The sequence below is a fragment of the Kaistella antarctica genome, from assembly GCF_900109615.1.
Taxonomy (GTDB): Bacteria; Bacteroidota; Bacteroidia; order Flavobacteriales; family Weeksellaceae; genus Kaistella; species Kaistella antarctica.
This window is the reverse complement of the sequence record NZ_FOIX01000003.1, coordinates 634,388-687,131: the sequence shown is the minus strand read 5'-3', so window position 1 is coordinate 687,131 and position 52,744 is coordinate 634,388. Positions and strand designations below refer to the sequence as shown.

Sequence of the window (52,744 nt, the reverse complement as noted above, 5' to 3'; positions counted from 1 at the left end):
TCAACGAAGCGTCGGCCTTTATCCTGCTGCTTTTACTCTTTGGTTAATATTATTAACCAAATTATTAATTATTTTTCTTAATACAAACTTACCATTGCAGCGGCATCCTTTTTTGCACTGCTGGACTTTTTTTTTTAGTAAATTAATTTTCGGGCAAAAAAGATACAGTCCTTCGACAAGCTCAGGATAAACTCCAAGCAGGTTCCCGGCTCCACAGAATTATCTCCAATTTAATTCCGAGATTGCCACGTCATTCGTTCCTCATTCCTCGCAATGACGTAGCCGGAAAATCTCTCCAGATCCACACCATCCAAAGCGAAAATATTTTGTAAATTTGTGCTACTTTTAATAAAATCATAAAAAGATAAATATGAGTCAATTCGATGTTACCGTAATCGGTTCCGGTCCTGGTGGTTATGTTGCTGCAATTCGTTGCGCACAATTGGGTTTCAAAACAGCAATTATCGAGAAATATCCAACAATGGGTGGAACTTGCCTGAACGTGGGTTGTATTCCAAGTAAAGCGCTTTTGGACAGTTCCGAGCATTTTTACAACGCCAAACACGATTTCGCCAATCACGGAATTATCATCAATGATCCTGTGGCTGACATCGGCAGAATGGTGGCGCGTAAGAATGAAGTGGTAGATCAAACGACCAAAGGAATCCAGTTTTTGATGGATAAAAACAAAATTACTGTTTTCGAAGGAGTTGGAAGTTTCGAATCTGCAACTCAAATTAAAGTGACGAAAAACGATGGTGCTACGGAAACCATTGATTCAAAATATACGATTATCGCGACGGGTTCTAAACCGAGTACGCTTCCTTTTATTACTTTGGATAAGGAAAGAATCATTACTTCTACTGAAGCTTTGGAACTGAAAGAAATTCCAAAACACCTGATCGTTATTGGTGGTGGTGTGATCGGTTTGGAATTGGGCTCTGTTTACAAAAGATTAGGTTCTGAAGTAACGGTGGTAGAATTTATGGATAAAATTATTCCAACAATGGATGCGTCTTTATCTAAGGAATTGAACAAAGTTTTGCGCAAACAAGGAATGAAATTCAACCTTTCTACGGGAGTTCAGTCCGTTGAAAGAAATGGAGATACGGTAAAAGTTACGGCGAAAGATAAAAAAGGCGAAGAAGTAGTTTTCGAAGGAGATTACGTTTTGGTTGCTGTGGGTAGAAGTCCATACACGAAAGGACTTGGACTGGAAAATGCCGGAGTTGATCTTGACGAAAGAGGAAGAGTAAAAACGAACGAGCATTTACAAACCAATGTTTCTAATATCTACGCCATCGGTGATGTTGTAGCAGGAGCAATGTTGGCTCACAAAGCTTCTGAAGAAGGAACTTTGGTGGCTGAATTGATCGCTGGACAAAAACCGCATATCAATTATAATTTGATTCCGGGTGTTGTTTATACCTGGCCGGAAGTTGCTGCTGTTGGTAAAACAGAAGAGCAATTGAAAGCGGAAGGTGTTGCCATTAAAGTGGGTAATTTCCCGATGCGTGCTTTAGGAAGAAGTCGTGCTTCCGGTGATGTTGATGGTTTCATCAAAGTAATCGCTGACGAAAAAACGGATGAAATTCTTGGAGTTCACATGATCGGAGCGAGAGCAGCAGATTTAATCGCAGAAGCGGTTGTAGCAATGGAATACAGAGCAAGTGCTGAAGATATTTCGAGAATGTCTCACGCACACCCAACGTATGCGGAAGCCATGAAAGAAGCGGCTTTGGACGCGACTGGAAAGAGAGCGATTCATTTTTAGTAAGAGCCAAGTAAAAAGTAAAAAGAGCCAAGGAGAGATTCACCAATTGATCGGCGGTTCGGTTTATTATAATATTAAAAGAGAAGTTTCGGCTTCTCTTTTTTTGTTTGAAAGTCTGAAGCAATATTGAAATTTTGGCTAGTTCAGAATCCGAAGGATTCAACTATAATAGCCGTTGGTGAAACCGACGGAACATTATATAGAACAATAATAATTGATTAATTAAAATCGCCGTCGGTTAAATCTTTGCATAAAAATATATTAAAAGGGAAGTTTAGAATGTTTGAAAGTTTTGATAGCCATCCCGAAACTTCCGGACACGAATTTTTTCTTCAAACTCTGAAGGTTATTTCATAAAAAAACAACTGCTTGATTAATTTAAAATTTTTCGAACTATAAAAGCTGTAAAAAAAGATATTTGTGTACCGAAGTTTTGGGATGGCAAATAAATTAGATTCTTAAAATCCGCTTTGATGATGGTTTTTAGGGAAGGTTAAATATATTTTATCATCTTTTGAAATAATTTAATATTTTACATTTATTCACCGAAATAGGAGGATTTTAAATTATTTTGGCACACTTGTAGAGTGTTTTCAGAAACAACCAAAAATTGAAAATTATGAAAAATATTTTTACTACTTGTCTGTTCTTTATGAGCTTTGCCGTGTTTGCGCAAGAAGCTGGAAGAGCAGGAGAACTTCTGAAAAACGAAGCAAGAACCACCGAAATGCAAACCAAACGCAATGATGGGGTGACGAGAGGGAATGACAAAGTATTGGACAATTCCAACTACAGAACGCCACCGAAAAGTAACAATCCAAAAGCAAATACCAATTCTACCAATTACCGCTGGAATTACAATTACGGAAATTCGGAAGTGTTTGTGAGAATTCCACAGAACGGATATTATACCATAGAAGTTGGCGATCAAATGATGAGCAACTCTTCTGGGAAATTTAGGTTTTTTGATTTGCAGAATGGTACTGTTCCGATTGCCATTTATGAAAATAATTATTTGATTTACAGAACAAATCTTAGGCTAAAATCCTACACGAGATTGGTTTTGGATTTCTTTCCAAATCAAGGTTTGTATTTATTGGGAACGTATCCAGTGCAGAATAATTCCTATGGAATTAATGAATGGGATGACATATGGAACAATCCTTACGGCAACCAAAACAATTGGAATGGCAATTCAGGATATGCTGGAAATGTCATGAATGATCAGGAATTTAATTACTTACTTTCTGCCTTACAGAGAAATGGGATGTTCGAGCAAAACAGAATTGATCTTATTTCAGTTGATGTTCGAAACACCAATTTTTCATCCAGACAGATTTATGCGATAATTAAAACACTGGATTTTGACAAGTCTAAATTAAAACTTGCAAAAATGCTGTATACGAAATGTGTCGACCGTCAGAATTTTTATATGGTTTATGATTTGTTTTCTTTCGATAGTTCTCGCAAGGAATTACGCGATTTTATTTCCAGAAACTAAATGAGAAAAGAGAAGTTTGCGCTTCTCTTTTTTTGTTTCTGATAAATTGCTAAACCATAGTAAAGATGCAGTTAATCAAAATAATTAAACTATTAGTAATGATAAATTTGATTATGTTGTAGATTTGTTGCTAAAACCATAATGATGAAAAAATTTTATTTAATCTTATTGACTGCAGTTGCCGTCAATAACTTTGCACAAACAACGATTACCAAAGCTAACAACGATTTTTTAATTGGGACTTCGGTTAACAGTAAGAATCTGCTTGGAACGCCTGACAATTCGGCGACTGGTTCCAATGTTACTTTCAACAACAGTTCCTTAACAGATGGAACACTTATCACAGCCCAGGTTTCTGCTCCATCGGCTGGTGATCTGACGACATTTCCTGGGACCACTGTAAAGTTTGATGATGGAAATGGCGATCTCATTTATTATAAATCTTCGCCAACCCAACTGGAAATTACCGGGGCGGTCGTAGCTGGAGCAGTTTTAAATTTTAGTGCTGATAATGCACTTTATTTAAAATTCCCGACCGCGTTTGGAAATTCTTATAACGATACCGCCCGAGGAACTTTTACCACGACCGCAGGATCTGGGTTATTCAGAGGAACGATTACGACCACTGCTGATGCGACAGGAACGCTATTGCTGGGTTCGCAATTTTTTTCTAATGTCATCCGGTTGAAATCTGTGCAGACCTATAATTTGTTTCAAAGTACAGATACTTTTTATATTTTTTCGATCGGCACTCTGGCGAGTACTTTTTATACTTACTACGATAATCTTAATAGATATCCGCTTTTCACCTCGACAGCTGCTACGATCGCTGTACCTTTGCTAAGTTTTAGCCAGACTTCCAGCGCTGCAATTGCACAAACAAATCCGGTTTTGGCAACTCAAAATAATTCGATAAAAAATAAAGTAACCGCGTATCCGAATCCAGTGGCAGAAACGCTTTTCTTCGCAGGAGATTTCAGTAATTATAAATTGGTAAAAGTTTTGAATATGGAAGGTAGAGTAGTGCTGACCAAAGCTATTACTGATGGTAAAGTGAATTTAAGTTCACTGCACACTGGAAACTATATTTTGCGGCTTTCCGGAAAAAACCAAAAAGATCAAAGCATTCAAATCATTAAAAAATAGTAATGCAATAAGAAATAGTTGATAAGTGATTTTAATTAAAGAGAAGCTGCGGCTTCTCTTTTTTAATGAACTTTTGAATCTTATTTTTCACCATTCAATCTATTTCTAGTCTCGCTTGAAGCTTCATAAATTTTCTTCCTGATCTGCTGAATTTTTCCAACAGGTTGTAAGCTTACAGCGTTTTCAAAGGGATTGAAATTTAGATATTCCACCTCTTTGCTTTTAGAATCCAACATAGAATCTTGTAAAATTGTAATCTTTCCCAGCTGATATTCCAGTGCGTTTTTCCAGGTTTTCATCAAATCATTTACAGGTTGATCTTTTAAATTTTCGCACATTTGAATTGTCACAATAAAAGTTGAATCCTGCAACGAAAGAAACTCCGTAATCGATTCTTTTTGTGTTTCTCGCTTTCCTATTTCAGCCAGATTTCTAAGAGGTTTTAATCCAATTTTCATGATGTGATTTCCTAAACGATAACACCCAATTCCTTCATATTTAAAGGAAAAGAAAAAATCATTTCTTTTGGGTAAAAACTGTGCAATCTTTTTTAATAAAGTTAAAGAAAGCGATGACTTTAAAAGGGGGAAACTATTTTTAATTAAAGACGGCAGATCCAAGGCCGACACCACGAAATTGTCTTGTTTCGTCACTAAAAAATTGTTGACTGACCTGAAAAAATTTAAAAATACAGACGGAGAATTCGTGGGAAATAAAGGAAAATTCACCAACGGGAAATTGGCGTCTTGCCCGTTCACTCCTGTGATTTTTAAAGAGAAACCGTAAATTGGTGCGTCTCTTCCCTTTTTATTAATAATCAGATTTGCGTTCGAAAACCTAGCGATTAAGTCGTATTCTTTTTGATCAAAAATTTCAGTAATAAAATCGGGCAAATTTTCTGAGAGTATTAAGGAACCGTGCGCTGTAGCATACGTTTTGGAGTGGGCATCTCGGGTTGCAAAATCAACGTCGCTTATTTTTGAAGAGCTTTCGATAAATTTCTCAACGGATTTTACGGCTTTTGCTAAGTCGCGGTTTTCTTGGGCAGAAAGTTGATCGAAATCTGAACTATATTTGAGGAGCGTTTTCATGAATTTTTTCTTTGCAAGTAGCAACAACCATTCCCGAAAATTCCTGAGAAAATACCTTATCTTTGCACCTTACAAATATTCACTTTTAGGCATTTTAATTATGAACATCGGACTGACACAAACTTTAAAAATCGCAGAAAAAAATTACTCAGGATTATTTCTAGAAGATGAAGAGGGTGAAAGAGCTTTTCTGCCGAAAATTTTCGCCTCTGAAGATGCAGAAGTCGGCGATGAAATGGAAGTGTTTGTTTATCAAGATGATGATAAATTGAAAGCGACGACCGAAAAAGCCAACGCCGAAGTAGGAGAGTTTGCCGTGATGACTTGCGTACAAAGTTTACCAGCTGGTGCCTTTATGAATTGGGGAATTATCAAAGATTTATTTGTTCCCTACAAGCAGCAGCGTGCTAAAATTTTAGAAGGGAAGCGTTATTTAGTCCAAGTTTATATCGATGATATTTTAGGTTTAATTACTGGCTCTACGAGATATAAGAAAAATCCACATTACGATAATTTACCTTTTCAAAGAGGTGAGAAAGTAAACTTAATTATCGCCGGAGAAAGTGAATTAGGCTGGAATGTGATTATTAATAAAGAATACATCGGGTTGATTTACACGTCAGATGTTTACAAAAGACTGTTCCCTTTATCAGAGGAAGTCGGTTACATTAAAATGATTCGTGAAGACGGAAAGATCGATGTTTCTCTACAGCCAGAAGGTTATGAAAATATCGATGAGTTTCAGAAAATGATCATCGATAAATTAGAATTGAACTACGGTTTAATTTACCTTTCTGATAAATCGACGCCCGAAGAAATTAAGGACGAATTGCAAATGAGCAAGAAAAATTTCAAAAAAGCGATCGGTGGTTTGTACCGAGATAAAAAGATTGAAATTCTGGAAGATAAAATCAGATTGATTACAAACGAGTAATTATTTTTGACATTTTTCTATGTAGATTTTCTCTGCAGATTTTTGACCTTCCTCTTTTAGAAACTTATACGTTTTACAGGCTTTCTCGATGTTTCCTAGTGAATAATTTATGGCAGCAAAATTATAATAGGCGTTTAAATTTCTGTTATTATTGGTAAATGATTTTTCAAAATAGGAAAGGGCTTCTTCGTAGTTTTTCTTTTGAAAGGCGCTTATTGCAAAATTGAAAAATTTATTACTTTCCTCAACATCGGCGAGACCTGTTTTTTCGGTTATAAAAACATCTTCAAAATCATTTGAATACAAATTGTATACATCACCAAATGATTCATTTTGCCCTTCCATCTTATAATAATGAATAAATGCAAAATCAATTTTTGCATATTTGAAACCGTCGGCTCCAGAAAAATTCCAGTTTTTAGGAGTGGTTAGGAATTGTAATTTTTCTTCAATTTTCCTTTTAAAATTGTTATCGAAATTCTTTAAAGAAGCAACTACACTTTTCTTTTCAAGATCAAAAAGCAACGTGCCATTGAATCGGTAGTTCGCAACCTGACTGGTCGTAACTGGGTGCATCTCATCAATAGTACGAATTGTTCCTTTACTCAATCCATTTTTGAATACGGGACCCAAGATTTTACTGGCGAGCAAAGTATCTGAACCTTTTAATTCATCGAATCGGTTTTGCCTTACTTTTTTTAACGGAACTAAGTAATAGCGAAGTAAATCTTTATCCTCCATATTCTCTATCTTCTGCACGATAATCAGTGAATCCGTTGTCAGTTTTTCAATCACCAGAGAAGAGCCAGGAGAAGTCCAAAGTTCATTTTTTTTCAAAAGATAGGTGATCGGAAAACCATTATTTTCTTCGAGCCGCTGAATGTCGTTGAAACTATAGGTCTTTTTTGTAAACCTAAAACCATAATTATCAAGATAGTTAAGCGGCTTTAGAAATATTCTGCTGCCATCTTTCATCTCAGATTTGGTAAGATACCAATCGTTCACTAAATATTTAGAATCAATTTGCGCTGATAAAGTGGTCAACTTTAAAAGTAAAAAAAGGTAGATTAATTTCTTCATGCTTTAATTAAAAGGAAGTACTTTTTTACTGATCTATTTATAATGATTTTAGAAATTCTTTTTAAATTTCTATTGACTTAAAAATCAGTTAAAGTGGTTATGGTCGTAGTGATTAGTAAATCTAAATTAAACTTTTTTCTGAATAAAATTAAATGTACAACAGAATAATTTAATATTAATAAATATAAACTGGGAAATCTTAGCCTAAAAAAAGAGCAGGAATTTCTGCTCTTTTTTTATTATTCAAAAGAAAGCTATTCTGGAGAATCGCCCTCTTTACTTTCGGGATTTTCATTCTTAAGTTCCTCTTTCGGTTTACGTGGATAGAACACTTTCTTTTCTTCTTTGATGACCGTTGCTTCTTTTGTTTCTTCACCTTTAAGATAGGTTGGTAAATTTAAACCAGCCATATTAAATAAGTCATTCAAAGGCGGCACAGACTTCATCATTCCCGACACAAAGTTGGCGGTAGAAGTATTCCCATCGACATTGTTTCCTCCGTCCCAAACAGTAATTTTATCGATCTTAATATTTTTCACTGCTTCAACTTGAGTTTTTACCAATTCTGGTAATTTCTCAATCAATAATAATTGGAAAGCACTGTTAGTATCGCCGCCGGCTGCCTGCACAATTTTGTCGTAACCTTGCGCTTGCTTCGTTAAGATTTCGTACAAACCTTTCGCTTCCGCATCCATTTTTGCGAAGATGGCATCTGCTTCTCCTCTTGCTTCCAATCGGATTTTTTCAGCGTCGGCTTCGGCTTCAATAATTTGTTTCTGTTTCGCAATTTCTGCCGGAACTACAATGTTGGCATTTTGCGTGGCACGTTCTCTTTCTGCTCTGGCTTTTTCCGCCTGTTGTTCGGCAACATACGATTCTTCTAAGGCTTTTGCAGCTTGTACTTTCTCTGCGGTCATCGCCAGTTTGCTTGCTTCGGCTTCTTTTTCACGACGCAAGGCATCTGATTGTGCAATCGTGATTTTAGCGGCGTTTTCCCCTTTTACGGCGAGTGAATTCGCTTCGGATGTTGCAACTCTGGATTCCTGATCTGCCACGGCTTTTCCGATATTTTCATCTTTCGCCGCGGAGGCAATACTTACTTCACGGTCTTTTTCCGTAATGGCAATTTTCACATCACGGTCTCGGTGCGTTTCAGCAATTTGAGTATCGCGTTCCCGGTCTGCCATCGCTTTTCCGGTTTCCCCGATTTTCTCTTGTTCGGCTACAGATATTTTAGCTTCGTTAATGGCTTTTGCCGCAGCTTCTTTTCCTAAAGCTTCAATATATCCCGACTCATCTTTAATATCGGTTACGTTAACGTTGATTAATTTTAAACCAATCTTCTTCAATTCGTTGTCAACATTCTTCGAAATGTTTTCTAGGAATTTATCACGATCGGAGTTAATTTCTTCAATGGTCATCATGGCAACCACCAAACGCAATTGTCCGAAAAGGATATCTTTCGACAGTTCCTGAATTTGCTCCGTGGTTAAACCCAAAAGTCTTTCCGCGGCATTTCCCATCGATTCTGGTTCCGTAGAAATGGCAATGGTAAATCGACAAGGAACGTCAACTCGAATATTTTGTTTAGAAAGCGCGTTCGTTAAATTGGCTTCAATTGAAATTGGCTTTAAATCAAGATAAGCGTAATCTTGAATTACCGGCCAAATAAAAGCACCACCCCCGTGAATACATTTTGCGGATTGCCCACCAGTTTTTCCGTAGACTACTAATATTTTGTCTGAGGGACACCTTTTATATCTCGAAACTAAAGCGAGCACGGTGACAAATACAACGAAGGCACCAATGCCAATAAGAATAAATCCTTCCATTAATTACTGTTTTTATTAAATTTTTTCTACAAATAAAACTTGATTTTCTACCCTTGTAATTCTCACTTTGTTGCCCGCATAAATTTTCTTTTCCTGCTCTGTGACTGCTTCGAGTTCATGCACGCTTCCTTTGACGCTCACTTGCACTTTTCCCGAACCCAATTTATGAGCCGGAATAGTCATGTAAACTTCGGCAGTTTTTCCAAGCGTATTATTGATATCGAAAGTGTTATCTTCCTGCAACTTTAGAATCTGCTTGATGATGAAGAAGAAAATTCCAACGAAAATAATTCCGACTGCAAAAGCCACTATTACTAGAATTGCTTCATTCATTTTTCCATAGAAAGCAACGCCTGTCCACCCAAAGCCGAGTAGGAAATTGATTAAGTTTCTGAAGGAAAATAGCTCAAAAGGCGCTTCTACATTATGGAAATCACCATCGAAGTCTGCGTCTAAATCAGCCGAACCATCAGTGCCTAAAAAAGTCATGATGGTTTGAAAAATAAAAATAGAGCTGGCGAAAAAAGCGAGATACCAAAACCCCTGTTGCAAGGCTGGCATGTCCGAAAAGAATTCTGGAATCATAGGTTAAATATCAAATGCTAATATAATCAAAACGTCGCGAAGTTTTTAGAAAAACTTTACTTTAAAAGTAATAACTAAAGTATTCCAGTAGTAAATCAACAATCAGTTTTATTATTTGAATCGATTGTAATTAGTTTCTATTTTTCAATAAAACCCAACCGCTCAGTAATCGGCCATCTGAAACTTTTACCACGTACCAATAATTACCGGTTGCCAAAACGGGAGCATTAGAAAATCCACCCCATTCGAATGGCCCGTTGGTAATTCTTTGCATAACCAAATTTCCGAAACGGTCAAAAACCTGAATCTCTGATCCTGGATAATTTTCTAAGCCAGAGATTTTCCAAGTGTCATTTTTTCCATCTCCGTTAGGTGAAAAATTGTCGGGAATACTAAAAATGGTAAAGGTGATAGAACCGATGATACAGCCCAATTCTGTCTTAACCTCAACGGTGTGGTTTCCATTTTTTAAGTTTTTAAAAACATTTGAATTTTGACTGAGATCTTTATCCAAAATGTATTGGTAAGTACCAGCGTTTGAAAGTTGAATCGTTGCCGTATTATTCACAATTTGAACTCCAACAATGGTTGCGATGATTGCTTGGGTCACAATCACAGACGCAGAATTTTCACAAAGAAAAGCGTTTTTCACTGTAACGGAATATTTCCCAGCTTCTGAAACCTCTAGGATTTCACTGGTTCCAACAATTGTAGGCGAATCATCTTTTGTCCATTGATAAGAAGAAAAGCCAGGTCCCGCATCCAGTTTTAATTTAATGCCAGTGCAAACTATCAAAGTTGGTGGAAGGTTTAAGAGCGGTTTTGGGTTTAAAGTCAAAGTCAGTTTTACCTCAACAAAACAGCCCAAACTGTTTGAAACTTTTACGTTAAATAAATTTGTACCGACATTCAAGATTACATTTGCGGGATCTGGAACGACTTGATTATTGGCATCGAAAAAATCAAAACGATACGCCGCAGGATTTGCGATGATATCGTTTCTGTAATTATTAAGATTTTCAGCTTTTGTATTTGAGGTCGTATCATTACAGAAAGTCTTTTCAAAATCATTAGCGGGAATTCCACCATTTGTTACAATAACTTTTACATGTATCTTCTGAGTGCTTTCGCAACCGTTGACTGTTTGCGTTCCATAATACGTTTCCCCATTAACAAGTAGAGTAGTAAGTGGTAAAAGATTTCCCGAGCGATCATACCATTTCAAATCTTGTCCGTTAACGATAATGTTTGCAATTGTAGGATTTTGGGCGGAACAGAAATCCTGTGTGAGATTCCCAGTTGGCGGAAAGGGATCATTAACATTGACTAAAATTGGCAGTTTCGAACTTTCACAACCGTCTAAGGTTTGGGTGGCAAAGTAAGTAAAGCCATTCACCAAAAGGGTATTGTAATTTAAGAGCGTTCCGGAAGCATCATACCATTTTATAGCAGTTCCTGTAATTGTAATATCGGTTAATCTGGGTGAATTTATAAAACAGAAATTTGGTGGAGTGATTACGACCGGAACAGCAACTGGTGTGATAATCACTGTTTGATTCTGCGCTAAAGTATTTCCAGCACCGTCATTATATTCCCAATGAATAACGTAATTCCCCGGCGAATTGTAAGAAAGCGGATCAGTCGTTGTTGCCGTAAGTTTTGTTCCACAACCTGTTGTTGCTGTTGGAAATGTCGTAACAATTACGTTACAAAAGCCAGTAACATTCGGTAAGTCAGGTATATCTAAAACAGGCAAAGTTGTACTTCCAACATTGACCATGACTGAAAATATTCCACCGCAAGATTGACCTCCTTTTATTCGAACGAAATACTCGCCAGAATTATTTGCCTGCGCGTTATAAATGACAGGGTTTTGCAGAGTGGAGGTGTAATTGTTTGGCCCAAACCATTCATAACTTGTTCCCCCAGATGCCTTTAACTGTAGATTTTGATTGATGCATGTTGGGGTAAAAGAGACTGTGACGTTCGACGCACAGTCCGCAAATTTTACGATAATCATATCATTATCGGTAGTTGAAGCGGTCTGCTGAAAAGTTCCGGGCGTGGTCATGCCTTTCGTATTGCCCGAATTCATTCCCCAAAAATAAATATTTTCTTCAGCATCTTTAATAATGATTGGTATTTGAATATGACCTGGATAAAAGGTGCCATACAGTTTATTAAGATTTTCATCAAATTTCATGAAGTGAGAACCGCATCCACCTGTCATTTCAGGCTGAAAGGCATTCGGTGTGCCGACTGAATTCAGTCCTACATCTCCAGGGCATGCATAAACTGCTACGAATAAATCGCGATTTGAATCAATATAAGTAGAAGTCTGTAAGTTGTACACTACGGGAATATTTTTCTCAACAACGGTATTAGTATTCATATTGACCATGAAAAAGCTGGCATATTTTTTCGTGTAAACGTGAGCCCCAAAAAAAATTTCGTCGCCAAATCTACGCGCACTGTCAAAGTAGTAACTTTCATCTTCACCAACATAACTTGATCGGATTAAAGAACCATTTTCCGAAAACTTTAAATACAGGCCATTGTTGTTGTAACTTCCCGGCGTAATGTGGCTTGTAGGTTGAAATGCATTAACCATAGGGAAGTTTGTGGCTCGAGTTTCAGCAATAATTTCGATTCCGTTGTCAGCATTAAAAATTTTAGTAGCCATAGAGCCCGCATTTCCAGTTATGTAGGAAACCCAGTCGGCAACGCCGTCTGCCGCATTAAATTTCCCTATAAAACCTGATTGCATACCTATTGAGGCTATGTTTTCCTGGAAGGCACCTGGAGTTGCAAGATGCTGATCACTGTAAGTTTCTCCAATGATGTAAATGTTGTTGTTGTAAAATTTGAGATCAAGGGAAACTTCATCTTGATTTCCACCAAATATTTTTTCATAGATCAAGGTTCCGTCCGGATTAAATTTTAGAAGCGCAACTTGCCCGAAATAGTACAAGTGATTTCCAGGATGTGCAGGATCAGGAATATGAGTATCTGCAGCTAAATAAATATTATCGTTTTGATCAAAGTCTAAACCACCCGAAAAATCATCATAAATACCACCATAATATGTTCCCCAAATCCGTTGACCATCTTTATTTATTTTATTGATGAAGGCATCGTTAAATCCCGCAAAATCGCTTTGATAAGTTCCAGAAGTAGCAACATTATTCGAGCTTGTAGTGTATCCGTGTAGAAAAACATTGCCCAATCGATCAGGCTTTATCCAGCCAAATTCCTCCCCATTTCCGCCGAAATAACTCCCCCAAATTCTGGTCGGAACCGGATCGATGACAACTTTTTTATCAAAAATATCTTGAGACGTTGTAAAACCGTAAGTGTCATTTCCTAAATCTTTATAGATGACAGAAAGATTTTCTTTAGATTTTTTTCCTTCAACCCAAGAATGAGGAATGTTTTCCTGCATTTCTCCAAAACGCAAATCCATTGAAATTTTTCCGTCTTTCAATTTTGTTTTCGTACCCTTGACCTGAAATTTAATATCAGAAATTTTTCCGCCGGGATTGACGATGAAATTGTATTCAATTGGTTTTAAAGTATCTTCAGGTTTAAAGAAAACCAGATCAATCTTCGCATAAATATTTTTGTAGGTAATTTTTTCATAGCGGTATATTTTCTCTATTCCCGTAGGTTTATTGGGCAAGTTATAGTAGTTTTCATAATCTACAGATCGTCCTTCGGCAATGATTTCTGCATTTTTATTGGCTCCCAAAAAATCGATATCCACGCGATGGAATTGATATTTCAATTCGTGCTTAAACGGCTCTTTGCCTTTTGCCAAAATGGCATTTTCATTCTTCTTTGAAGTTATTTTTAAAGTCTTCTGAACTTCATATACATCATAAGAAAATCCCTCTTTTTTCAGTTGAATATTTAAGCCATTGGAATGATATAGATAGTGGACCTCAGAATTTTCTTTACCCTCCTGATCAACAAGTTGACCTTTATTCTCAGCGAAGAAGGCTTTAGACCCAGACTTAAGATTCTGGCTAAATAGAGCCATGGAAAAAAAGAAGAGGAGTATAAAAAGTAAAAGTTTCTGCATATATTAAATTAATCCAAATGTAATTTATTCTTTTCTTACCAACAGAATCCAATCATCTTCCAACAACTTATAACCGATATCATATAGGAACCGATATTCAGCGCCGTTTTTATAGATGATTAAACTAGTGAAATATTCGAAATCGAAACCTTCAGAAAGTAGTCTATTCCGAGTCGTTTTGGCTTTTCCTTCAAAGAATTTCTGTTCAGAAAGAACGCGGTGATTTTTACGCAACTTGTTATTGATATTGCGCATTAGATTGGACGAATCTTTGTTGTGCTTGTTATTGTAGGCGTTTCGGCAACCATCGTTGCAGAATTTCTTATCGCTTCTGCCGATAATTTTTTCGCCACATTCCAGACAGTTTTCCATAAGAATCATTTGATACTCAAATATATAAAAATATCCGTTTGATAACGGATATAATCTTGAAACAGTCGATTTTAAAGTAACAAAATACTTTTGAATTAGTTCTTACCACTTTTCTCTAAAAATCGGCCATATTTTCTGGACTTGCCGTAATCTGAAACAAATCCTTCATTTTTGAAAATGGTTTTTCCGCCAACCAGAACTCTTGAAATGACGCCCTCGTTCCGATTCACCAATCTTTCATAATTTCCAAATTCTTCTATCACATCAAGTTCAACGTCTTCAGTGATATTGTTAAACGTCGTTGGATCGATGATGACCAAGTCCGCTATTTTACCTTTTGCTAAATGTCCACAATCCAGACCAAACCAATCTCCTTGCTCTTTTGTTAATCTCCAAATGCATTTTTCCATACTCATGATTGGGTTTCCGTTGTCAATGGATTCCTGAACAGTCTTCATCATTTTCAAAGGGAAATTATAAAAAGCCATATTATTTAAATGGGCGCCAGCATCTGAAAAACTTATTAAATTATATTTAAAGTTATAAAGATCTTTGTACTTTTCTTTGCGGTCGTTTGCAATGGTAGTCGTCCAGCGTATCTTTTTATCATATTGAATAATCGTATCTAAAAAAACATCTACTGGATGTTGATTTTTCTCTTCTGCGATTTCATAGAAGTTTTTCCCAATTAAACTTTGGTCGGGACAATCAATAATCACTGCTTTGCTTAAATCTTTATGCCAGACTTTCGGAGCGAATTTTTTCTTGATTTCTTTTTTAAAATTGTCTCTAAATTCCTTGTTCGAAATTAACTCATCTCTTTGATCCAATTCTTTTGCCAGATTCCGAAGCGCTTCACCGCTCGGGAATTCTTCAAACATTACTGAATCTACGCCATCATAATAAACTGTAAACGGACACGGTGGAGATTGCATTCTGAAATTGGCGTTCCCTAAAACATTGATCGCCGTTGACGCCGAAGCGATTATAGGATAAATATAGCGATCGCCAATTAAATCCATCATCGCAATCATAGTCGTTTTTAAAGGCTTTCTGAAAACTCCTGTACTCGCTAACATATAATTAAAAGCATTGACTCTGGTTACCAAATTCGGCGCGCCTTGAAGAATCGCGTCTCTTTTTCGAAGGAGTTCAATTAAACTTTTTCTTTCTATCCAGGACGAGTAGAAGGACGGCGTTTTATGAGACCAATAGCGATCGCCATCCATTTTATCCCACGGATTATCCATGGTTGATAACCCAATAAAACCTTCATCCAAAGCCTCGTTTAACATACCGAGCATTTGGTCTTTCTCTTCTTTGGTGGCGGTAACATTATCTGAAAGAGAACGCTCGATACCCAGAGCTTTCATCCGAATATCTGAATGTCCTATAAAAGAAGCGACATTAATTCCCAAAGGCAATTTATTGATATATGTTTTCCATTCTTTTGGAGCATTCCACGATTTTTCTTTTTCGAGTAAAGGCAACATCACTTCTCTGGGAATGGCTTCAACTCTAGTGAAAGAATCGGCTGTGTCTTCAGGACTATTAAATACTGCAGAAACAGAACAGCTTCCCAAAATAATGGTCGTCACACCATGCCGCGCAGACTCTTTCAAACCTGGAGACGCTAGAACTTCCGCGTCGTAATGCGTGTGGGAATCGACAAATCCTGGAACAATCCATTTTCCTTCGGCCTCAATAATTTCTGCAGTATCTTCATCAGCAGACAGACTTGATCCAATTTCTAAAATCTGACCGTTGTCATCAATTAATACATCTTGAATATGTGCCTTCTCAGTTGGATCTCCAGAGAAAAATAGTCCGTTTTTAATAAGTGTTTTCATTTTTGCCTCTTAAAAGAATTAAGTTAATTAAATTAATGTATCCATATTCAGTTGCGTTTTTATCCAACTCTTTATTCTTGAAATTTTAGTTACCGAGAGAAATCACTTTAAAACAGTGTCGATGACTTTTATAGAAATTCAGTTGACCTTAACATATAAAAGCAATCTCTGGTGATGCCATTATAATTTTCAGTTAGCATTTTTCCGGCGCTATAATAAGCATAAAGTTCATCGGAAGCTCTCATCAAATGGTTTTCACCCTGCAGTTGAAAATAGCACGTTTTAACTTCACCTGTATGTAGAATAATTACAACTTTATTTTCCACGCCCGAGGAATACATCTCCCAAATCATAGGTATTGTGCTAATTTGTTTTCCAGCGTAATCTGTAATTTGAATTTTTATTAAACGAATATCATCCAACTGAAATTTTCTGTCTTCAATGGTTATTCCGTCGTTTTCAAATTTTAATAATCCGTCTAAAGTTCCTTTTAACTGTTCTCTGAAAAACGAATTAATTAGACCAGCAACCATTAAAGTAATGGAAAGATAGCCGAAAATTTTCTCTACAATATCACTATCTGTTTTACCAATAAAGCCGACTTTAATAATGAAAATTAAAAATACAACAACCAAAGAAATGATGATAACTCGACTTCTAGTCCAGATATATTTTTGTGGTATTTTATAGATTTTGAATGAGTTCATAAAAAGTATTTGCCTATTCTTAGACGTTAGCGAGATTTCTTACTCTACTATTTTAAGAGTAAAAGGTAATCGTACGATATCGGTAACTTTAGAACCTTCCTTATTTTTAGCCGGTTCCCATTTTATATCTTCTGTTACTATTTTAACACTCTTTTTTACCTCTTCATTAAAATTTTCATTCGGCCCGTAAGTCGAAATATTTAAGACGTTTCCACTTGGATCGATCTTCAAAATAATTTGAGTTTTTAAATTCTTACTTGACGTGTTTAAAATCTTTCTGCCCAAATTTTCGCCGATTCTTTTAATAAATCCCTTGTTTCCTTCAGGAAATTGAGCGGGGAATAGTGTAATTGGCGGTGGAGGAACTGATAGATCCTGTGACTGTATTTTCTCAAACTTTTGCGCAGTTGTGGCTTTTTGGCCACTTTTAATTTTTTGAGCTGCTAAGATGTTTAGCGTTAGAACCAATACTAGTAGAAGTGTTTTTTTCATATCTAAATTTTTTCTTGATTAATTGATAGTTGATAGTCAAATGTATGAACTTGCATTTTTTAAAATCTTCAAGAAGCCGAAAGTATTTACAGAGCGAAAATATATATTCTAGTATACCGCTAATCAAAAAACAAATAAAAAACACGGCTAAAAAACCGTGTTTTCAAAATAATTAATTGTTCCTAAAGGCACACATTTCGAAACTCACACTTCGAAAGTTTGCATCAAGATTCTACTCGGTATGTCCGTACAACTCATTGTATAATTTAATATATCTCTCTTTTACTGCCTTTCTTTTCAATTTCAAAGTAGGAGTGAGGAGACCCAATTCAATAGACCAAACATCTGGCGTGAGATCGAATTTTTTAATCTGTTCCCAACTTCCTAATTTGGTGTTCAGATAGTCGATTTCTTTTTTGATTCGCTCTTTCAATTCAGGGCTATTTGCAATTTCTTCCGGCGTAGTTCCAATAGTCAAGTTTTTTCTAATGGCCCAGTTTTTAGCAAAATTAAAATCCGGCTGAACCAAGGCGCACGGCATTTTTTCGCCATCGCCAACTACCATAATTTGTTCGATGAATTTGGAGGCTTTTGCTAAATTTTCAATTACTTGCGGCGCGATATATTTTCCACCAGAAGTTTTAAACATTTCTTTTTTACGATCGGTAATTTGTAAATATCCTTCATCATCAAGATGTCCGATATCGCCAGTTTTAAAGAAACCATCTTCCGTAAATGCCTCGGCGGTCATTTCATCATTTTTGAAATAACCTTTAAAAACAGACGGACCTTTAACCGTAATTTCGCCATCTTCCTGAATCTTCACTTCTAGATTATCTAAAACGTGACCAACCGTTCCAACTTTAATTTTCCCAAAACTATTCACCGCAATTACTGGTGAAGTTTCGGTCAAACCGTAACCTTCCAAAATTGGAATTCCAGCGTTTTGAAACATTTTATTGAGTCGTGCAGATAACGCTGCCGAACCTGATACAAGCGTAATAATGTTTCCACCAAGACCTTCTCTCCATTTTTTGAAGACGATTTTGTCGGCAATAATTTCCTGTAAACCTGACGGTTTCCCTAATTTTTCTTTAGCCTTATTAACACCGAGCGCCCATAAGAAAATTCTGGTTTTAATTCCTCCCGCGCTGGTTCCTTTATCGTAAATTTTATCATACACTTTCTCAATCAATCTCGGCACAACCGACATAATGTGCGGCTGAACTTCCTTGATGTTGTCGCCCATTTTCTCAATGCTTTCTGCAAAATAAATTGCGTACCCATTATATTGATAAAGATAAAAAAGCATTCTTTCAAAAATATGACAGATTGGTAAGAAGCTTAATATTTTAATATCGCTAAACTCCAAACCTTTCACTCGTGGAATTCTGGGATTAGAACCCAAAACATTCGACACAATGTTCAGGTGAGAAAGCATCACGCCTTTTGGTTTTCCAGTCGTTCCGGAAGTGTAGATGATGGTTGCTAAATCTTCTGTATTAATCGATTTCGATAAATCTTCAACTTCACCTTGTGTGGCTTCGTCGTTTCCTAAATCAATAATCTCTCTCCAGTTCGGAGCGCCATTAATTTGATCAAAACTAAATACACCTTGCAACGTCGCTACATTCTCCCGAATCTTCATCACCTTATCATACAAGTCAGAATCTGACACGAAGCAGTATTTAACGTCCGCATTATTAAAAATAAAATCGTAATCTTCCGCCGAAATACTTGGATAAACCGGAACTGAAACTGCGCCAATCTGTGAGATTCCTAAGTCCATTACGGCCCACTCTGTGCGTGTTGCAGTGGTGATTAAAGCTATTTTGTCGCCTGGTTTGATTCCTAATTTTAGCAATCCACGGGAAACTTTATTTCCTAAGGCAATGAATTCGCTGGTAGAGGTTTTCTCCCATTTTCCGTCATACTTGGTAACGAACATATCTTCTCTTGAATATTTCTCTAACGCATTGTGCGCGAAATCAAAAGTTCTTTTTATTGACATATTATAGTTTTATTTAATGATTACTTTCAAAATTCAGATCAATTCATCTTGAATCAATGTAAAAATATCATTTTTATTTAAATGTGCAATAGTTATTTTCAATGAACTCTATTTTTAATTTTTTAAGTTTTAGATTTTATGTATTTTTACCGTCAAACAATTTTTAAACTTTATGAATTTTAATTTATCTGAAGAACAGTTAATGATTCAGCAAGCTGCAAGAGATTTTGCACAAACTGAACTTTTACCAGGAGTGATCGAAAGAGACAACGCACAGAAGTTTCCGCACGAACAGGTAAAGAAGATGGGAGAATTAGGCCTGCTTGGAATGATGGTTGATCCTAAATATGGTGGCGCCGGAATGGACAGTATTGCTTACGTACTCGCTATTGAAGAGATTGCAAAAGTTGATGCTTCTGCTGCCGTAGTAATGTCAGTAAACAACTCATTGGTCTGCGCAGGTTTGGAAAAATTTGCAAATGAAGAGCAAAAAATGAAATACTTGAAACCGCTTGCAAGTGGTGAAGTAATTGGAGCTTTTGCTTTATCAGAGCCAGAAGCTGGTTCAGATGCAACTTCACAACAAACTACAGCCGTTGACAAAGGAGATCATTATATCTTAAACGGAACCAAAAACTGGATTACCAACGGTGGTACAGCGACGTACTATATTGTAATCGCACAAACAGATCCGGAAAAGAAACACAAAGGAATCAACGCTTTTATCGTAGAAAAAGGCTGGAAAGGTTTTGAAATCGGTCCCAAAGAAGACAAGTTGGGAATCCGCGGAAGTGATACGCATTCATTGCTTTTCACCGATGTAGTGGTACCCAAAGAAAACAGAATTGGTGAAGACGGTTTTGGATTTAATTTCGCCATGGCCGTTTTAAACGGTGGTAGAATTGGGATTGCTTCTCAAGCGTTAGGAATTGCCTCAGGTGCTTACGAGCTGGCTTTAAAATATGCTCAAACCAGAAAAGCTTTTAAAACTGAAATCATCAATCACCAAGCAATCGCTTTTAAATTAGCAGATATGGCAACGTCGATTATGGCAGCCAGAATGTTATGTTACAAAGCTGCGGCTGAAAAAGATGAAGGAAAAGATATTTCTGAAATCGGAGCGATGGCAAAATTATATTCTTCACAAGTGGCGATGGATACATCAATTGAAGCAGTTCAAATCCACGGTGGTTACGGTTATGTGAAAGAATATCACGTTGAAAGAATGATGCGTGATGCAAAAATCACCCAGATTTATGAAGGAACCTCTGAGATTCAAAAAATCGTGATTTCACGAAGCATCGTAAAAAACAGTAAATAGTAAAAATACACGCTATGAAGAAAATTTGGATTATTGTAATCGCTGTTGTTCTTGTTTTAGGAGGTTTTATGTGGTATAAATTCTTTTTTGTCTTTGCCGAAGGAGTCAAATCTGGCTATCTCAACTACGCAAATAAGAAAGGATATATCTTTAAAACTTACGAAGGAAAACTGATTCAAGAAGGGTTTGGTCGCGGAAAAACCGGCGGACTGACCAGCTATGAGTTTGAATTCTCAGTAGAAAGTGAAGACATCTTTAAACAGCTGGAAGAAAACAGCGGAAAGCAGTTCGATTTGCATTACAAAGAATACAATGGTGCAATACCATGGCGCGGGAATACTAAATATGTTGTTGATAAAGTAGTCAACATGAAATAAAGAGGAAATCCTTTCAGAATGCTGGAAGGATTTCTTATTTTTAGAAAATGAAAGAATATATACTACAGAAGGAACGGATCTTCCACTTTTTGTCATTGGCGTTAATCGCGGGTTCCATGTTTTTAGACGATCCGATTCAGAAATTAATCGTTTTAGTAACCGGGATTTTGGGCCTCTTGGTTTTGTCCGCTCTGAAAAAGCAAAAAATATTGGTGATTATTTATTTAATTTTATTTTTCGGCGCCGGAATTTTCTATTATTTACTAACCACCGGAAAGCTTAATTTCTGATTTTTATTTGGGCAGACATTTAACTTCGTCGAATCTTTTTATTTTTTTTAAATTTTTAGGGCAGCGATTTCCGCCTGAATTTATCCTGAGTTTGTCGAAGGACTCCCGCTTTTTTTATAGCTGGCTTCGACAGGCTCAGCCACCAATAAAAAAGAGGTCCGTTCAATTCGGGCTGCAAATTTGTCTGATACCCAAGTCAATTTTTAAGTTTTACAAACTAGCTCTCTTCAGTAATTTATTTACCAGAAAACCTTGTCAAGGTTTAGAACCTTGACAAGGTTAATTCAGGAGTTCTGAGTGAAATCTACGATTCGACGAAATCAAACGCCTTTGCGTCCGTAATTTTTAATAAGCCACTTTATTTAACCCCTGTGTTATTGCGTTTATTGTCTTACCATTAATTTAATTTGAAAATGAAAAAATTTATACCAGTTGCAGTTCTATTAACCTCCACTTTCAACGCTCAAATTCTACCAAAATTCACGGATGAGATTGCCCTGAAGTTGGCTGAAAAACCACTGAAATGCATCAATCAAGAATATCCCAATAAAACAGCTCACATTATTAATAACGAAATAGAAGCCGCTTTAAAACCCGCCGAACTTCACCCAAGTTTTTATGGCTGTTTCGACTGGCATTCTTCTGTTCATGGACATTGGATGTTGGTTCGCTTATTAAAGTCAAAACCAAATCTGGCTAATAGAAAAGAAATTCTAGAAATTTTAAACACTTCTTTTCAACCAGAAAAAATAAAAGAAGAATCAGCCTATTTTACAAAGTATGCCGTTTCAATGAATTTCGAAAGAACGTATGGTTGGGCGTGGTTGCTGAAATTAGATCAAGAACTGATGACTTGGGATGATCCACAAGCGAAAATTTGGCATCAAAATTTAAGACCATTAACCGACGAGATCTTGCGCCTTTGGAAAATTTATTTACCCAAACAAACCTATCCAAACCGAACTGGAGTTCATCCGAATTCCGCCTTTGCCATGGCGTTTGCGATTGATTGGGCGAGAATCTCTAACGATAAAGTTTTCGAAAATCAATTGGTTGAAAAATCAAAATACTTTTATTTAAAAGATCAAAAAACTCCCGCTTATCTCGAACCAGACGGAAGTGATTTCTTTTCTCCAAGTCTCGAGATTGCAGATTTAATGCGCAGGATTCTGCAACAGAAAGAGTTTGTAAAATGGTTTAATCTTTTTTATGAAAAACGAAGTATCGCTAACATATCTGAGATCCCAATCATAAGTGATATCAATGATTTCCAAACGGTTCACTTGGTCGGACTTTCCTTCACCAGAGCCTGGACTATGAAAGGAATTTCGAAATCACTGCCACCTAATCACCCGTTGAAAAAACAGTTTGCAACAACCTCTGATAAGTTTTTAGCCAACGCTTTACCTTTGCTTTTCCAGGGGAATTACGGCGGCGATCATTGGTTAGCAAGTTTCGCGGTTTATGCTTTGAGCGAAGAATAAATTTAAACACTAATTGCACAAATAGGTTGCACGAATTACACAAATAAAGGACGAAGAAATAGATGATTTCTTCGTCCTCTCTGTTTTAAATGTAATTTATTATTAGTGACATTTGCGAAAATCATTAGTGATATTTGTGTTTATAAAAATCACAGATATTTTCTCTAACTAAATTATTTCTTCGGTAAATATTTAGAGTAATCTGGCTCCTCAGAAATCTCAGTTTTGTCATTTTCTACGATTGCCGATGGAGTAGTTATTTCCGCTTTTTGAACTGGAATATCAGCTTTATTTTCTAACAATTTGATTTCCTTATTTTTTTTATTTCTTCTCACAAAATAGAAGATTAAACCTGCAATAAGGAAGATTGGCCATAAGGGTAGAATCGCAATCATCATCTCTCCCAAAACTTTAAATCCACTCATAAATGCCGACGAAGATTTGGATCCAAAAGTATCAGAATCTCTATTGTTATCATCAGTAACTATTTGATTAGATGCTGTTAATTCTTTCTGAACTAAAGTAATTTCTATGTCGCACATTTGACTTGAAATATAATCTTTTCCTTCACTCTCCGTCGATTTCGATTTCACTTCTCCAAGTCCATTTGACAGGTTAGAAACCAAATTGTCAAAATTATAAAGTGGTACTTTCAGTGTGACGTATTCTCTTTCAAATCCTTCTTTTTGACTGAAATTTTCCGAAACCAAATCCGCATTGCTTTCTCGAATTTTCTGTTTTAAAATCGATTTCGCTTGCGTAATATCTTCCACCTGAATTTCTAAAATTGCTGTTTTAACCAAAGGGTTCTTCTCTACAATCGGCGGAACGACAACCGTATTGTTTCGATTATTGGTAGAATTTGAATTTCCTTCATCTTGTGGAATAGTCGCTTTTTGACTTTGAGTTCTCTTCAAAATTTTATCCGCGGTTTTAGCTAAAACTGAAATTGCGTTTTCGCCATTTTGCAGCGCTTTATTGGCAGAATCTAAAGTTTTTGCAACATCAGTTCCCGCTTTTACGTGTTTGGTAATTTCTGCAATATCTTTATTAATGGAATCGATTTTCCATCTGCCAGATTTCAGCGTGCTGTCAATTCTTTTGGTCTGTTTTTCAATTGTTGGAATTAGGACTTTTCTGGCGACTCCATCCGAATCATTGATTCTTTTTGAAATGGAATCTATCGTTTTTAAACCGTCATTGGCTTTGGTAAAAAGACTGTCGGCACGTTTTATAGAACTTGTTGCCTCGCTAAATTCCTGCTCGCTGCAAGAGGTTGCCATGACCAAGAGAAGCAGAGTGACCAATATATTTTTCATTAGGATTTTTAAATTTTAATCGAGACAAGGTAATCAAATAGCATTCCCTTAAAAATGCAAAAAGACTCTTAAAATAAATAAGAGTCTCTCTATCTGTATTTTGCAAATTAATTTACAAAGACTTTACAAATTAATCTTGCTTAAATTCGCTGATGAAGTGCAATTTCACGTTCGGGAATTTCTCCTGAGTCATGTGAATCGTAAAAGATGAATCGGCTAAAAATACGGGTTGTCCATATTTATCCTTACACATAAAGCGCTGTTTCAATCTCGCGAACTCTTTATATTCATCTGACTTTTCATCGGCCTCAATCCAACATGCTTTGTGAATGGAAAGTGGTTCATACGTACATTTCGCACCATATTCATGTTCCAAACGGTACTGAATAACCTCGTATTGAAGCGCTCCAACTGTTCCGATAATTTTCCGATTATTCATATCCAAAGTAAATAATTGCGCTACGCCTTCGTCCATTAACTGGTCGATTCCTTTCGCTAACTGTTTGGCTTTTAATGGATCATCATTATTAATGTATCTAAAATGTTCTGGCGAGAAATTGGGAATTCCTTTGAAACTCATTTTTTCACCACCAGTCAAAGTATCTCCAATTCTGAAATTTCCCGTATCGTGAAGTCCGACGATATCTCCCGGGAAACTTTCGTCCACGACTTCTTTTTTATCTGCGAAGAAGGCGTTGGGTGAAGAGAATTTCATTTTCTTATTTTCTCTAACTAAAAGGTAATTTTCATTTCTTTTAAAGGTTCCGGAAACAATCTTCACGAAAGCCAATCGATCGCGGTGTTTCGGATCCATGTTGGCGTGAATTTTAAAGATAAATCCAGTGAAATCTTTCTCTTCTGGTTTCACCAATCTGGTATCACTTTCTTTAGGTTGTGGATTGGGTGCGATTTCAATAAAAGCGTCTAACAGTTCACGAACTCCAAAATTATTTAAAGCGGAACCAAAAAATACTGGTTGTAAATCACCATTCATATAATCTTCGCGATTAAATTCTGGATACACCTCGCGAACCAATTCTAATTCCTCTCTCAAAGTTGCGGCAGCTTTTTCACCAATTTCCTCATCAATTTTTGAATCGTTGATATCCTCAAATTTGATCGCTTCACCAACTCTTTGTTTTTTCTCTTCTAAAAATAACTGAATATTATGTTCCCAAATATTATAAATTCCTTGGAAATCACTTCCCATACCAATTGGCAAAGAAAGTGGACAAACAGTTAAACCTAATTTTTGCTCTACTTCATCCAATAAATCGAAGGCGTCTTTTCCTTCACGATCTAATTTATTAATGAAAACAATCATCGGAATATTTCGCATACGACAAACTTGAACTAATTTTTCAGTCTGTTCCTCAACTCCTTTTGCAACATCAACTACAACGATTACAGAATCTACTGCGGTTAAAGTTCGGTAGGTGTCTTCCGCAAAATCCTTGTGACCAGGCGTATCTAAAATATTGATTTTGTGACCTTTATATTCAAATGCTAAAACAGAAGTTGCCACAGAAATTCCTCTCTGTCTTTCAATTTCCATGAAATCGGAAGTCGCGCCTTTCTTAATTTTATTCGATTTTACAGCACCGGCTTCCTGAATCGCACCTCCAAAAAGCAACAATTTTTCCGTAAGCGTGGTTTTTCCCGCATCTGGATGGGCAATAATTCCAAAGGTTTTTCTTTTCCCTATTTCTTTAAGTAGATCTGACATAATTATTTTTGAGATTGCAAAAATCGCTTTTTTTTACCGAAAATGAAAATGTGAACCGTTTCTTTAATTTACGACGTGACAATTTAGATCGACAAATAACAAGCTCTGTTCGTGGTTTTTTATTTAAAGATTTATCTTTGCCCAAATTAAAAGTTCATGGAAGGAAAATCAGTTGCTAAAAAATATATTTTCGATGGCAAAGGTGCGCTCGCTCTAGTAAGCGGTTTTATGGCTGGAAGTTTCTTGGTTGCAATTTTAAATGTAATATCCGTGTTTGCTTTTAATGTGAATATGCAATACCAAGATTATTACCTGATAGTCGCTAACGCCGCTGGATTTATGGGAGCTATTTTCGCCTTTGACTATTTTATCTACCGTCCGAAGATTGGAAAAAAACTTAATTTTAATATGAGCTCGCCCAATTTGATGACCTATCTGTTAATATTTCCAATGATGTTTGGAATGATGTTAATTGCAGAATTTACAACCTCACTTATTCCAATTACAGGTCCTTTCTTTGGCGAATATTACCAATATTTTACTGACTTAATGGCGAAAATGACCAGCAACAAAGCTACTTTGATTCTGCTTGCGGTTATTATGGCGCCGGTTTTTGAAGAGATAGTTTTCCGAGGAATTATTATGAAAGGTCTTCTCAATAAAGGAATGAAACCTAAAACGGCTATTATTATTTCGGCCGTCGTCTTTGGATTGGTTCATGCAAATCCTTGGCAGTTTGTAGGAGCCGTTTTATTAGGAAGTGTTTTGGGATTGGTTTACTACAAAACAAAATCGCTGCTTTTACCCATTCTTTTGCACGCCTTTAATAATTTATGTTCTTCTATTTTAATATTTTATAATAAAACAGAAAGTTTCGCCGATACTTTTCAGGTTTCCGAATGGTTACTTTTAGGACTTGGAATCGTACTCTTCACCACCTTTTATATTTTGTTCAGTAAAAAATACAGAGTGCACTACATTGAAAATTAGTACGGTCTAAAAAATATTGACAAAGTTTTTTAATATAACTCATCACTCATTACCCATTACTCATACCCATGAAAAAGGAAATCCTTATAGCAACGCACAACGCTCACAAGAAAGAAGAAATTCAACAAATATTAGGAGATCAATTCACCGTGACTTCTCTGACTGATTATAATATCCACGAAGAAATTGTAGAAGATGGAACTACCTTTCACGCCAATGCTTTAATCAAAGCCCAGTATTGTTTTAACACGACTGGAAAACCGAGTCTAGGAGATGATTCCGGCTTGGTAGTAGAGGCAATTGACGAAAGACCTGGGATTTATTCTGCACGGTATGCAGGCGATCATGACTTTGCCAAAAATATGGCGAAAGTTTTAGAAGAGTTAGATGGAGTAGAAAATCGCAAAGCCTATTTCGTAACGGTAATGTGCTTGGTTGATGAAACTGGAACCAACTATTTTGAAGGGAGAGTTTATGGAACTTTGACCAAAGAAGTTCGTGGTGAAAAAGGATTCGGTTACGACCCGATTTTTGTTCCTGAGAATCATGAATTTACTTTTGCCGAAATGAAAGCAGAAGATAAAAATAAAATCAGCCACCGTAAAAAAGCGATTGAGCAATTTTTAGAATTCGTGGAGCGTAATTCTTAAATTTAAACTTTACTTAAAATCCGCTACGAGATTTTAAACGAAAAATTGTATTTTTGCACTCACTTATATTAAAGAAAATGTTAGAAAAGATTGATGCCTTATTGGTTGAAGTAGAAAATTTCAGTTCGACGAATAAAGATGAAATTGAGCAATTCCGTATCCAATATAGCGGGAAGAAAGGGATTTTAAATGATATTTTTTCGAAATTCAAAGAAGTTCCCAACGAACAGAAAAAAGAATTCGGACAAAAAATAAATACCTTAAAACAAGCCGTAGAAGCAAAGTTAGAAGGTTTAAAGAGTGCCACTACATCTAGCATCCTTTTTGAAAAAGACGATTTAACCAAACCAGGTTTCCCGTCAGAATTAGGAACGCGTCATCCCATCAATTTGGTGAAAAACAGGATTATTGAAATCTTCAGATCAATCGGTTTTGCCGTGGCAGACGGACCAGAAATTGAAGATGACTGGCATAATTTCACGGCGTTAAATCTCCCGGAATACCATCCAGCGCGTGATATGCAGGATACTTTTTTCATCGAAACCAATCCTGATTTGTTATTGAGAACGCATACTTCATCGGTTCAAATCCGATATATGGAAGAAAATGAACCTCCGATGAGAATTTTATCTCCCGGTCGGGTTTTTAGAAATGAAGCCATTTCTTCCCGTTCACACTGTATTTTTCACCAAATCGAAGGTCTATACATTGATCAAAATGTAAGTTTTGCAGATTTAAAACAAACCATTCAATTCTTTACCACAGAACTTTTCGGAAAATCAAAAATCAGATTAAGACCTTCTTACTTTCCATTTACAGAACCAAGTGCTGAAGTTGATGTTTATTGGGGTTTAAACTCTGAAACCGATTACCGAATCACCAAAGGAACAGGTTGGTTAGAAATCATGGGTTGTGGAATGGTAGATCCTGCCGTTTTAACCAATGTTAATATCGATCCAGATAAATATTCCGGTTATGCTTTTGGAATGGGCATCGAAAGAATTACAATGCTTCTTTATCAAATAAATGATATTCGAATGTTCTACGAAAATGACAAAAGAATGTTGGAGCAATTCAAGAGCCTTTAATTAAATAAAAATTGAACTTGATTCTTTTTTAATCGACTATAAATCAAATAGAAAAACTTCCAGACATGATCTGGAAGTTTTTTCGTTTGGTACTATTTTGGGAAAATTTAATTCTTCTTTTTAAACCAAGTCTTCGCTTGATTATAATCGATGTAATACGTAAGTTTTAAACTTAAAGTATTATTCATCGGTTCATTAAATAAATTGTTAAAGTTGCTCTTGAAATTAATCTTTGAGTAGTCCAAGAAATTTTGTGTGACATTTTGATAGAGCAGGGTCAACTGACTGCCCGGTGCAAACCACCACGAATAGCGTAGATCGACGTTCCAAGCATTATAAGTCTGATTGTTCTTTGAGTAATTATTGATTGAGAAAACTTCACCGTTATCCTGCAAAGTTCCGAAACTTTTATAATTGACTTCGGTGTAATAATGTCTTAAGCTAAAGCTGAGCGACATCTTATTATTAACCGTATATTTTGAGGTAAGTCCATTAATAACGGTATTTCTATTTCTCGTCCCGATGTAAATGTTGTCTACGTCTTTGCCCGTAAAACCTTGCTCCTGATTGCTGACATTATAATTCACTTCATATCCAACAGAAAAATGATCGGAGAGACGGTAATTGAGTTCGAGTTCATTATTAACTCTATTTCGTCCTTTTTGATTGTAAGCATAATAGTCGATGGTCAATTCATAAGTAAATTTTTTGCGGTTGTCGGAATTAAACCAAATCCAGGGATTTACAAAAGACGGAATAAATAAATGTTTTCCGAAGACGCGCGGTTCGTACAGATCATTTTCGCCATTTGGCGTCACCATTAAACCACCGCCATAATTTCTGAATTTTTTGTCCTCGAAAGAAATGTTGGTGTTGATCTGAAAACTTTTAAACAAGTCGGTATCTAACCTTCGTGCATAATTGAGATTGAAGTTCCAGTTAATAGAATTAAAATTCTTGCTTGGCTGTAAAAGCTGATAGCTGTAATTTCCGTTGTAATTTACTTTATTAGTTTGTCCTGTATAACCCAAATCATCAATGTTATAATCTTTTGAAATCGCTTCAAACCCAATTCGATAGGTGCTTTTACCGAAAATCTTTTTAACTCCTGCATTGATGTTGGTGCCGAAATCAGACTTGCCGTCTTTCACATAACTTCCTCTAAAACCTCCATAAAGATTGTATTTATTTTTCTTATCTGTCAAATCAACCAAAAGGGCAGTGGCATTGGCATCCCGGAAATCTCCGTCGCGCGTAACATTGGTGTTGATTAATGATACTGAGGAATTACCATTAAATCTTTGGTCAAAAACGAGGACATTATAATTGGCTAAAGGTTCTACCGTTTCAGTGCGGATATCTCCTGTAACTTCATTCTTGATTTCTACGTCGGTTTTTTTCGTAATGGCATTGAAAAAGCCGATCCCCAAACCTTTATTGGTTCTTCCCGAAATTTTAGTCGCGTTTAATAATTTTACTTTTTGAATATTGTCGAGCAGTATTTCGTCAGCTTCTAAATTTGGTTCTCTGGAAGGATAATCACCAACGCGACGAGAGTAAAACAAATCACCTTTGCTGAAAAGTTCCGTGCCTTCTGTGAAAAAGGAACGCTTTTCTGAAAATTGCTGTTCAAAAGGACCGAGATTTAAAATATTGTCATCAAAAGCGGTTTGGCCAAAATCTGGAATGAGCGTCGTATCTAAAGTGAACGCATCATTAATACCATATTTCACGTCCATTCCACCATTAGTTAGAGTCGAAGTTTTATTATCGTAATTATTAACGTACGTAGAAATGTAGGGCAGGAAAGACAACCGTACAGGAGGATTTATATTTTCAATTCCAGTCATCACGCCATCATAAAGCATAAAAGAGCCTTTTTTATTGTCAATAAAGTTCCACGTTAGTTTTCTCTTTTGTCGTTGAATATTTCTCACAAAATTAATTCCCCATTCCTGGATGTCTTTTTTGGGAAACCTTAATTCGGAGTAAGGGATTTTCATTTCGACCGTCCAGCCATCAGCGTCAATTTTTGCAACACTGTACCAAACGGCACTCCAGTTAGAATCTTCACCATAATCATTGGTCATCTTTGCATCAAACTGAACACCGCTCGGCATGACGATAAATTCTAAACTTTGCTGTTTGTCATTATACCCATTAATGATCACGCCTAAAAAGTCATCGTTTCCTACGTCATCTCTTTCAACCAGTTCCTTCGCAATTTTATCGGGCTCTGGATCATACATTTTTGCGCCAAAATAAATTCCAGTATCGTCGTATAAAATCTTCACCTCAGTTTTAAATGTTGGATCTTCTGCTTTACCATTTTCAGGTTGAAGTTCTACAAAGTTCTTGGAGATGGGCGCACTTTTCCAAATTTCCTCATCTAAAATGCCATCAATTTTTGGAGCGTTACTAATCCTTGTAATTTTAATTTTCTTCCGAGAAATGCTATCGCTTTCCGCAGTTTGTGAGTACAATTTTAAAAAGGAAAAGAATAACAGTAGCGTTGTTATTAAAATTTTCATGGAGTGTTTTAGGAATAAGACACATTACTCGTATAAAATGTTACATGATTTCGAAAAAAAATCAAAAAAATAAACGAACCCGCGTCCGTTTATTTAATCTCTGATATTTAATTTAAAAACTTATTTCACAAAATTAAGGGGATATTTCACTTTGGAATAAGAATCAATGTCTGCCTTCAAAGAACCCACTGCTAATTCTGCTTTGATGGCAATGGGAATATGATTCTTATCGTTACTCACCCAAAGCGTAACACCTTCCTTGTCTTTAAAAACCCTTCCGCTCATGACCTGAGGAACAATTTTTAAAGTGTTAATATATCCGAATCTGGTCTTGACATTTTCGGTGCCAACTACTTTAATCTGAAAAGGAAATAACTCATCATCGATCCAGACACTTAATTTTTTCACGCTGCCAACTTTAAGTTCGCTGTCATCTAAACTTCGTAAATAATAGAAAGCAGACAACATGTCTTGAACCCCAGCAACGGTTTTTATAGACTGCGTGGTGTTTTTTTCTTTATCGGTTAAATACAGCGTCTGACTGTTATGGTTAAAAACCGTCTCAAAATGTTGAGTGTAGGTTCCCTCTTTTACATTTCGAACATAAAAGCTGGGCAGACCCGTATTGTAATTGATGAAACTTTCATAATTGTCTTCTACTTTGAAAAATGCCCGAACAGCTCCCGTAGTTTTACCGTAACCTTTCACATAAAAGTGCGGTTGACCTTTGTAAGTGGTTTTTACCGTTGTTAAAGTCGCAGTTCCCGCATTTAAAATTCCGTAGTGAATTCTGTAGCGCAAGGTTTCGCCAGACTGAATGTTTTGAAGTTTCTGGGCAGAACTGAAAGATATAAGTAAAAGGGCAAATAAAAATAGAATCTTTTTCATGCTGTGGGGTTTGCAAATAATTTGCCACAAAGATAAAACTTTGGTTTTAGTGGGTTTGTTTATGACATAAATCATAGGTATGGCATAAAGGATTCTTTTAATTTTTGTAAATTTGTGGGAATATTTCCAAATTTTAAATTAATGATTACTACTGATATATTGATTATTGGAGCCGGTCCTACCGGACTTTTTACCGTTTTTGAAGCAGGTTTGCTGAAGTTGAAATGTCATCTCATCGACGCACTTCCGCAACCAGGCGGTCAGTTAACGGAGCTATATCCTAAAAAACCTATTTTCGATATTCCTGGATTTCCCTCGATTAATGCTGGCGAATTAGTTGATAATTTGATGGAGCAAATCAAGCAATTTCAACCTGGATTTACTTTGGGCGAAACTGCGAAAACTTTGACCAAATTAGAAGATGGAACTTTTGAAGTTATCACCAATAAAGGAACTGTTCATTATGCGAAAGCTGTGGCAATTGCTGGTGGCTTAGGAACTTTTGAACCAAGGAAACCAGTCTTAGAAAATTTGGCTGATTTTGAAGAAAAGGGAGTAGAGTATTTCATTAAAGAACCCGAACATTTTAGAAATAAGAAAGTAGTAATCGCTGGCGGTGGTGACTCTGCTTTGGATTGGAGCATCTTCTTGGTGAATATTGCAAGTGAGGTGACTTTAATTCACAGACGTAATGAATTTCGTGGGGCGCTGGATTCTGTGGAAAAAGTTCAGGCTTTAAAAGATCAAGGGAAAATTCACATGATGACTCCTGCAGAAGTAATCGGACTGAAAGGCGAAGGGAAATTAAATGCAATCACCGTCGTTCGTGAGGGCGAAACTTTTGATATCGAAACTGATTATTTTATTCCGCTTTTTGGCTTAACACCGAAACTAGGTGACTTAGGAACCTGGGGTTTGGAAATTGAAAAAAACGCCATTAAAGTCAATAACTCTTTGGATTATCAAACTAATATTCCTGGAGTTTATGCAATTGGTGATATCAATACATATCCTGGAAAATTGAAACTGATTTTATGTGGTTTTCATGAAGCTACATTAATGTGTCAAAGCATCTACAACATGCTGAATCCTGGTAAAAAATTCGTCTTAAAATATACCACCGTAAGTGGAATTGATGGTTTTGACGGAAGTCGTAAAGAAGCTGAGAAAGCGGTTGTAATGAAGATTGACTAGAGCAGAGCCAATTGAAAGTAGAAAGAATCAAGAATAAAACAATGCAGGATATTAATCTTAAGATAACCGATCGAAACGGAATTACGCACGAAGTAGTTGCCCCAACTGATATGTCGATGAATTTGATGGAAGTAATTCGATCTTACGAACTCGCAGAAGAAGGAACCATCGGCGTTTGTGGCGGTATGGCAATGTGTGCTTCTTGTCAGGTTTATGTGCTTGAAGGTTCAGAAAAAGTGCAGGAAATGGGTGCTGAAGAAGATGCGATGCTGAGTGAAGCTTTCCACGTTTTAGATACCAGCCGATTAGGTTGTCAGATCCACATTACCTCAGAAATCGACGGTTTAGAGGTCGCAATTTCGCCCTATCCATAAAATCATATTTTTTAAAAATATTTGAATCCACTCCTAAAAACAGAGTGGATTTTTTTGTGATTTTAAAAGGATTTTTTAAAAAATGAACGATCGATAAGTCGTTCAATTTTAATATTTTTGACTAAAGTATTCATTATGAAAATTGCAACCTATAACGTAAACGGAGTCAATGGTCGACTGCCAGTTTTATTAAAATGGCTCGAGGAGGAAAAACCTGAGGTCGTTTGTTTACAGGAACTAAAAGCGCCACAAGAAAAATTTCCAGAACAGGAAATTTTAGAAGCCGGCTATCAGGCTATTTGGGTCGGACAAAAAAGTTGGAATGGTGTTGCGATTTTAACAAAAGATCTAAACACCGAAGTTATTCGAACTGCGCTGCCAGGAGATGAAAGCGATGAACAAAGTCGCTATCTAGAAGTAAAGATCAGCGATCTCACGGTAGTTTGCATTTACGTACCTAATGGAAATCCTACACCTGGTGAAAAATATGATTACAAACTGAAATGGCTGGAGAGACTCGATGCCCAAGCTGAACTTCTCATCAGTTCGGGAAAACCCGTAATCATCACCGGAGATTTTAATATTATTCCTACAGAAAGCGATGTTTATAAACCGGAGAAATACATAAAAGATGCACTCTTTTTACCTGAAGTTAGAACTGCCTTCCAGAATTTAATAGCTCAAGGTTGGACTGATGGATTGCGACACTTGTATCCCGCAGAAACAATTTACACCTTCTACGATTATTTCAGAAAAGCCTACGAAAGGAACGCTGGTATGCGAATCGATCATTTTCTACTTTCTCCAGAACTGATACCTCATCTGAAAACTGGCGGCGTAGATAAGGAAGTTCGTGGGTGGGAAAAGAGTAGTGATCATGTGCCGACTTGGATAGAGCTGGAGAATTTATAACCAGCAAAGGTTATCTTTTTAACATAGAAAATCCCGTTTTAAAAAACGGGATTTTATGATTAATAAATCTTTTGAACTTTTTCTACCACATACGTTTTACGTTTAATTTTCGAAGCCACATATTCTACCACTTCTTGGTTTTCCCACTCTTTTTTTTTGTAAACAGAACTGGAAGATTTCCAGATTTTTTGCTCGATTAATTCTATTGAAGCTTTCGAGAATTCTTTTATAATTTCGAGTAGTTCCTTAATTTTCTTTGCTGGAATTTTGTTGACCTGACTTTCTGGATGAATTTTGCTCAAAAATAAAACTTCATTCCTAATGATGTTTCCCAAGCCTGGAAAAACATCTTGATTTAGAAGAACATCGCCGATGTTTTTTTCAGCATATTTTTCCAAAAGAAGTTTCTGTGTTTTCTTAGATTGATACTGATCTGAAAGAACATTAATCTCCTGATCAAACTGATAATACTTTTCCAATTTCTTAATTCTTACGACATAGAAATTAATAAAATCGTCGCCGAAAAAAAGTGAAAAACTGGCATTTACTTTTTTGAATTCATTAATGAGAAAACTTCCGAATAAGCCAAAATGAACGGTGATTAGTAAATCCTTAAAATCGAGTAGGAGATATTTACCATAAGTTTCAACGGAGATGAGTTTCTTACCTGTGATTTCTTCAGCAAACGGATTGTTGTATCCGCCACTTTCTGAAACTTTTTTACCTTCAAATTTTTCAATCCTTTTTTTAAAAACGACAATTGTTGGTCCTTCTGGCATAATTACGGTTTTTCGTTTTGCAGAATTTTCATTACAATCAATTCCTCTTTCGTCAAACCAGCTTTACCATCATCAACTTCGATTTCATCTAATTCTTTTAAATATTTTTTAATAGAATCATTTTCATAAAGGTTGATTACTAAAGGATGAATATAGTATTTTCGGCAAACCGTGCTCGTATTTCCTAGTTCGCAGGCCACCATTTCGATGGCATTTTTAATTTTAGTCTTTTGATTATCATCGCTTTCTTGGGCTTCAATTTCTTTAAACGCAATTAATGCATTCACAGTTCCTGACCAAGTACGGAAATCTTTTGCGCTAAAGTTTTCACCGCTGATTTCTTTAATGTAGTCATTGACCATTCCACTTTCAATAGGATGGCGTTGTCCGTCATCATCATAGAATTGGAACAATTCTTTTCCTGGAATATCGCGACAATTCTTCACTGCCTTTGCTAATTTCGCGTTCTTCAAATCGATGTCATGGTAAACTCCTTTCTTCCCTTTAAAAGAAAACTGAATTTTTTGACCTTTGATTTCTACGTGTTGATCTTTCAGAGTTGTAAGACCAAAAGACCCGTACAATTTTTCGTAAATATTATTACCAATCCGAATGTTGGTTCTTTCCATTAAACTAACGACCAAAGCCAAAACTTTTCGTTTGTCTAATTTTCGATGAGCCAGATCTTGCTCTAAATGTAATCGGATATTCGGCAATGCTTCACCAAACTGTAACATTCTATAGAATTTGGTGTGATTTCTCAAAGCGTTCCAAACGGTATGATAACGATATTGTTTGCGTTTTTTTGCATCAATACCGGTAGCTTGTAAATGTCCATTTTGAAGTGCGCAAATCCAGACATTTTCCCAAGCAGGTGGAATTGCCAATTGATTGATTCGCTGAATTTCTTCTTGATCTTTGATCTTTTGTTCGCCAGAAAAATAGTTGAATTTTTTGCCTCTTTTTTTACGAGCGATTCCTTGATTTTCGCTATCGTTGGTATAAATTAAATTGACTGCCGTTGCAGACTTCTCAGGATCCTTCATTATTTTCAAAATTTTTGAAGGACTTATTTTGGTGATAAGTTCCAATGAAGGATCTGTTGTTTTCATAACTGTTTTTTTATTTTTTTCCTCTTGTAAATAACCAAAGCACTACGGCGATGACGGCTCCAACTAAAAAGAACGCCCACCACATCCCGGCTTCGAAAATAGTTCCGATCGTATCGCAACTTGTTAATGAAAGCATTGCAAAAACTGCTAAACTTAATAAGGTAAACTTTTTCATAATATTATTTTTTAAGGTTAATTAATGATTATTGTAATTTGTAATTTAAACTCGATGGTTGTCAGCTTTCCAGTTGGTAATTGATTTTTTAATTTCATCACCGGAAATATTTTGCTGAATTGCTTTATCTAATAAAACTTTGAATTCATCATCATAAGCAAAACGTAACGCAGAAAGTTGACCAAATGAAAGTTTTGATTCTACTTCATCTGAACTTTTTCCGAACAGTTCAAAATATCTTAATTTAAATTCTAATCTTACAATTCGATTTTGATTTCCAAGTGCATAATGTTGTCGTAACATTAAAGCCATGTATAGAAATAGAAAAATAATAACCGAAAATAAAATCCAAATTAATTGATTGGGTTCATCGTTAAAAATTTTCCAAACGCCTACAATTTGTAAAATAAAGAGAAGTGGAAGATAAATAAAATGATGTGGTGGATAGAATTTTTTATGGTTCTCGTAGTTTTGATTTTTCATAAAGATTTCCCATCAAAAAGTTAACCAATCTTAAACAGCACTTGCAATTTATGATTGAGCAGACCTTTTTCGAAGATTAAAATGTAACGCACTTGCTCATTATTAGGAAATAAAACAAAAAGCCGATAAAATCGTAAACGTTAAACGCTTTAGAAATTACCGGCTAATTATTGGTGTTTGATTTTAAATCAATCAGAAAATTGCTTAATCTAAACCACCTTTTCTTGTTGGTTCTTTTACTTCTGGCCACATCATTGGTTCTCCAGTTCTTGAATTGGTTGGCATTTTAATTTTTTCAGAAGAAGCTTTTTCAGGATCTTCACTTGCCATATAGGTTAAGATGGCAATCGTTGCGACATTGCTTTTAACATCATCAAAAACGATTTTGTCATAAGTGTCTCTGTTGGTATGCCAGGTGTAATTTCCATAACTCCAGTTGAGTGAACCCAACATAAATGATGGTGCACCAGCGGCAATAAACGATACGTGGTCAGAACCGCCACCACCCGGGAAACCAGGAAATGTAGTTTTGATATCTTTAGTTAAATCGTTCGGAACGGCGCTTAACCATCGTCCTAGATAATGATAAGAATGTAGAAATCCTTGTCCGCTAATATTGGCAATTCTTCCAGTTCCATTATCTTGATTAAAGACTGCTTGAACGTTGGGCATTTGATCTTTATGTGTCCAAACATATCCACGCGAACCGTTTAAACCTTGCTCCTCACTTCCCCAAAGTCCCACCACGATTGTTCTTTTAGGATTAGGATAATTCTTTTTTAGAATTCTGGCAACTTCCATCATCGTAATGGTTCCAGTTCCGTTGTCGGTTGCGCCAGTTCCACCATCCCAAGAATCAAGATGCGCAGATAGGATTACAAATTCTTCAGGTTTCTGAGAACCTTTAATGACTGCAACCGTATTGAAAGTTGACGCAGTTCCTTTATCTTTCGATTGTGCATTGATTTTTAATTTTGGTGTTTTCCCGTGTTGAATCATTCGGTATAACTGGCCGTAATCTTCCAAAGAAATGTCAACCACTGGAATCTTTTTAGTATTCGCGGAGAAAATTTTATTAACGCCAAATCCTCTTGACCAATAAGAAGACACAATTCCCGCAGCACCCGCTTTTTCTAATTTTTCATTTAAGGTTCTGGACGTTTCGCCAGTTACAGCGATTGATTTTCTCCACTCGTCAGCAGCATCGCTAGTTTCCTTTTTCATTTTGTCAAAGGATTCAGGAGTCGCGTATTCTTTCCAGTTGTAATCAGGTCTTCCACTTGACAAATATTGCGAAACCATCACTAATCTCCCTTTTACCTTTGGAAGCCAACTATTAAATTCTTCTTTATTTTTAAAGAGAGGAAGCATTATGACATCAGCGGTTAACCCTTTTGCAGAAGTTGATGGACTCCAAGCCAATTGCATTCCTTCGATAGATTTCGAATAAGGAGCAACCATTTCAATGGATGAAGGTCCTCTTTCCCAAGCTTTCCATTCTCCCCACTGCTCATTTTGTGCTTCGATCCCCCAGTTTTGAAATCTTTTTACAGCCCAGTCATGCGCTTGCTGCATTTTCGGACTTCCGACCAAACGCGGTCCGATATCGTCCATCAATTCGTAGGCTAGTGTTTCAAGTTGTGAGTTTTGATACGTTTCATCCATGATGGATTTTACCATTTGATCCTTGGTTTGCGCGGTCAAACTCACCGCAAAAACCGTAGAAATCATCAATAATTTAGCGTAATTCTTCATTAATATAATTTTTGCGATGAAGATAATAAAATTTGAAATAATAAACTCTCTATTCATGGGAGAAAACAAAATAGTGCAGAAGTTCTTGCTTAGTCACTTTAATTTTTTAATTTTATAAAAAAATAGATTATGAATTTAATTATCCGACTTTTGGTAACGGCTGGTGTTGCCTTTTTACTGACAAAAATTTTAAGTGGCGTTCATTTCGATGGGTTCGGATCGGCCTTAATATTTGCCTTGATTTTAGGAATTTTAAACTTGGTAGTAACGCCAATATTAAAGATTCTGGGTTTGCCACTAACGATTCTTACTTTAGGATTATTCTCCTTAGTAATTAATGCTTTAGTGATTTTGCTCGCTGAAAAATTTGTAAGCGGAATGTCGGTCGATGGATTTTGGTGGGCTTTTATTTTCAGTATTGCATTGTCCTTAATTACCTCTTTACTTAATGGTGTAATTTCCTCCGACAAGTAAACTTTAAAACAGAAAAATTTCTGAGCGGTTCGATTATTTGAACCGCTTTTTAAATATATGAAAAGGTGAAATCCTAATATTATATGGAGGAATCTTCATGGATTATACACTGACTGATAATTCGCATATCTTTTAATAATGAATACTATGAAAGAATTCACGACCGCAAAAATGGATGGAATGACGAAGACGATAACGATTATTGTTTTGTTATTTCTGATTCTATTTCCGATCTCAAGCTTTTTCTTCGAACCGCCAAAACCTATTATCTCAATCACAAGTTTTGTATTAATGTATGGCGCCATATTGATTGCATATGGTTTTATACCGAAAAGAATAGCCGTTTCGTACGATCAAATTTTAATTAAAAATCTCTTTGGTTCCGTCCTTATCAGCATTGATGAAATTGAAACTTTGGAAAACGTTGAAAAAATCGGCTTGAATCTTCGAACGTTTGGTATTGGTGGACTGTTTGGATATTTCGGTAGATTTAATGGCGGAGATTTGTGGTATGTAACCAATACGCATAAAAAGGTAAAGATCATTTTAAAGTCCGGCAAAGTCTATATGATTAGTCCGGAGAATCCAGATGAATTTGTTAAGGAAGTTCAGCAGCGGAAGGGTGAAATGATTTAACAAAACTACTTTTCTTCTTAAATTTCTATATTTGTAATCAGCTAATCTTAAATAAATTTTAATGAAAATAAAACATACTTTAGTCGCTCTAGCAGCACCATTTCTAATGCATGCACAGAATGTAATGACGCCGGAAACCTTATGGACACTCAATAAAATTGGAGTTTCTGCAGTTTCTCCTGATCAAAATTCCCTTATTTACAGTATTGGTAAAACTGATCTGAAAACGGAGAAGAATAACAAGAAAAATTATTTCTTTAATATTAAAACTTCTGAAGCAACGGCTTTAGATTTAGGTAAGAAATCTTTAATTCAATGGGATGATAACGGAATTTACGCCCAAGAAGGAGAGCAGATTTATCTTTCTAAAGATGCCGGAAAAACCTGGACTGAGTTTTACACTGTTGGAAAAGTTGACAATATCGTTATCGCTCCAGACGGAAAAAAGATTGCTTTTAGCAAAGAAGTTTTGGTAGAAAAAGTTTTGGGAAAAGATAAATATGCTGATGTTCCCAAATCAACTGCTCACATTTACACCGACTTAAATCACCGTCATTGGGATTATTTTAATGAAGGAAAATACAACCACGTTTTTGTGGTAAATGCTTCCGAAACTTCCGATAAAGCCAAAGATTTATTAGAAGGAAAAGCTTGGGACTCGCCGCAAAGACCTTTTGGCGGAACGGAAGATTTTATTTTCACGCCAGATTCTAGTCAACTCTTATATGTTACAAAACCTTTTAGTGGTTCTGAATATGCGTTTTCAACGAACACGGATATTTATGCGTACGACTTGGCAAGTGGGACTTTAAAAAACCTTACCGAAAGTAATAAAGGATATGATGTTTCACCTCAGTTTTCACCAGACGGAAAGTATTTATACTGGATGTCGATGGAGAGAGACGGTTATGAAGCCGACAAAAATGATTTGAAAATCATGGAATGGAAATCCGGTAAAACGACAAATCTTACTAAAGATTGGGATGAAAGTATTACTGGCTCAGTTTTCTGGTCTCAGGATTCTAAAAATGTTTATTTCACCACCGCTTGGAAAGGAACAAAACAATTGTTTTCTTTGAATCCTAAAAACTCTAAAATTCAACAAATTACCAAAGGTGATTTTGATTTGAATGGCATTTATGCTCAGACTAAAAACTCTTTGCTCGTTGCCCGAAACGATATGAATCACAATCCAGATTTGTTTGTTGTTGATTTGAAAAATGGTTCCATGAAGCAAGTGACGGAAGTGAATAAAAAGAATTACGAAAGCATTACTCCTTCCAAAACGGAACTAAAAATGGTGAAAACCACGGATGGTAAAGAAATGGGCGTTTGGTTTATTTATCCGCCGAATTTTGATGCGACTAAAAAATATCCTACTTTATTATATTGTCAAGGTGGACCGCAATCTGCTTTAACACAGTCTTTCAGCGTTCGTTGGAATTTCGCTTTGATGGCTGCGAATGACTATATCGTTGTAGCGCCAAACAGAAGAGGAATGCCAGGTTGGGGAACAAAATGGAATGAAGATATTTCGAAAGACTGGGGCGGACAAGTTATGCAGGATTACTTATCCGCTGCAGATTACGCAAAGACTTTACCTTACGTCGATGGCGATAGAATGGGAGTTGTTGGAGCAAGTTACGGTGGTTATAGCGCCATGATGTTGGCTGGTATTCACGAAAACCGTTTCAAAACATTCATCGCACATGATGGCCTTTTTGATATGAAATCTTGGTATTTAACAACGGAAGAACTGTTTTTCGCAAAATGGGATTTAGGAGGTTCGCCTTATGATGAGCCAATTCCGAAATCATATACCGAATTTAATCCTTCGAATTACGTAAATAAATGGAATAAGCCAATGATGATTATTCAAGGTGGAATTGATTATAGAGTTCCTTATGAGCAAGGTCAGGAAGCTTTTCAAGCTGCGAAACTGAAAGGTTTGAAAGCGAAATTTCTTTACTTTCCAAATGAAAATCACTGGGTTTTAAATGCTCAAAATGGTTTGGTTTGGCAAAGAGAATTCTTTGATTGGTTGAAGGAAACTTTATAGAAATTTGACAAAAAAACAAGAAAATAGAAATCTTCTTGATTGCATAAAAAAAGACCGAAATTTATTTCGGTCTTTTTACTTTTCTATAATTGCACTTTTATCTTAAATCCAGAATTCATTTTCATTTTAATCTGATCTGCGGTAACCTTGCTGGCCATGATCTCAATAATTAAAGAATTTTGACTCGTTCTAAAATATTCTATAATTTCCTCATCAGTCAAAGTAAATGTAATGGTATTCGGATTGGTATTGTCATAAGCGTAGGCAATTAAGCGTTCCGTTTGATTAGGAGCTTTTACGTAAATCTTGGCATTTTTAATGACATCTAATTTATTGCCCAATTGAGAACTTACATAATCCAAACTCAAGGTATTCAACTTCACCGACTTTAAATTGTTGATGGAGAAATTGGGATTGTTTTCTTTAATCTTTGCATTAAGATCAATATTCATCGGTATTTCAGGAGTTCGGGTATAGGTGGTGGTGCTGACACTTGCGAACGGCAGATCTAAATTAGTACTGAACGGCACATCAAACGGGGGCAAGGCATCCAAGACAGAATTGACAATGTCTCGACAACTTGTTAAGAAGAACATCAGCATAATTCCTGTCAGTAACGATAACTTTTTCATAGTAACAATTTTTATTTTTAAAGACGTTGCATTTATCATTCCAATAGTAATAAACGAAATCAAAAGTAATATATTTGTTCAGAGCTTCAAATTTAATTTAAAAAGAGAATGAAGTCGAACAATTAGAATCAATTAATTCATGAGAAAATTTTCTACTTTCTTATTACTAGTTTTCTTTAGTTTGGGTTTCGGTCAAACTTACCAATTTGATTTTCTCACGAAATACGCAAGTACCAATTCTAAAAATAAAACCACGAAGGAAACGGTGACGTTCAATAACTCTGATGATTTCTCTTATTATTTAAAATTAAGAAAAACGGAGGATGATTTGAATGCAACGCTCTACGATTATAAAAAAAATTTAGCGCACAATTTTTCGGTACAGGAAACAAAGGTGAACGGTGCGATCAGGTTTGAGTTCACCTATTTAAATACCGCTAAATTACAAACTTCCATCTCACCGAAAAATTATAGATATGAATTTGCTGAAATTTCGGCGAATACTCCAAAAGTTGTGTCGCTGAAAGTCTATCAGTCAAAACGAGCAAAAAATCCTGCTGCTGTACAAATCCTAACTTTAGAAAAATCTAACAAAAATTTAATTCCTTTGTACCATTCAGAATTCACGCACTTATACCATAAGAATGATAATGTTTCTAAACTTGGAAATTATATCGTGTCAAAAGCCGTAGAAAAATATAAAAATTTCACCTGTGAGGTTGTTTTAAAGGAACATAAAAATGTTGATCTTCGAATTACGCTTCCAAATAAATTGAAATGATAACCATCGTTTTTCTTTAACAATTAATGGATCTATAATTTTAAAATTACTAAAACTTAGCTTTAAATATTCTTAAGTAGAGCAGCATATTTTTAAAAGTGCTGTTTACTTGACTTTGCCTTTTCAATGTCGTATATTTGCACTCCGAAAATTTTCGTTTTTCGGATCTAATTTTTAAACCGTAATTTAAAAAGAATGAAAACATCCCATTTTAACTTTGACTTGCCAGAAGAACTCTTGGCAGAATATCCAGCAGAACACAGAGACGATGCCAAAATGATGGTTCTTAACCGTGCGACACAAACTATTGAACATAAATTTTTCAAAGATGTGGTGGATTATTTCGATGAGAAAGATCTATTTATCTTTAATAATACCAAAGTTTTTCCTGCAAGATTATATGGAAACAAAGAAAAAACCGGCGCGAAAATCGAAGTTTTCTTATTAAGAGAATTAGATAAAGAAACCCGTGTTTGGGATGTATTGGTAGATCCGGCTCGTAAAATCAGAATCGGAAATAAATTATTCTTTACAGAAGATGAAGGTTTAGTGGCAGAAGTCATTGACAATACGACCTCAAGAGGAAGAACTTTGAGATTCTTGTATGATGGTTCTTACGAAGAATTCCGCACAAAATTGAAAGAACTGGGCGAAACTCCACTTCCAAAATATATCAAAAGAGAAGTAGAAGCATCTGATGCAGAACGTTACCAAACGATTTACGCAAAACATGAAGGAGCTGTAGCAGCGCCAACTGCAGGTTTGCACTTCTCAAGACATTTGATGAAAAGATTAGAAATCAAAGGAATTGAATTCGCTGAAATTACCCTTCACGTTGGTTTGGGAACTTTTAACCCGATCGAAGTAGAGGATTTATCAAAGCATAAAATGGAATCTGAGGAAGCCATTATTACGCAGGAAAATGCAGATATTATTAATAAAGCAGTTGCAGATGGCGTAAGAGTTTGTGCCGTAGGAACTACGACGATGAGAACCATCGAAACTTCAGTTTCTTCTAACAGAAAAATCGGACCTTATCACGGTTGGACGAATAAATTTATTTTCCCTCCACACGATTTTGGTGTAGCCAACTGTATGATCACGAACTTTCATACTCCAAAATCAACCTTAATGATGATGGTTGCAGCATTCGCAGGAAAAGATTTCTTGATGCGTGCTTACGAAGAAGGGGTTAAGCATAAATATAAATTCTATTCTTACGGTGATGCCATGTTGATCATCTAAGATTTAAGTAAAAAGAACCAAGTAAAAAGAGCCAAGTAAAAATTAGATTGTTTATGATTTAGAAAGGCTAACTTTAATTATTCAAAGCATTTCACTATGAAAAAGAATGATTTATTGGAAAGAACTTTCTGGTTTGGAATCAATTGTCTTAAGTTTCTTAGAAAACTTCCTACTGATCCTGAATATAAATTAATCAGATATCAACTAGGAAAATCATCAACATCACTTGGAGCGAACTGCGAAGAGTCTCAGGCGGGATCTTCAAAAGCAGATTTTAAAAACAAGGTTAAAATTTCCTTACGGGAAACTAGAGAATCTAATTATTGGCTTAGAGTCATTAAAGCACTCGATGAAAAGGAAGATATCGAACTGACTAAATTATTAGTTGAAAGTATTGAATTAAAAAATATTTTTGGTGCAATAGTGAACAACACCAAGTTATGAAAAAATAACATTTTTAAAAATTAGAAATAAAAGTGAAAGTAATAAAGGAGCCATAGTGATTAACATTCATTTGTAAAACTTGGCTCTTTTTACTTTTTACTTGGCTCTTATAATTATGAAAGACATCCGAATTCTATCACTCGAACAATTACAGGAATATTTCGTCTCATTAGGCGAAAAGCCTTTTCGCGCAAAACAAGTCTATGATTGGTTGTGGAGCAAAAACATGCATTCGATTGACGAGATGACCAATCTTTCAAAAGACTTAAGAGACCGTATTTCGCAGGAATATATGATCAATCCGATTTCGGTAGATCAGCTTCAGAGATCAAAAGACGGAACCATTAAAAATGGCGTGAAATTACACGACGGCCTCATGGTAGAATCTGTTTTAATTCCGACCGAAACTAGAACTACAGCTTGTGTTTCTTCTCAAGTTGGTTGTTCGCTGAATTGTGAGTTTTGTGCTACGGCCCGACTTAAAAGAATGCGAAATCTCGAAGTCGCAGAAATTGTAGACCAAGTAGCATTAATCGATAAACAAAGTAAATTATATTTCGACCGGCCTCTTTCAAACATTGTCTTTATGGGCATGGGCGAACCGATGATGAATTACAAAAATGTCGTTGAGTCCATCAAAAAAATTACCGAACCTTCAGGTTTAGGGATGTCTCCCAGAAGAATAACGGTTTCAACTTCCGGAATTCCCAAGATGATTAAAATGTTGGCTGATGAAGAAATTCGTGTCAATTTAGCGCTGTCTTTACATTCTGCCATTGAGAAAAAGCGAAACGACATTATGCCGTTCTCCGATAAATTTCCGCTGACTGATATTATGGATTCCCTTAAATATTGGTATGAAAAAACCGGAAATATAATCACTTTCGAATACTGCGTTTGGAAAGGAATTAATGATGAAGATGAAGACATAAAAGCTTTAATTCGCTATTGCAAACAAATTCCGAGCAAGGTGAATTTAATTCAATACAATCCAATCGGTGACGGAAAATACGACCAGTGCAATAAATCAGCAGAAGAGAATTACGTTCGCCAATTAGAAAAAGCAGGCATCACCGTTTTAATCCGAAGAAGTCGTGGCGGCGATATCGATGCAGCTTGCGGTCAACTCGCCAACAAAAGCAGTGAGTAATGTTTTCTCACCTCGGTAAAGCCAGAACACCAAAACATAACCTTGCCATTGCGTCGGTACTTTCATTTGTAGCAGGCCTGGTGAACGTTGTTGGGTTTTTCTCGGTGCACAAATTAACCACCAATGTTACGGGACATTTTGCGTTTTTCGTCGACGAAGTTTTCAAACTAAATTTTGAAAATGCTTCTCATTTTGCCCTTTTTGTTATTTTCTTTTTCCTGGGCGCTTTCTCTGCCAATTTTATGGTCGAAACTTATTCCCGAATCCGCGAGAGCCAAACTTACATTTTACCAATCGTCGGCGAAGCATTAATTCTAGCTGTCATTGCCTTTACCGGCAATTATTTAATTAAATCAGATCCCGATATTATTGTGTACAGTTTGCTTTTTGCCATGGGAATGCAAAACTCGCTGGTGACCAGTATTTCAAAATCAATCGTTCGAACCACCCACTTAACTGGACTTTTCACTGATATGGGCATCGAATTTTCGCAACTTTTTTTCTATAAAGACAAGTTTCACAAGCGGAGATTAATCAAGTCGATAAAATTAAGACTGACCATTATCTTCATGTTCTTTGTCGGCGGCGTTTCTGGTGGAATATTATTTGATCATTTCGGCATTCAGTCGCTACTTCTGGGTTCCGTTATTTTATTAGGCGGTTTGTTGTATGATTTTATTAAAATCAAATTTCTCTTAATGAGGCGAAGACGAAGAAGACAATGATAATTAGTTTTATTTAAGCAGACAATTCCACCTGAATTAATCCTGAGCTTGTCGCGTGCTGGGATTCCTCCTAATTATTTAGCATTCGCTTAACTGTTAAAAATAATCAATGAAGAAGTTTTTTATTTTACTTTCTATAACTATCTCTCTAAGTTTTTCGGCTCAGCAAGATTACGAGTGGTTCAAACTGAATAGGTACAAAACTGCCGTCTTAAGTGATTCCATCAGTGAGAATTCTGGCTTAGATTTCTTTAATAACAGACTTTTTACGATTAACGACAGCGGCAACAGTTCTGAAATTTTTGAAATTAACAAAGACACAGGAAAAATTGAAAACGTTTTTCAAACCATTTTGATTAATAAAGATTGGGAAGCGATAACCTCAGATTCATTGAATATCTATATTGGCGATTTCGGAAATAATGTGGGCGTCAGAAAAGATTTGGTAATCCATAAAATTCCTTTTGACAGCGTTTCTCGAACTTCAGGCATTAATAACGCTCAGGAAATTCCTTTCTACTATCCAGAACAGCAAGATTTCAGTCCTAAAAACATTAACAATAATTTCGATGCAGAAGCCATGATTTTCCTAAATGGAAAAATTCATGTGTTCACGAAGGAATGGGCTGCCAGAGCAACCACGCATTACATTGTCGACCCAAATGTTTTGGGAAACCAGCCTGCCGAGAAAGTAGAATCTTTTGCCACAGGTTATGTCGTCACAGATGCTGCTTATTTTGACAGAAAATTATATTTAGTCGGATACACTAAAAAAGCCGAAGTTTTTCTAACTATTTTTAAAGAATCAGAACCTGGCATTTTCTTTAGTACAAAACCACGTAAATATTATCTCGGAAGTTCTTTAAGTCTTGGTCAAATCGAGGGAATTGCCGTTGACGAAACTGGGATTTACATTTCAGGTGAAGAATTTATTTTACCAATGATCAAAGTAAAACCTTACTTGTATTTTATTCCCGCCGATAAACTGAAATAAATCAACTGGAGTACTTTTTAAATTCCAAAATATTCTTTATTTATAATTATCTTTGCAAGTATTCGTAAATTTTAATTAATTATCACCTATTCGTGTCGAACATCGTAGAAGAAATTAAACAACCTATCAATGCAGAGATGAAACTTTTTGAACAGAAGTTTTACGAATCGATGCAGAGCAATGTAGCGCTTTTGGACAAGGTTACCCGATTTATCGTGACCACCAAAGGAAAACAGATGCGTCCGATGTTTGTTTTTCTCTGTGCAAAATTAGTGGGCGACGTTAGGGAGAAAACCTTTCGTGGCGCTTCTATGATTGAGCTGATTCACACCGCGACTTTGGTTCATGATGATGTGGTTGATGAAAGTTTTAAACGTCGAAATTTCTTTTCCATCAATGCCTTATGGAAAAATAAAATTGCAGTTTTAGTTGGTGATTATTTACTATCAAAAGCCGTTTTACTTTCGACCGATCATAAAGATTACGATTTGCTGGCCGTGATTTCCAGAACCATCCGTGAAATGGCAGAAGGGGAATTGTTACAACTTGAGAAAGCCCGAAAGTTGGATATTACCGAAGAAGTGTATTATGAAATCATCAGGCAAAAAACTGCTACTCTAATTGCAGCTTGTTGCGAAATCGGCGTTCTTTCTACCAGCGATGATGAAGTATTAGCCAAAAAAATGATGGAATTTGGTACGCATACGGGAATGGCTTTTCAAATTAAAGATGACTTGTTCGATTATTTGACCACCACAATTATTGGTAAACCTGTCGGAATTGACATCAAAGAAAAGAAGATGACTTTGCCTTTGATTCACGCTTTAAATACCGCGTCTCACAAAGACCGTAAGTATTATTTCAATTCTATCAAACGGTACAACAACGATCAGAAAAGAGTAAAAGAATTAATCGAGTTTGTGAAAAATTCTGGAGGTTTAGATTACGCTGTTGACAAGATGAAACAATACCAACAAAAAGCTAAAGATATCTTGTCTGAATTCCCCGACTCCGAAGCCAAACATTCCTTACAGTTAATGCTCGATTACGTGATCGAGAGAAAGTTTTAATCTTTCCGCATTTTTTTCTTATAAATATTTACTAAGATTTCGATTAAGAAGCTACGGTTAGTACGATTTTCTTCCGAAATTAAACTTCCTCCTTTTCAAATTCTTGTTCGTACGATAATACATTTTGTTTCGCAAAGTGATTTAAACTTTGATATTGAACTTGATAGCTCAAAGTTTATTTTAAAAGCAAAACCTAAAAGTTTTTGTGAACTTGTAGGACTTATATCTATTCTTCAAAAAAATAAAAAAAACTTTTGTGGCTTTTGTGGTTTAAGTATTACTTAATTTTCAAATCGACACCATTCAATCGTAGTGAATTTAAAATCACCGAGACCGAACTAAAACTCATAGCTGCCGCTGCAATCATCGGACTCATCAGAATTCCGAAAATAGGGTAGAGTAAGCCCGCTGCAACGGGGATTCCCAGTGTGTTATAAATGAAGGCGAAGAATAAATTCTCCTTAATATTCTTCAATAATTTTTCACTCAAAATTTTCGCTTTTGCGACTCCTAAAATGTCGCCTTTCAATAAAGTAATTTCCGCACTTTCGATGGCGACATCCGTTCCAGTTCCCATTGCGATTCCAACATTAGATTGTGCTAAAGCTGGAGCATCATTAATGCCGTCACCCGTCATTGCGACGATTTTTCCCTCTGCTTGAAGTCTTTTAATCTCCGCCAATTTATCTTGAGGAAGACAGTTTGCAAAGAACTTCTCAATGCCCAATTCTTTCGCGACAGCTTTTGCCGTATGCTCGTTATCGCCCGTCATCATGACCACTTCTACATTGTTATCCTGTAAATATTGAATGGCTCGTTTAGAACTTGCTTTTATATTATCGGAGAAAGTGAGAAACCCTAACACTTGATTTCCTTTTGCTAAAAAAGAAATTGTTTTTGCTTGGTCTTCGTTTTCAGTAATTTTCTGTCTTAAAGATTCTGGAACTGCAATATCAAATTGTTTTAAAAGTGCTGAATTTCCGAGTAAAACGATTTCAGAATCAATCAAACCTTTTACTCCTTTCCCGGAAATGTTTTCAAAGTTTTCTACCTTTAAAAATTCCTGATTATCTTTTTTAAATTTAGTTAAAACCGCATTCGAAAGTGGATGTTCAGAATTTTGATTTAAAGAAGCCGCTAATTTTAATATAAGTGATTGCTCAATATTTTCAGCATTAATCACTTCATCTAGTTTCGGCTTTCCTTCTGTTAAGGTACCTGTCTTGTCAGTGATTAGCACGTTTACTTTATGCATTTGTTCAAGTGCCTCTGCATTTTTAATTAGGATTCCATTCTTTGCCCCTTTGGCAATTCCAACGGTCAGAGACATCGGAGTTGCGAGACCTAAGGCACAGGGACAAGCCACAATCAGTACGGCCACAGCATTAACTAAACCATAAATAAAGGCATTTTCTCCACCGAAGATTTGCCATAAAATAAAGGTCAAAATTGAAATTGCAATCACAACCGGAACAAATATCTTCGATATTTTATCTGCCAATTTCTGAATCGGTGCTTTGCTTCGGCTGGCATCGTTTACCATTTTAATAATCTGAGAAAGTAATGTTTCATCACCAACTTTTTCAGCCTTCATTAAAAATGATCCATTGCCATTAATTGTTCCCGAAGTCACCAGCATGCCAACACTTTTCTCTACCGCAATTGGTTCACCTGTAATCATGCTCTCATCTACATTGGAATTACCTTCGGTAATTTTTCCATCAACCGGTATTTTTTCGCCAGGTTTTACTCTTAATAGGTTCCCAATTTTTACTTCAGAAAGTGGAACTTTTTTTTCAACGTTATTACTAATCAAATTAGCTTCGTCAGGGGAAAGGTTCATTAATTCTTCAATTGCCTTTCCAGTTTTTTGATGCGCTCTTGCTTCTAACATTTGGCCCATGATCACTAAAGTGAGAATGACCGCAACTGATTCAAAATAAAGGGGAGCTTTTCCGTCGTGGGAGATTTCATGCGGTAATATTTCCGGAAAGAATAAAGCCAAGAGGCTGAAAAGAAATGCAGCTGCAGAACCTAAGGCAATCAGTGAGAACATATTGAGATTCCAGGTTTTAAAGGATACAAATCCTCTTTTAAGCAGGAACCAACCCGCGTAGAAAATGACTGGAATTGATAAAATCAACTCTATAATCCCCTGAAATTTTTGGGAGAACGGAAAGTTAATCCACATTCCGCCCATTGATAAAATGAAGATTGGGACAGTGAAAATTAAGGCAATTAAAAACTTATTTCTTAGCAATTTATAAGTGTCATCGCCAGCATCTTTTTCCCCCTTCTCTGGAATTTTAACTAGATCCATTCCACAAATCGGACAACCTACATTAGAATCATAAACTTTCTCACCTTCGCAGAACATGGGACAATAATACTTTCCAGCGTTTTTATCAGTAATAAGTATTGAGTTATCAGTGATGGTATTGGCTTGCTTATTACTAATTACCAATTGCTCATCAATAACATCCAAATGCATGTGACAAACTGGGCAACCGACATCAGAAGGGTAGGTTTTATCACTTTCACAAAACATTGGACAAAAGTATTCGCCAATTTTCTCTTCGAAACTTTCAGGCAAATTAGTCTTTGAAAAAGTTTGCGGTTTGTTTTGATAATCTGCTCTTTCCTCAATAGGAACGAGGAACATATTACACGTTGGACAACGCTTTCCTTGCGTGAAATATACTTTTTCACCTTCACATTCCATCGGACAATAATAGACGGAACTTGGAGAAATCCGTTCGGGCGGAGGAATATTGGAATTGGACATTTTGTAATTTAAATTTTAGTCATAGGAATTTATCCTATTATTGAGAGAATATTTGCTTCTTTACTTTTACGAGTCTTCATTCTTTAAGCGGTCAGCAACAAATTCGATTTTTGTTTTTCCGTGTTTGGTCGGTTTTCCGTCGAGATTTACACCTACAAATATAATTTTATCAATGGTAATAATCGTTTGACGCGTCATCATGTTTCTAACATCGCACGTTAAGGTGATTGATGTATTTCCGAAATCGGTAGCTTCAATTCCAATTTCAATAATATCGCCTTGTTTAGCAGAACTGATGAAGTTAATTTCCGAAATATATTTGGTGACGCACCGCGGAGTTTCTAATTGTACAATCGCATAAAGTGCAGCTTCTTCGTCAATCCATTGAAGAAGTCTGCCTCCAAAAAGCGTATGATTTGGATTTAAATCTTCCGGTTTAATCCATTTTCGAGTATGATAGTTCATGTTGTTTATTCTTTAATTTTATCGGTATTCATTTGAAAAGGAAATTTTTATAGCAAAATCTCCTGATTCAAATCAAAGTAGAAACTTTATTTATAATTGAATTAGCGTGTAAAAACGAGTTTGGTTTCGGTAGAAAGTTTTTCGTCAATGCGATAATTTTCGAGGTTGAAGGCTTTAACTTCATCTAAAGTTTTCACCTCGTTTTCAGCACAGTATCTTGCAACCAATCCGCGCGCATGTTTGGTGTAAACTACGATGGTTTTTAGTTTGCCTTCTCGATAATCGTAGAAATCAAAATCGATAATCGGTACTTCTACTTTGGTTTGATCAATAACTTTAAAATATTCTTTACTGGCCAGATTTAAAACCAAATCCTTTAT

At 36.0% G+C, this 52,744-nt stretch carries 47 protein-coding genes (1 of these 47 only partly in view); 24 read left to right on the top strand and 23 right to left on the bottom strand.

Annotation, left to right across the window (positions count from 1 at the left end):
* Positions 1–370 precede the first annotated feature (370 nt).
* The 3 genes from lpdA (at position 371) to BMX49_RS11645 (ending at position 4,421) form a co-directional block, all read left to right on the top strand.
* Positions 371–1,774 (top strand): dihydrolipoyl dehydrogenase, encoded by a 1,404-nt coding sequence (gene lpdA / locus BMX49_RS11655; RefSeq protein ID WP_034720963.1) that lies wholly within the window; start codon positions 371–373, stop codon positions 1,772–1,774.
* Positions 1,775–2,393: 619 nt separating this feature from the next.
* Positions 2,394–3,275, top strand: a complete 882-nt coding sequence (locus BMX49_RS11650; RefSeq protein ID WP_034720961.1) for a proline and serine-rich protein 1 family protein — start codon at positions 2,394–2,396, stop codon at positions 3,273–3,275.
* Between the two features lie 144 nt (positions 3,276–3,419).
* Complete coding sequence (locus BMX49_RS11645) at positions 3,420–4,421, top strand: T9SS type A sorting domain-containing protein (RefSeq protein ID WP_034721583.1); 1,002 nt, start codon at positions 3,420–3,422, stop codon at positions 4,419–4,421.
* 80 nt (positions 4,422–4,501) lie between these two features.
* Here the strand turns inward: BMX49_RS11645 and BMX49_RS11640 are convergent, their stop codons facing one another.
* The gene (locus BMX49_RS11640; RefSeq protein WP_034720958.1) at positions 4,502–5,512 is read right to left on the bottom strand and encodes a catalase family protein; all 1,011 of its coding nucleotides are present in this window, start codon (positions 5,510–5,512) and stop codon (positions 4,502–4,504) included.
* A gap of 100 nt (positions 5,513–5,612) precedes the next feature.
* Between BMX49_RS11640 and BMX49_RS11635 the strand changes: the two genes are divergently transcribed.
* Positions 5,613–6,446 (top strand): CvfB family protein, encoded by an 834-nt coding sequence (locus tag BMX49_RS11635; RefSeq protein WP_034721580.1) that lies wholly within the window; start codon positions 5,613–5,615, stop codon positions 6,444–6,446.
* On the opposite strand, the gene BMX49_RS11630 is transcribed toward BMX49_RS11635, so the two are convergent.
* The 9 genes from BMX49_RS11630 to BMX49_RS11590 form a co-directional block, all read right to left on the bottom strand.
* Complete coding sequence (locus BMX49_RS11630) at positions 6,447–7,526, bottom strand: hypothetical protein (protein WP_034720956.1); 1,080 nt, start codon at positions 7,524–7,526, stop codon at positions 6,447–6,449.
* Positions 7,527–7,780: 254 nt separating this feature from the next.
* Positions 7,781–9,358 carry a flotillin family protein gene (locus tag BMX49_RS11625; RefSeq protein WP_034720954.1) on the bottom strand — a complete coding sequence of 526 codons (1,578 nt, stop codon included), beginning with the start codon at positions 9,356–9,358 and terminating at the stop codon, positions 7,781–7,783.
* A gap of 15 nt (positions 9,359–9,373) precedes the next feature.
* Positions 9,374–9,943: an NfeD family protein gene (locus BMX49_RS11620; RefSeq protein WP_198412569.1), complete on the bottom strand. Its 570-nt coding sequence runs from the start codon at positions 9,941–9,943 to the stop codon at positions 9,374–9,376.
* A gap of 130 nt (positions 9,944–10,073) precedes the next feature.
* The gene (locus tag BMX49_RS11615) at positions 10,074–14,024 is read right to left on the bottom strand and encodes a T9SS type B sorting domain-containing protein (RefSeq protein ID WP_081864381.1); all 3,951 of its coding nucleotides are present in this window, start codon (positions 14,022–14,024) and stop codon (positions 10,074–10,076) included.
* A gap of 24 nt (positions 14,025–14,048) precedes the next feature.
* Positions 14,049–14,396, bottom strand: a complete 348-nt coding sequence (locus tag BMX49_RS11610; protein WP_034721578.1) for a hypothetical protein — start codon at positions 14,394–14,396, stop codon at positions 14,049–14,051.
* A gap of 95 nt (positions 14,397–14,491) precedes the next feature.
* Positions 14,492–16,246 (bottom strand): N-acyl-D-amino-acid deacylase family protein, encoded by a 1,755-nt coding sequence (locus BMX49_RS11605; protein ID WP_034720949.1) that lies wholly within the window; start codon positions 16,244–16,246, stop codon positions 14,492–14,494.
* A 128-nt stretch (positions 16,247–16,374) separates the two neighbouring features.
* A complete protein-coding gene (locus tag BMX49_RS11600; RefSeq protein WP_034720946.1) occupies positions 16,375–16,953 on the bottom strand; it encodes a hypothetical protein in 579 nt (192 codons plus the stop codon).
* A 39-nt stretch (positions 16,954–16,992) separates the two neighbouring features.
* Complete coding sequence (locus BMX49_RS11595) at positions 16,993–17,445, bottom strand: hypothetical protein (RefSeq protein ID WP_034720944.1); 453 nt, start codon at positions 17,443–17,445, stop codon at positions 16,993–16,995.
* Positions 17,446–17,677: 232 nt separating this feature from the next.
* Positions 17,678–19,456 (bottom strand): AMP-dependent synthetase/ligase, encoded by a 1,779-nt coding sequence (locus BMX49_RS11590; RefSeq protein WP_034720943.1) that lies wholly within the window; start codon positions 19,454–19,456, stop codon positions 17,678–17,680.
* 172 nt (positions 19,457–19,628) lie between these two features.
* Here BMX49_RS11590 and BMX49_RS11585 point away from each other — a divergent pair, with 172 nt between their 5' ends.
* The 4 genes from BMX49_RS11585 to BMX49_RS11575 all read left to right on the top strand — a co-directional run bounded on the left by BMX49_RS11585 (position 19,629) and on the right by BMX49_RS11575 (position 22,928).
* Positions 19,629–20,777, top strand: coding sequence for an acyl-CoA dehydrogenase (locus tag BMX49_RS11585; RefSeq protein WP_034720941.1), 1,149 nt, complete (start codon positions 19,629–19,631; stop codon positions 20,775–20,777).
* Positions 20,778–20,791: 14 nt separating this feature from the next.
* Positions 20,792–21,154: a hypothetical protein gene (locus BMX49_RS11580; RefSeq protein ID WP_034720939.1), complete on the top strand. Its 363-nt coding sequence runs from the start codon at positions 20,792–20,794 to the stop codon at positions 21,152–21,154.
* Between the two features lie 47 nt (positions 21,155–21,201).
* A complete protein-coding gene (locus BMX49_RS14615) occupies positions 21,202–21,444 on the top strand; it encodes a hypothetical protein (protein ID WP_126337096.1) in 243 nt (80 codons plus the stop codon).
* Positions 21,445–21,857: 413 nt separating this feature from the next.
* A complete protein-coding gene (locus tag BMX49_RS11575) occupies positions 21,858–22,928 on the top strand; it encodes a DUF2891 domain-containing protein (protein WP_034720936.1) in 1,071 nt (356 codons plus the stop codon).
* Between the two features lie 173 nt (positions 22,929–23,101).
* On the opposite strand, the gene BMX49_RS11570 is transcribed toward BMX49_RS11575, so the two are convergent.
* Positions 23,102–24,247, bottom strand: coding sequence for a DUF4349 domain-containing protein (locus BMX49_RS11570; protein ID WP_034720934.1), 1,146 nt, complete (start codon positions 24,245–24,247; stop codon positions 23,102–23,104).
* 130 nt (positions 24,248–24,377) lie between these two features.
* Positions 24,378–25,973 carry a peptide chain release factor 3 gene (locus BMX49_RS11565; RefSeq protein WP_034720933.1) on the bottom strand — a complete coding sequence of 532 codons (1,596 nt, stop codon included), beginning with the start codon at positions 25,971–25,973 and terminating at the stop codon, positions 24,378–24,380.
* Between the two features lie 156 nt (positions 25,974–26,129).
* Between BMX49_RS11565 and BMX49_RS11560 the strand changes: the two genes are divergently transcribed.
* The 3 genes from BMX49_RS11560 to pheS all read left to right on the top strand — a co-directional run bounded on the left by BMX49_RS11560 (position 26,130) and on the right by pheS (position 28,701).
* Positions 26,130–26,963 (top strand): CPBP family intramembrane glutamic endopeptidase, encoded by an 834-nt coding sequence (locus BMX49_RS11560; protein ID WP_034720932.1) that lies wholly within the window; start codon positions 26,130–26,132, stop codon positions 26,961–26,963.
* A gap of 68 nt (positions 26,964–27,031) precedes the next feature.
* A complete protein-coding gene (gene rdgB, locus BMX49_RS11555) occupies positions 27,032–27,613 on the top strand; it encodes an RdgB/HAM1 family non-canonical purine NTP pyrophosphatase (protein WP_034720930.1) in 582 nt (193 codons plus the stop codon).
* A gap of 77 nt (positions 27,614–27,690) precedes the next feature.
* Positions 27,691–28,701, top strand: a complete 1,011-nt coding sequence (pheS, locus tag BMX49_RS11550; RefSeq protein WP_034720929.1) for a phenylalanine--tRNA ligase subunit alpha — start codon at positions 27,691–27,693, stop codon at positions 28,699–28,701.
* 107 nt (positions 28,702–28,808) lie between these two features.
* Here the strand turns inward: pheS and BMX49_RS11545 are convergent, their stop codons facing one another.
* Positions 28,809–31,232 (bottom strand): DUF5916 domain-containing protein, encoded by a 2,424-nt coding sequence (locus BMX49_RS11545; protein ID WP_034720927.1) that lies wholly within the window; start codon positions 31,230–31,232, stop codon positions 28,809–28,811.
* 120 nt (positions 31,233–31,352) lie between these two features.
* Positions 31,353–32,120, bottom strand: coding sequence for a DUF3108 domain-containing protein (locus BMX49_RS11540; RefSeq protein WP_034720925.1), 768 nt, complete (start codon positions 32,118–32,120; stop codon positions 31,353–31,355).
* Between the two features lie 141 nt (positions 32,121–32,261).
* Between BMX49_RS11540 and BMX49_RS11535 the strand changes: the two genes are divergently transcribed.
* From BMX49_RS11535 to xth, 3 genes are all read left to right on the top strand, one after another.
* Positions 32,262–33,314, top strand: a complete 1,053-nt coding sequence (locus tag BMX49_RS11535; RefSeq protein WP_034720922.1) for an NAD(P)/FAD-dependent oxidoreductase — start codon at positions 32,262–32,264, stop codon at positions 33,312–33,314.
* A gap of 41 nt (positions 33,315–33,355) precedes the next feature.
* The gene (locus BMX49_RS11530) at positions 33,356–33,688 is read left to right on the top strand and encodes a 2Fe-2S iron-sulfur cluster-binding protein (RefSeq protein WP_034721576.1); all 333 of its coding nucleotides are present in this window, start codon (positions 33,356–33,358) and stop codon (positions 33,686–33,688) included.
* Between the two features lie 135 nt (positions 33,689–33,823).
* Positions 33,824–34,600, top strand: a complete 777-nt coding sequence (gene xth, locus BMX49_RS11525) for an exodeoxyribonuclease III (protein ID WP_034720919.1) — start codon at positions 33,824–33,826, stop codon at positions 34,598–34,600.
* Between the two features lie 59 nt (positions 34,601–34,659).
* Here xth and BMX49_RS11520 read toward each other — a convergent pair whose 3' ends face one another.
* The 5 genes from BMX49_RS11520 to BMX49_RS11500 form a co-directional block, all read right to left on the bottom strand.
* Complete coding sequence (locus BMX49_RS11520) at positions 34,660–35,379, bottom strand: DNA-formamidopyrimidine glycosylase family protein (RefSeq protein WP_034720917.1); 720 nt, start codon at positions 35,377–35,379, stop codon at positions 34,660–34,662.
* Between the two features lie 2 nt (positions 35,380–35,381).
* The gene (locus BMX49_RS11515) at positions 35,382–36,491 is read right to left on the bottom strand and encodes a DNA topoisomerase IB (RefSeq protein WP_034720915.1); all 1,110 of its coding nucleotides are present in this window, start codon (positions 36,489–36,491) and stop codon (positions 35,382–35,384) included.
* A 10-nt stretch (positions 36,492–36,501) separates the two neighbouring features.
* Positions 36,502–36,666 (bottom strand): hypothetical protein, encoded by a 165-nt coding sequence (locus tag BMX49_RS11510; RefSeq protein WP_034720914.1) that lies wholly within the window; start codon positions 36,664–36,666, stop codon positions 36,502–36,504.
* A 45-nt stretch (positions 36,667–36,711) separates the two neighbouring features.
* Positions 36,712–37,149 carry a DUF6526 family protein gene (locus tag BMX49_RS11505; RefSeq protein WP_034720913.1) on the bottom strand — a complete coding sequence of 146 codons (438 nt, stop codon included), beginning with the start codon at positions 37,147–37,149 and terminating at the stop codon, positions 36,712–36,714.
* A gap of 204 nt (positions 37,150–37,353) precedes the next feature.
* Entirely contained in the window at positions 37,354–38,904 is a 1,551-nt protein-coding gene (locus tag BMX49_RS11500) for a M20/M25/M40 family metallo-hydrolase (protein WP_034721574.1), read from the bottom strand.
* Positions 38,905–39,033: 129 nt separating this feature from the next.
* Between BMX49_RS11500 and BMX49_RS11495 the strand changes: the two genes are divergently transcribed.
* The 3 genes from BMX49_RS11495 to BMX49_RS11485 all read left to right on the top strand — a co-directional run bounded on the left by BMX49_RS11495 (position 39,034) and on the right by BMX49_RS11485 (position 42,073).
* Positions 39,034–39,378 carry a phage holin family protein gene (locus BMX49_RS11495; RefSeq protein WP_034720910.1) on the top strand — a complete coding sequence of 115 codons (345 nt, stop codon included), beginning with the start codon at positions 39,034–39,036 and terminating at the stop codon, positions 39,376–39,378.
* A gap of 147 nt (positions 39,379–39,525) precedes the next feature.
* Positions 39,526–40,014, top strand: coding sequence for a PH domain-containing protein (locus tag BMX49_RS11490; RefSeq protein WP_034720908.1), 489 nt, complete (start codon positions 39,526–39,528; stop codon positions 40,012–40,014).
* A 61-nt stretch (positions 40,015–40,075) separates the two neighbouring features.
* Positions 40,076–42,073 (top strand): S9 family peptidase, encoded by a 1,998-nt coding sequence (locus BMX49_RS11485; protein WP_034720906.1) that lies wholly within the window; start codon positions 40,076–40,078, stop codon positions 42,071–42,073.
* Between the two features lie 83 nt (positions 42,074–42,156).
* On the opposite strand, the gene BMX49_RS11480 is transcribed toward BMX49_RS11485, so the two are convergent.
* The gene (locus BMX49_RS11480) at positions 42,157–42,705 is read right to left on the bottom strand and encodes a hypothetical protein (protein ID WP_126337098.1); all 549 of its coding nucleotides are present in this window, start codon (positions 42,703–42,705) and stop codon (positions 42,157–42,159) included.
* A 139-nt stretch (positions 42,706–42,844) separates the two neighbouring features.
* Here BMX49_RS11480 and BMX49_RS11475 point away from each other — a divergent pair, with 139 nt between their 5' ends.
* The 7 genes from BMX49_RS11475 (at position 42,845) to BMX49_RS11445 (ending at position 49,114) form a co-directional block, all read left to right on the top strand.
* Positions 42,845–43,486, top strand: coding sequence for a hypothetical protein (locus BMX49_RS11475; protein ID WP_034720903.1), 642 nt, complete (start codon positions 42,845–42,847; stop codon positions 43,484–43,486).
* Positions 43,487–43,681: 195 nt separating this feature from the next.
* A complete protein-coding gene (queA, locus tag BMX49_RS11470; RefSeq protein ID WP_034720901.1) occupies positions 43,682–44,731 on the top strand; it encodes a tRNA preQ1(34) S-adenosylmethionine ribosyltransferase-isomerase QueA in 1,050 nt (349 codons plus the stop codon).
* Positions 44,732–44,827: 96 nt separating this feature from the next.
* On the top strand, positions 44,828–45,175 hold the full coding sequence (locus tag BMX49_RS11465) for a four helix bundle protein (RefSeq protein WP_034720899.1): 348 nt from the start codon (positions 44,828–44,830) through the stop codon (positions 45,173–45,175).
* A 115-nt stretch (positions 45,176–45,290) separates the two neighbouring features.
* A complete protein-coding gene (rlmN, locus tag BMX49_RS11460; protein ID WP_034720896.1) occupies positions 45,291–46,325 on the top strand; it encodes a dual-specificity RNA methyltransferase RlmN in 1,035 nt (344 codons plus the stop codon).
* Positions 46,325–47,050, top strand: coding sequence for a YoaK family protein (locus BMX49_RS11455; RefSeq protein WP_034720893.1), 726 nt, complete (start codon positions 46,325–46,327; stop codon positions 47,048–47,050). Before rlmN ends, BMX49_RS11455 begins: the two co-directional genes overlap by 1 nt.
* 109 nt (positions 47,051–47,159) lie before the next feature.
* Complete coding sequence (locus BMX49_RS11450) at positions 47,160–48,044, top strand: YjiK family protein (protein WP_034720892.1); 885 nt, start codon at positions 47,160–47,162, stop codon at positions 48,042–48,044.
* A 92-nt stretch (positions 48,045–48,136) separates the two neighbouring features.
* Positions 48,137–49,114: a polyprenyl synthetase family protein gene (locus BMX49_RS11445; protein ID WP_034720890.1), complete on the top strand. Its 978-nt coding sequence runs from the start codon at positions 48,137–48,139 to the stop codon at positions 49,112–49,114.
* Positions 49,115–49,391: 277 nt separating this feature from the next.
* Here the strand turns inward: BMX49_RS11445 and BMX49_RS11440 are convergent, their stop codons facing one another.
* The 3 genes from BMX49_RS11440 to yaaA all read right to left on the bottom strand — a co-directional run.
* Positions 49,392–51,899, bottom strand: a complete 2,508-nt coding sequence (locus BMX49_RS11440) for a copper-transporting P-type ATPase (RefSeq protein WP_034720887.1) — start codon at positions 51,897–51,899, stop codon at positions 49,392–49,394.
* Positions 51,900–51,965: 66 nt separating this feature from the next.
* Complete coding sequence (locus BMX49_RS11435) at positions 51,966–52,364, bottom strand: acyl-CoA thioesterase (RefSeq protein WP_034720885.1); 399 nt, start codon at positions 52,362–52,364, stop codon at positions 51,966–51,968.
* Between the two features lie 101 nt (positions 52,365–52,465).
* Positions 52,466–52,744, bottom strand: partial view of a peroxide stress protein YaaA gene (yaaA, locus tag BMX49_RS11430; RefSeq protein WP_034720883.1) — the 3' portion only. It continues 480 nt past the right edge of the window; only the last 279 of its 759 coding nucleotides appear in the window; the start codon falls outside the window, past its right edge; it ends in the stop codon at positions 52,466–52,468.

Bases quoted from the DNA above. Each gene is read 5' to 3' on its own strand.
- BMX49_RS11535 (WP_034720922.1), top strand. From the start codon at position 32,262: ATGATTACTACTGATATATTGATTATTGGAGCCGGTCCTACCGGACTT.
- pheS (WP_034720929.1), top strand. From the start codon at position 27,691: ATGTTAGAAAAGATTGATGCCTTATTGGTTGAAGTAGAAAATTTCAGT.
- BMX49_RS11565 (WP_034720933.1), bottom strand. From the start codon at position 25,973: ATGTCAGATCTACTTAAAGAAATAGGGAAAAGAAAAACCTTTGGAATT.
- BMX49_RS11475 (WP_034720903.1), top strand. From the start codon at position 42,845: ATGAGAAAATTTTCTACTTTCTTATTACTAGTTTTCTTTAGTTTGGGT.
- BMX49_RS11590 (WP_034720943.1), bottom strand. From the start codon at position 19,456: ATGTCAATAAAAAGAACTTTTGATTTCGCGCACAATGCGTTAGAGAAA.
- xth (WP_034720919.1), top strand. From the start codon at position 33,824: ATGAAAATTGCAACCTATAACGTAAACGGAGTCAATGGTCGACTGCCA.
- BMX49_RS11560 (WP_034720932.1), top strand. From the start codon at position 26,130: ATGGAAGGAAAATCAGTTGCTAAAAAATATATTTTCGATGGCAAAGGT.
- BMX49_RS14615 (WP_126337096.1), top strand. From the start codon at position 21,202: ATGAAAGAATATATACTACAGAAGGAACGGATCTTCCACTTTTTGTCA.
- BMX49_RS11545 (WP_034720927.1), bottom strand. From the start codon at position 31,232: ATGAAAATTTTAATAACAACGCTACTGTTATTCTTTTCCTTTTTAAAA.
- BMX49_RS11645 (WP_034721583.1), top strand. From the start codon at position 3,420: ATGAAAAAATTTTATTTAATCTTATTGACTGCAGTTGCCGTCAATAAC.
- BMX49_RS11540 (WP_034720925.1), bottom strand. From the start codon at position 32,120: ATGAAAAAGATTCTATTTTTATTTGCCCTTTTACTTATATCTTTCAGT.
- BMX49_RS11505 (WP_034720913.1), bottom strand. From the start codon at position 37,149: ATGAAAAATCAAAACTACGAGAACCATAAAAAATTCTATCCACCACAT.
- BMX49_RS11630 (WP_034720956.1), bottom strand. From the start codon at position 7,526: ATGAAGAAATTAATCTACCTTTTTTTACTTTTAAAGTTGACCACTTTA.
- BMX49_RS11595 (WP_034720944.1), bottom strand. From the start codon at position 17,445: ATGAAAAAAACACTTCTACTAGTATTGGTTCTAACGCTAAACATCTTA.
- BMX49_RS11490 (WP_034720908.1), top strand. From the start codon at position 39,526: ATGAAAGAATTCACGACCGCAAAAATGGATGGAATGACGAAGACGATA.
- rlmN (WP_034720896.1), top strand. From the start codon at position 45,291: ATGAAAGACATCCGAATTCTATCACTCGAACAATTACAGGAATATTTC.
- BMX49_RS11510 (WP_034720914.1), bottom strand. From the start codon at position 36,666: ATGAAAAAGTTTACCTTATTAAGTTTAGCAGTTTTTGCAATGCTTTCA.
- BMX49_RS11615 (WP_081864381.1), bottom strand. From the start codon at position 14,024: ATGCAGAAACTTTTACTTTTTATACTCCTCTTCTTTTTTTCCATGGCT.
- queA (WP_034720901.1), top strand. From the start codon at position 43,682: ATGAAAACATCCCATTTTAACTTTGACTTGCCAGAAGAACTCTTGGCA.
- BMX49_RS11480 (WP_126337098.1), bottom strand. From the start codon at position 42,705: ATGAAAAAGTTATCGTTACTGACAGGAATTATGCTGATGTTCTTCTTA.
- lpdA (WP_034720963.1), top strand. From the start codon at position 371: ATGAGTCAATTCGATGTTACCGTAATCGGTTCCGGTCCTGGTGGTTAT.
- BMX49_RS11465 (WP_034720899.1), top strand. From the start codon at position 44,828: ATGAAAAAGAATGATTTATTGGAAAGAACTTTCTGGTTTGGAATCAAT.
- BMX49_RS11500 (WP_034721574.1), bottom strand. From the start codon at position 38,904: ATGAAGAATTACGCTAAATTATTGATGATTTCTACGGTTTTTGCGGTG.
- rdgB (WP_034720930.1), top strand. From the start codon at position 27,032: ATGAAAAAGGAAATCCTTATAGCAACGCACAACGCTCACAAGAAAGAA.
- BMX49_RS11650 (WP_034720961.1), top strand. From the start codon at position 2,394: ATGAAAAATATTTTTACTACTTGTCTGTTCTTTATGAGCTTTGCCGTG.
- BMX49_RS11635 (WP_034721580.1), top strand. From the start codon at position 5,613: ATGAACATCGGACTGACACAAACTTTAAAAATCGCAGAAAAAAATTAC.
- BMX49_RS11620 (WP_198412569.1), bottom strand. From the start codon at position 9,943: ATGATTCCAGAATTCTTTTCGGACATGCCAGCCTTGCAACAGGGGTTT.
- BMX49_RS11605 (WP_034720949.1), bottom strand. From the start codon at position 16,246: ATGAAAACACTTATTAAAAACGGACTATTTTTCTCTGGAGATCCAACT.
- BMX49_RS11580 (WP_034720939.1), top strand. From the start codon at position 20,792: ATGAAGAAAATTTGGATTATTGTAATCGCTGTTGTTCTTGTTTTAGGA.
- BMX49_RS11485 (WP_034720906.1), top strand. From the start codon at position 40,076: ATGAAAATAAAACATACTTTAGTCGCTCTAGCAGCACCATTTCTAATG.
- BMX49_RS11440 (WP_034720887.1), bottom strand. From the start codon at position 51,899: ATGTCCAATTCCAATATTCCTCCGCCCGAACGGATTTCTCCAAGTTCC.
- BMX49_RS11600 (WP_034720946.1), bottom strand. From the start codon at position 16,953: ATGAACTCATTCAAAATCTATAAAATACCACAAAAATATATCTGGACT.
- BMX49_RS11455 (WP_034720893.1), top strand. From the start codon at position 46,325: ATGTTTTCTCACCTCGGTAAAGCCAGAACACCAAAACATAACCTTGCC.
- BMX49_RS11495 (WP_034720910.1), top strand. From the start codon at position 39,034: ATGAATTTAATTATCCGACTTTTGGTAACGGCTGGTGTTGCCTTTTTA.
- BMX49_RS11610 (WP_034721578.1), bottom strand. From the start codon at position 14,396: ATGGAAAACTGTCTGGAATGTGGCGAAAAAATTATCGGCAGAAGCGAT.
- BMX49_RS11515 (WP_034720915.1), bottom strand. From the start codon at position 36,491: ATGAAAACAACAGATCCTTCATTGGAACTTATCACCAAAATAAGTCCT.
- BMX49_RS11585 (WP_034720941.1), top strand. From the start codon at position 19,629: ATGAATTTTAATTTATCTGAAGAACAGTTAATGATTCAGCAAGCTGCA.
- BMX49_RS11435 (WP_034720885.1), bottom strand. From the start codon at position 52,364: ATGAACTATCATACTCGAAAATGGATTAAACCGGAAGATTTAAATCCA.
- BMX49_RS11450 (WP_034720892.1), top strand. From the start codon at position 47,160: ATGAAGAAGTTTTTTATTTTACTTTCTATAACTATCTCTCTAAGTTTT.
- BMX49_RS11640 (WP_034720958.1), bottom strand. From the start codon at position 5,512: ATGAAAACGCTCCTCAAATATAGTTCAGATTTCGATCAACTTTCTGCC.
- BMX49_RS11570 (WP_034720934.1), bottom strand. From the start codon at position 24,247: ATGAAAAATATATTGGTCACTCTGCTTCTCTTGGTCATGGCAACCTCT.
- BMX49_RS11625 (WP_034720954.1), bottom strand. From the start codon at position 9,358: ATGGAAGGATTTATTCTTATTGGCATTGGTGCCTTCGTTGTATTTGTC.
- BMX49_RS11530 (WP_034721576.1), top strand. From the start codon at position 33,356: ATGCAGGATATTAATCTTAAGATAACCGATCGAAACGGAATTACGCAC.
- BMX49_RS11520 (WP_034720917.1), bottom strand. From the start codon at position 35,379: ATGCCAGAAGGACCAACAATTGTCGTTTTTAAAAAAAGGATTGAAAAA.
- BMX49_RS11575 (WP_034720936.1), top strand. From the start codon at position 21,858: ATGAAAAAATTTATACCAGTTGCAGTTCTATTAACCTCCACTTTCAAC.